Genomic DNA, 55989 nt, shown 5'->3' with positions numbered 1-55989 from the left:
TGCACAGCGGGCATACATTCATGCTGCTTCCTCCTCTAAGATGTTCCTTATCTTTACATATTCCCTAATGGTGACGGCGGTAAAACGTTAAAAATTCCCATATTCTCACCATGCATAACAGGCAAAAAACGTCCCAAACTATGAGTACCGCCAGCGAAATCACCCATCCGTTGCAACAGGGACGCTGGCGAAGCCAAAGGCGGGTGGGCCGGTGGGTTCAGCCAAGCTTGGCACACGCCTTGCAGCGTGAAGTGTTGGTGCAAATCCAACCACCCCAACCATCAAAAATTTTTAAGAGGAGATGATCAACGATGGCACGCAACAATAACAACAACCAACTGTTAGTCGCTGGTGCTCAACAAGCCATTGATCAAATGAAGTACGAAATCGCCCAAGAATTTGGTGTGAACCTCGGCGCTGACACGACTTCTCGCGCGAACGGTTCGGTCGGCGGCGAAATTACGAAACGTCTTGTCGCCATGGCTCAGCAACAACTTGGGGGCCAATTCGGAAACATTCAATAACCGCCTTAACGAACAACTTCATATAGATGGCAAACGCCCCGGGCCGTCAGCCCGGGGCGCTTTCATATGGGAACGGGGAGCGAATCAGGCGCCTCCCGCCTGCTCGGCAAGCGGTTGGCTCAATGAGACAAGCACTTTGCGAATGCGCCGATTGTCGACTTGGCGGACGGTGAACGTCAGCGATCCATATTGCAACGTTTCGCCGACGGCTGGAATACGCTCAAACATCTCAAAAATCCAGCCACCCAACGTATGCGATTCACTCTTTGGCACGTCGATGTTCATCACTTCGCAAAATTCATCCAGCGGCAGTTCGGCGCTGAACTCGAAGCTGTGCTCGTCGATTTGGCGCACCGTTTTCACCGCCTCATCATGCTCATCCCATATTTCGCCGACAATTTGCTCGAGAATATCTTCGAGCGTAATCAAGCCGGCGGTGCCGCCAAACTCGTCGACGACGATCGCCATATGCACTTTGCTTTTTTGCAGCTCCGGCAGGAGATCGGACACTTTCATTGACTCGACGACGAACAACGGCTGGCGCAACAAATCGCGGATGCGCACCTCCCGCTTTTGCACAAGCTCGCTGAAAAAGTCGCTTTCCGACAAAATGCCGATCACGTTGTCAATATCCCCTTCATAGACCGGGATGCGGGAATATTTCTCTTCCAAAAACACGTCGCGGATCTCTTCAATCGGCTGGTTCACTTCCACCGCCACCATATCAGCGCGCGGCGTGAAAATTTCTCCGACCAAAATTTCATCAAAATCGAGCGAACGTTGGATCAATTCTTTTTCTTTGTTGTCGATGACCCCTTCTTCTTCACTCAGCTCAACCATCACTTTAATATCTTCCTCCGTAACAGCCGGCACAGCCACCCCATTGGCGAACCTCTTGGCGATTCGATCTTTTAAGGCTTGGAGCGACGCCGTAACCGGCGTCATCAACTTCATCAGCCCATAGGCAAGGCCGGCGTATCGGATGGCGAGCTGCTCCGCATGCTCTTTCGCCATCGATTTTGGCAAAATTTCACCGAAGACGACAAATAATACGGTCATCACCGCCAGCGTGGCAAACAAGCCCATCTGTTCCCCAAGCAACGAAACGGCGATGTCCGTAAAGAGCACGACCGTCACGACGCTGGTGAGGCGATTGGCCACAGCAAGCGCCAACAACACGCGGTCAAGCTGACCGATCACCGCTTGGAGGCGCTTATTGTGCAGATGCTCTTCCGCATAATGCCGCAACCGTGCCTTGCTTGCCGAAGAAAACGCAGCTTCTGCTGAAGCGAACAGTGCATTCGCGAGCAGGGAGAGGAAAAACCACCCGAACAACCTTAGCGGCCACTCTTCCAACGAATCTTCACACTCCTATGGATGGTGACGATGTTATTCATATCCATTTTTCCGCCGAATCATGCTTTTGACACTCCACACGGCTAAAGCCGTGGGATTCTTGGGTCGTTCGCGTCCTCATCCATTTCTGGTTCGGACAACGCCCAAGTTTAGGGGTGTGTCATCACCCCGTCCCATCGGGTTAGAGTGTACCCCGATGGGCGGCGCACCTGTGACCAGTGCGCTAGGTTAGGAGGCGAAGCCCGAAATCGCTTTGGCGATGTTGATGGCGCCATTCAAGTCGGCGTGGAGAGTGTATCCACACCTTTGGCATCGGAAGCAGATGCCGTTTCGGTTCGCTTTCTCTCGATGTCCACATTTACACGTTTGGCTCGTATAAGTTGGATTCACCCACTCCACCCGAATGCCTACCATTTCGGCTTTATAGGCAATCATCGTTTGTAGTTGGTGAAATGCCCAAGAATGAAGGCTTCGTCCTGCTTCTTTAGCCGATGTTGCCCGCTTTCGAATGCCTGTCAAATCTTCCATCCGAATCACGCCAACACCGTTGGCGAGCGCAACATTCACGATTTGACGGCTGATTTTGTGATTTTGATCCTTCATCCAGCGGGACTCTTTACGGCCGATTTTGCGAATCATATGAAGCTTCTTCGCTTTGCCCAACGTTCGCCGCAAAGCCGCATAGCGTCGGCGCACAAAGGCGCATTGGTTCCCTTTGAAAAACCACGATTTCGTTCCCACGCTGGCCACGGCGATATAGCGAAGCCCAAGGTCAACGCCCATCACCTTTGTTTCGTGCCGCGGCTTCACGTCAAAGGTGATCGCGATCGCCAAGCACCATTTCTTTCTCTTTTTGTAGAGCTTGGCGGCCCCTTGTTTGGCGGTTCCATCGAGCAGCCGATTCAGCCACGCTTCTTGATAGGAACGCGTGACCACTGGCACGCCGATTCGCTTCTCCAGTGTGGGGAAGGAAACCGTGTAGAACGATCCTTTCTTCTCCACCTTTAGGTTTTGATTGTTAAAGCAACACCAGAATGTTCGGAACTTCTTTGTTTTCTGGTTTTTCTTTTGGGACTTCACTTCTCGAATCGTTTGATTCACGACGGCGGAAGGAAACCGCTGCGACGAAAACACTTTAAACAGTTTGCTCGTCGCTTGATTCAGCTCGGGATGGTTCAACAGCCAATTCGCAAACGCGGTATTCACTTCTGTCATCCGTTCGTACATGTCTTGTTTGGCTTTCGTCGGCTTGTGCAGTTCCAGCCTTAGTGTGATCGTGGGCATGGATTCACCTCCTTGCAGCAATGACAGGATGCCATTTCCATATGAAGAAAACGGCTCACTTTCATCCCACGCCTAAAGAGCGTGGGCTTTCTCGTTCGCGAATCTGTAAAAGCCACACTTTCCGCGCTAAGCGGAAACAGAGCGATGCAACCGGCAGCAGCCGTTTTCTCTCTTCCTATTCTTAAATATAACAAATTTTTCGCCAACTGACTATAGCTGGCGAGTTTTCCTTCCATATAAATCCAGACAACTAAAAAGAAAAATGCGCCGGATGAACCGAGGCGCATCATGATTCAAGCCAACAGGAACCAATCAAATACACAAGAACAAGCAATGAGGCAATGTTGAATGTCACCGACCACTCGGCCATTTGTCTTCCCCTCCCTTTTCTTCCCCTCTTTCATCGTACCATATTGACGGCGGGAAAAGCAGGAGGAGAAGGGTGTCTTTTTGACAGTTTGATGAACAAAACAAGGGCGTCCTCCCATCAATGGACGCCCTTATTTCATTTTCCCTCGTTTCAACCTAAATAGCGGTAATAGATCGCCTTTGCCTCCTGCACGTCTTTCGTGCCGTGCACAAGCGCACGGCCGTCGCGAAAGACAACCAATCGCTTGTCGCCGAGCGAAACGGAGACAAGATACGGGTTCGCTTCCGCTTGAAGCCCTTGGCGGCGAAACAGCTCCGCCAATTCATTCAAGTCGTACTGGCGCGGGGCAGGCGGACGGATTTGCACAGAATCGCGCCCGCACAAGACGGCAGTCTTCGTCCGTTGTTCATAGGAAAGAAACGGATAAGATGGATGACGTCCGCACGTCGGGCAACCGTCCTTTTTCACCCCGTCAATGCGAATCGAGGCGTATTCGTTCGTCCAAAGGTCAAACGAAACGAGCTTGCCGCGGAGCGCCGACCAGTCCTCCACTAAAATTTTTAACGCCTCAGCCATCTGATAGCTGACAACCATTTGCACCGCTGGGCTGATAATGCCGGCCGTATCGCACGTCAATCCCCCTTGCGGCACCGTTTCAAGCAAGCAATACAAACAAGGCGTGCGGTTCGGAATGAAGGCGCAGCTTAAACCGTAACTGCCGACACAAGCGCCATAAATCCACGGAATGTTGTACTTGTAGGCAACGTCATTGATGACAAGGCGCGTATCAAAATTATCTGTCGCATCGATCCATAAGTCAGGGCGTTGCTTGAGGGCGATCGTTTCCAATTCTTCTGGGCCGGCGTCGCCGACAATGGCCTCGATCTCAACCTCGCTGTTGATTTGTTCAAGGCGCCGTTTGGCGGCGATCGTCTTTGGCAGCCGCTCCTTCGCATCCGCTTCGCTGTACAGTTGCTGGCGTTGCAAATTGCTCCATTCGACGTAATCGCGGTCAATGATTGTCAATTTGCCGATGCCGGCGCGAACGAGCGCTTCGGCGTTGCCTGTGCCGAGCGCTCCGGCGCCGACTAACACGACATGCTTTCCCCGTATTTTCTTTTGCCCTTCCTCGCCAATCGGTGCAAACAATTGCTGCCGGGAATACCGTTCGTTCAAACAACACTCATTCCTTCCGTTGGACTGCTCGCTGACGCGTACCGTTTTTTCGGGATGCGTCCGGCTTCATAGCCGAGCCGGCCCGCTTCCACCGCCAGCTTCATCGCTTTCGCCATTTTCACTGGATCGGCCGCGCCGGAAACAGCGGTGTTCAAGAGCACCCCATCCGCGCCAAGCTCCATCGCCAGCGCCGCGTCCGCCGGTCCACCGATGCCGGCGTCGACAATGACCGGCACGTTCGCCTGCTCAATGATAAAGCTCAAATTGAGCGGATTGATGATGCCTTGCCCAGACCCGATCGGCGAGGCGCCCGGCATGATCGCATGGCAGCCAAGCTCCTCTAGCCGCTTCGCCAGCACGACATCATCGGATGTGTACGGCAACACGATAAACCCTTCCTCAAGCAGCATTTCCGCCGCTTTCAACGTCTCGATCGGGTCTGGGAGGAGCGTTTTGTCGCAGCCGATCACTTCTACTTTTATCATATCACACAATCCGGATGCCTTGGCGAGTCGGGCGATGCGCACCGCTTCTTCGGCCGTTTTCGCCCCGGCGGTGTTCGGCAAAAGCTTATATTTGCTTAAATCGAGCTGCTCTAAAAAGTTCGGCTGCTCCGGGGAAAAGATGTTCATCCGCCGGACGGCGAACGTTAAAATTTCCGCCCCTGATGCTTCCACCGCTTCTTTTTGCACGTCCAAGCTCGGATATTTGCCCGTGCCGAGCAACAGCCGCGAAGAAAATTCATATGGGCCAATTTTCAACATCATCAACCGCCTCCTACAAAATGAACGATTTCCACGCGATCACCATCGCATAGCACCGTCGTCCCATACTCATGTTTTTGGATGATGCGGACATTGACTTCGACGATGCAAAGCTTGTTCTCAAGCCGGAAATGGGCAAGCAAATCGCCCACCGTTTTCACCTCGTCGGGCACGGCGACCGTCTCCCCGTTAATCACTAACGTCATTCCACCCCCACCTTTCCGATATGGCGTGTCAACGAAAATGGCGCAAGATCAAACGCCGTCTCTTTCCGCTCCACTAAGTCGGCGACAAGCAGACCGGTCAATGGGCTGAGCAAAATGCCGTTCCGGTAATGGCCGGCAGCGACGAATAAGCCGCGCCGCTCCGGATGCTCGCCTAGATAAGGCAAGCCGTCTTCGGTCTGCGGCCGAATGCCGCTCCATGATGCCACCCATTCCGCCTGTTCGATGTCCGGAACAAGGTGGGCGGCGCGGTGAAGCAAGTTCATCACCCCACCGGCCGATACACGTCGATCGAACGTGCCGGGCGTGGACGTCGCTCCGATGAGCAGCCGGTTTCCTGATTTCGGAACGATGTAGCAGCCGTTTTTCGCAAATACAGTCGTTTGCAACAACGGAACCGGGGCGCGCACCATGACGCATTCTCCTTTGACCGGATAAACGGAAAGTGAAAGCCCGACCCGCGCGCCGAGCCGCGCCGCCCAAGCGCCGGAAGCGATGACGACCGCCTCGGCGGCAAACGTCCCGCCTGTTGTGTCTAACACATGCCCACTGCTGTCGGAACGGATGTCGAACACTTCCGTATACTCGTACAGACAAGCGCCGGCGGAGGCGGCGGCATAGGCAAGAGCGGCGGCCAAATCCGGAGCGCTCACTTGCCCATCGCCAGGGATGTACATCACGCCGGCAAGCGCTTCCGCCGCAAGACGCGGCTCCATTTCAAGCGCCTCCCCTTTCGTGAGCCACTGCACCGGTTCGCCTATGCCCCGCCAAAATGTATAATGGCGATAGAGATCGTCTGCTTCCTCTTCCGTTGTCGCTAGTTTGATCAATCCTTTTTCGACAAGGCCGATATCGATGCCGGTCCTCTCCCTCAGCTCTTCAGCCAAGGCCGGCATGAGAGCTCGGCTTTGCAAGGCAAGCGGCACAAGCGGGCTTGACGTCGAAAACTCGGATTGCGCCCCAAGCATGCCGGCTGCCGCGCTTGACGCCCCGCTTCCCATCGTTCCTTTTTCAAAAATGGCGACGCGATGCCGCCGCTTGGCGAGCTCAAAACCGATGGCCGCCCCAATCACCCCGCCGCCGACGATGGCGACGTCATACCGATGCGTCATCCCCTATCCCCTCCCTTTCACGATGTCTGCCAGCCGTTTAGCCTCAGCAACGGGGTCAGCAGCGAAAAAAACAGCCGACAATACTGCCACCCCGGCTGCGCCCGCTTCCAGCACCCGACGAGCGTTGCCGGCGTGAATGCCGCCAATGGCGATGACTGGAATGGACACGGCGGCCGCGATTTCCGCAAGCGAGTCCAGACCGCGCGGCGGCAAACCGGGCTTGCTGTCCGTCGGAAAAATATGGCCATACAAACAAAAGTGAGCGCCATCCTGTTCGGCTTGTTTCGCCTCCTCTGACCCGTGCACCGAGCAACCAACCGTCAAGTCCGGAAACGAGCGGCGGACGGCGCGCACCGGCAGGCTGTGATAAGCAAGCTGCACACCTTTGACACCGTAGACAGCGGCGACATCAACCCGGTCATTGACGATGATTTTTTGCAGCGGCACCCCGACGCGAAGCAACGCGGTGACGAACTCGGCCGTTTCGCGCGCTGTCTTTTCCTTTTCACGAATATGAATGAAATCGGCATACGGATGAACATGGGCGCAAATCGCGGCGAACTCATCGGCTGTCTGCCGTCCCGTCGAAATGAAATGAAGAATCCCCATCGCCATCCCTTTCCCTCTATCGGACATCGCTGATCGGGATATATGGATAATGGATGCCGGCATAATAAGCCGCCAGCATCAAGGCGGCGAACAGGGCGACAAACAGGACATCATATTTGCCAAACCCGATTTCATAGTAAAACGTGCGCCGCCCATCCCCGGAAAATCGCTTTGCTTCCATCGCGACCGCGATGCGCTGGGCGCGGCGGATGCTTTGCGACAACAGCGGAATGGCGTAGCGCTTCATTTTGCCAAGGCCGCCCTTGTTCGGCACGCCGCGCACGGTCAAAGCGTAGCGAACGGTTTGAAACTCTTCGAGCATCATCGGCAACAACCGAACCGCCGCCAAAAAACTGTACGCATACTTTGGCTTCAGTCTCAACTGCTGCATGAGCGAATAAAACAACGGAACCGGCCGGGTCGTCAGCGAAAAAATCAAGCCGAGAAGCCCAAGCGCCAAAGCGCGAAACCCGATGTGCACCCCGCGCCAAAAACTTTCCGCTGTAACATGGATGAGCCCCCAGCGAACCCATGTCGTCGTTCCCTCGCCAAACATCATCATCGATGAAGCCGTCGAAACAAACACGAGGAAAAACGGCAAAAACAGCCAAAACAACACATTCGCCGGATAGCCGGTGCCAAAGCAAAACAAAACGAAGAGAGCGAGCGAAACGTTAATCAGCACGTTCGGGTTATGAATGAACAACACAGCGAAAAAGAGCACGACAAACACAATGAGCTTCAAGCTCGGGTTCGTCTCATGAAGCCATGTCTCACGGCAACGAACCTCCCATTTCATCGCCCTGCCCCACCTTCCGCCAACACCGGATCTCGAATTGCAAGCTGTTCGTCCCGAACGAGCGCCCCATCTTCAATCACCCACTGTCTCGTCGCAAAGCGGCGGACGATTTGCTCGTCATGTGTAACCATCATGATCACCGCTCCTTGTTCGCGGTGCGCTTCAAGCATTTCAAGCAAAGCAAGCGTGTTTTTCGCGTCCTGACCAAACGTCGGCTCATCAAGCAAAAAGAGGCGTTGGCCGGCGACGATCGAAGCGGCGACGCTCAACCGCCGCTTTTGTCCGACCGACAGTTGGTACGGGTGCTGGTCTTGCTGCTCAACAAGGTCAAATTCACGCAACAGGCGGGTGATGGTTTCCTCGATTTCCGCTTCCGGCCGCCCTTCAAGCCGAAGCGAGTAGGCGAGCTCTTCGCGGACGGAATGGGCGACAAATTGCCACTCCGGATTTTGGAAAACAAACGCAATATGGCGGTAGAGCGGGTGTTGCCGCTTGATGTCGGCGCCTAGCAGCATATACTCTCCGTCCGTGCGGATGAGTTGCATAAGCGCGTGCAGCAACGTGCTTTTGCCAGCGCCGTTTTTTCCGGTGACGGCAATCCATTCGCCGGCGTGCACCGCTGCTTCCGGAACATAGATTTTCGCCTCCCGGCCGCGGAACCCGCGAAAACGGGCGAGGCGAAGAAGCTCCTCGCCTTGATGGCGATTTCGCCGCCTTGCCGTCCGGTCATAGTCGTCCCAGACGCCTGGATACCAGATCCCTTCAGCGGCAATGACGTCTTTATAGTCGGAAAACACCGCCTTCGCCTCGCCGTCGGCGATGATGCGCCCATCGCGGCCGAACAAGACAATGCGATCCACAAAGTCGAGCACATGGTCAATTTTATGCTCGACGATGATGACCGTTTTGCCGCGGCTCACCTGCTTCACCGTTTGCCATACCGCCTTCGTCCCTTCTTCATCAAGCAGCGCCGTCGGCTCATCCAAAAACAAGACATCCGGCTCAAGCGCCAGCACCGAAGCGAGCGCCAACCGCTGCTTCATCCCGCCGGAAAGCGTATGGATATCCGTATGCGGAGCGATCTCCAAACCGACTTGGTTCAGCAGCGCACGGATGCGGGCGGGCATCTCGCGGCGCGGCACACTTCGATTTTCGAGGGCAAAAGCGATTTCCTCGTCCGCATACGGCATGCAAAATTGCGCATCAGGATCTTGGAAAACATAGCCCCACCGTTCCGGCCGCTCGAGGCGCTCCGCTTTCATCGGCACATCGATCGAGTGGGGAATGATGCCGGCCATCACTTGCAATAATGTCGACTTGCCGCATCCCGACGGACCGAGGAGGAGCACTTTCTCCCCCTCGGCAATCGAAAGCGACAAGTCGCGAAACAGCAGCCCGTCGCTCCCGGGAAATTTCAGGCGCAGCCGATCAATCGCAATTGCTTGTTTCATCGCCATTCGCCGCCTTACCGGTTCAATGCATCGTAATCGTCTTTCGAGGCCGGCCGCCACATTTGCGTCACTCCGGTTTTTTCGAGCGCTTTCGCCAATGAAACAGCAAGCACGCCGGAGATGAGGATGGCGCCGATAAAACGCGCCAGCAAAAAGAGCGCCATATTCCATGGGGCGAGCGCCTCAATATAGCCTTTGTAAAAGTCCATGATGAGCGAGCCAATCGTCGCCCCGACCGCGCCGAGCGATACAACGAACGTATCAAAGCGCCGATAGCGGAAGGCGGCAAAGACGAGCTCGGCAAACAGCCCTTGAACGACCCCGTAAATGAGCACTTCAAGCCCCCATTGCGATCCCATGATCAGCTCGCCGGACGAAGCCGCAATCTCCGCGAGCAACGCCACCCCTGGCTTGCGAATGAGCAAATAAGCGAGCGAGGAGGCGATAAACCACATGCCGTAAATGAGTTGATCGAGATGAAACCCTACTGCTCCCACCGCGCTATATAGTGGGCCCCATAATTTGTAAATAATGCCAAACACAATCGCAATGACGATCGTCGTTAAAATATCCGCCAATTTTAACCCTTTTGTCTTCACTTGCATCCTGTTCTCCTCCTTGTCTCACGTCAACGGCTCGCCGCCAATTCAGCCGACGGCCACTGCTCAAGCCGATACGCCATCTCCCAAAACTCGTACTCATATTCGCTGCTGATGAGGAAATGCCGCTTCATCCGATGGCGATCCTCTTCGGTGACCTCGTCAGCGATGTCGTCAAGCCGCGCGATTTGCTCTTCCACAAGCGAGCGGAACCAGTCCGAACTGTAGGTGCCGATCCATTTTTCATAAATCGGATCGTTCGGGCGGCACGTTTTCAAGCGCTCGCCAATTTCGTAATACAGCCAGTAGCACGGCAAAATGGCGGCGATAACATCACCGAGATGCCCTTCGTACGCCGCGCGGTACATGTGCGACGTATAGGCGTACGCCGTCGGCGCCGGAATGAACGCCGCCCTTTCCTCTTCTGTAATGCCCAAGAGCTCGGCGAACGTTTCATGCAGAGACAGCTCGGCTTCGCACGTGCTTTGTGCATGGTGCGCCAACCGGGCTGTCGTCGCCAAATCCGGCGATTTCGCCGCCCCGATCGCCTGAACGCGGGCAAAATGGCGCAAATAATAGGCATCTTGCATCACGTAATAGCGAAACTTCTCGCGCGCAAGCGTCCCTTGGCCAAGCTCCTGAACAAACGGATGGCGGAAACTCGCCTGCCAGATCGGATCGGCCGCTTGGCGCAATTGTTTGGCAAATGACATTCGTTTTCCCCCTTTTTGGCAAAATAAAAACGCCGCTTCCTTTGCCGATTGGCGTAAAGAAAGCGGCGTGGGCATGCGACGTTGGCAAGGCAAAGCCTAGCCTTGCTGTGCTGCTCCTCCACTTCCCTACGCTGGCATTACCCAGATCAGGTGCTAAGGGTCTCAAAGGCACACTTTGATCTCAGCCTTTCTAAAGGCCCCCCTAGTGGATGATGGTGCAATTTTCAGTTTTCTTTACACTTAATCATACCATGGCACGAACGATTGTCAATCTTTTTTTCTCCGACGTTGCGCTATGCGTTGCAATCCGCTATGATGGAAACGCAGCAATTGACGACGGAATGGGAGTGGAAACGATGGCGAAGGTCATCCTGAAAAGAGAACGGAAAAAACGGCTTGAGCAAGGGCATCCATGGATTTTTCAAAGTGAAGTTGACCGCATCGAAGGCGATGCTGCGCCGGGCGACTTCGTTGACGTTTACAATCATCAAGGGTATTGGCTGGCGAAAGGATATATCAACCCCGCTTCGCAAATCATCGTCCGCGTCTTGACGCAAAACCCAAACGATGAACTCGATGAGCGCTTTTTCATCGACCGCATCCGTCAGGCGTGGGCGTACCGTGAACGGATGATTCCCGGCGTTCGCTCCTGCCGCGCCGTCTATGGCGAAGCCGACTTTTTGCCCGGATTGATCGTCGACAAATATGAAGATGTGCTTGTTGTGCAAATTTTGGCGCTCGGCATGGAAAGGCGGAAAGACTGGATTTTGCGCGGCTTGCTTGACGTGTTTGCCCCAAGGGCCATTTATTTGCGCAACGATGTGTCCGTTCGGGAGCTTGAGGGTCTCAAACAAGAAAAAGGCTTTTGGTACGGGGAAGCGGAAACGGAAATCGAAATCGAGGAAAACGGCGTGAAATACATCGTCGATATTGAAAACGGACAAAAAACAGGCTTTTTCTTCGACCAACGGCAAAACCGCGCCGCTCTTCGTCCGCTCATCGGCCCGGAGACGACCGTGCTCGACTGCTTCACCCATACCGGCTCGTTTATGCTAAACGCTTGTCTGTATGGGGCAAAACATGCTACTGCCGTCGATATTTCCGAACATGCCATCGAAACGGCGAAACGGAACGCCGCGTTAAACGGATTCACGAACGTTGAATTTGTCGTCGCCAACGCCTTCGACTATTTGCGCGAATCAGTGCGCGCCGGCAAACAGTGGGATGTCGTCATCATCGACCCGCCGGCATTCGCGAAATCGGCCCATGCCGTCCCGAAGGCGCTGCGCGGCTATAAAGACATTAACTTAAACGGATTGAAGCTTGTCAAAGACGGCGGCTTTTTCGTCACATCAAGCTGCTCGTACCACGTCCGCCCGCACCTATTTCAAGAAATGATCGCTGATGCGGCATTTGACGCAAAAAAAGTGCTGCGCCAAGTATATTGGAACGGCGCCGGCTACGACCACCCGAAACTCCTTGCCGCGGAAGAAGGCGACTACTTAAAATTCGCCATTTACGAAGTGCATTCCCGGCGGTGACGAGCCGCCCTCAAAGGCCGTTTCGATGCGCCGCTGGGCAGAAAAAACGCCTAGGGGTTATCCCTAAGCGTTTTTTCGTTCCCGGGGGCGAAGCGATTGTTCTTTATGCAAGACCGACAGATAGACAAGCATCGAAAGGAACACCGAACCGCTAGCAGCTAAATAAATGCTCGGATAGCCGAACCAATGGCTGATTTGGCCAAACACTATCGCCCCGACGCCGACCCCTAAATCAAAAAACGAGAAAAATGTCGCGTTCGCCATTCCCTTGCGGTGGGCAGGCGCCCGCTCGACGGACCACGCCTGCAGCCCCGGTTGCACCATGCCAAAGCCGAAACCGTACAGCACCGCCGCCAAAAGCAACGCCCATTCTCCCGGCAGCCAAGCGAGAAGAAGCATCGCCAGCAAAATAAGCCCCGCACCAGGGAGAAAGACGGCCCGATGCCCTTTTCGGTCATACAACTGGCCAGCGAACGTTCGCGTCACCATCAAGGCAAGCGCGTAAAGCAAAAAGTACAGTTGCAGGCCGCCGATCTGTTTTTGCGCCGTATATAGAGGCAAGAATGAGGCGATGCCGCCGAACGTCACCGTCAAGAAAAACAACAGCAACGACGGGGTCAAAGCGCTTTTTTCATACAAATCCCATCTGTTCGCCCCTTTGCCATGCACGGCTTCCGCTTTTTTATACGTGATCGCGGCGGCAAACAGCACCGAAGCGACTCCAAGCGCCGCACAAATGGCAAACAGATGGCTAAACGGAATCATAGCGGCAAGCACAAGTCCAAGCGACGGACCAAACGCCAAGGCGATATTCCCCGACAGCCCGTAATAGCCCATTCCTTCCCCGCGGCGGCTCGCTGGAATGATGTCCGTCGCCACCGTTCCGGAAGCGGTTGTCGAAAACCCCCAGCCAATTCCTTGGACGACCCGCATCAAAAAGAGAAGGAAAATGCTTGAGATCAAGCTGTAGGAACCGACAGAAATGACAAAAATGAGAAGCCCCAATAAAAACACAAACCGGCGCCCTTTCGTCTCAAGCGCATGGCCGGCGAACGGACGGACGATGAGCGCCGAAAACGTAAACACACCGACGACAACGCCAATCAGCTGATCGTTGCCGCCCAAATGCTCGACAAACAGCGGAAGGGTCGGCAGCGTCATTTGAAACCCAAGAAACACAAAAAAATTGGCCAAACAAATCAAAACAAAATCTTTCGTCCATATTTTTTCTTTTTGTTCTGCAATAAGCGGCTGCTGCTCCGCTCCCATACCGATCCCCCTTGCGAACGATGTATTTCGTGTCCCTTAATATTTGTTAGTATAACATAATCCTATGCCGCCGTTTAAGCAAAATGTGATTTCACCGTTCTCCCGGCAAGATGACGACAAAAAAGCCCCGCCCAGCCGGCGGTTCCCGGGTGTTGTTTGCGCAGCACCATCCTTCTATGATGCGTCAACTACCCCCACTTCGCGAACGCTTGAAGTGAGGGCTTGCAACTCCCCAGAAGTGCAAACGGACTTCGTCCTCCTTCCTTGACTTGGGGTTGCATCAGGGGCAGGTTGACAACTGCCCAACCACGCAGGTCATGCCTGCATCGTTACCGATTCTCTCGGTGTGTCTGTTGGCAGTACTTGGCTTCCACACACAACAGACGGACCTACGATCGATGTTTGACGGTTGCAACGTTTCCTGCAACCAACTCCATACATCGAGCAGCCGTTATGGGAGTGCCTTTATTGAACGGTTTTCTCCACGCCTTTATTCGATCATACACAAAAGAAAGGGGGAACGCGCATTCCTCTCCCACTTACTCCCTTTGGTCGTTGAAGTGGGAGTCTCCTGCGCGAAATAGGATGAAGAAAAAAGCCGCCGAACAATCGGCAGCCTTTACCATCCTTTTCGTTTGCGCAACGACACAATTTGTGCGGTATGATGTTTCCCATGCCATGCATACAACGCGGTCAATACATACAGCGGCATCTCCCCCGCTGCCCCTTCCGGCCGAATGGTTCGGTGAAAATCCACCTCCGTCATCGATTCAAGCAACACCGTCCAGCGCGCATGCAGCCCGTCAAGCAGTAAAAGCGACGATTCAATCGACAATGTACGGGCATCAGCTGTTTTCGCCCATTCACTTTCCGCAAACGGCTTCACCGTTGGGCCGTCTTCCGTCACTCCCCATTTCGTGCGCAAAAACGCATTCATGCTTGCATCAGCCAAATGATGGACGACTTGGGCCACCGTCCAGCCGCCGTCGCGATACGGCGTGTTCAGCTGCTCATCGTTCAAGCCGGAAACAGCGGTTCTTAAGTCGCTCGGCAGCCCACGGATGGCAGCAATCCACTTTTGCACCTCCTCAGCCTCAAAACGCTCCGGCTCTTGAAACGTTCCGATCGGGTAGCGAATCGGATCGACCGTCGCCATGTTGATCATCTCCCTTCCGTATTCATTCATTCCACACAGAAAGGCAAATTCCTTCTTATTCTTTCCAGATGTATACGCGCGCCTCGTACGGCTTCAGCTTAAAACGCGTCGCATTTTTATGCGGACGGACCGGGTAGTTCGAGAGCGCCAAATCGCTTGACTGAAGGCGGAAGCCGTCATAGCGGTAAAGTGAAGGACGATCAGATACGTTGACAATGATAAGCGCCCGATCGCGGCCAAGCGTTCTTGTGTACGCGTAAATGGATGGGTGGTTTTCCAAAAGCAGATCGTACGTTCCGTAAACAAACAGCTCGTTCGCTTTCCGAAGCTGAATCATTTGTCGATAAAACGACCATACCGAGTTCGGGTCGCGCCGCTCGGCCTCGACATTGATCGTACGATAGTTTTCGTTCACCTTGATCCATGGCGTACCTGTCGTGAATCCAGCGTTTGGGGCACCAGACCATTGCATCGGGGTGCGCGAGTTGTCGCGCCCGGTTTGCCAAATGATCTTCATCACTTCCTCATGCGTCCGGCCGTTCGCCCGTTCGAGTTCATACAGACGCAAGGCAGCGACATCGCGGTAGTCGCGAATGTCGGAAAATTGCACGTTCGTCATCCCGATCTCTTGCCCTTGGTAAATGAACGGCGTCCCTTGCATGAAAAAGTAGAGCGCGCCAAGCGCCTTCGCGCTCTCCGCCCAATACTCGCCGTCATTTCCCCATGTCGACACTGATCGAGGCAAGTCGTGGTTTTCCAAAAAGAGCGCGTTCCACCCACGGTTTTCCAATCCTTTTTGCCATTTCGTCAACGTCCGCTTCAGCCGGCGGACATCGATCGAACCATCGGCTTTCCTTTTCCAAAGCCCTAAATGCTCAAACTGAAAAATCATATGAAACACGCCGTTTTCTTCCCCGACCCATTGTTCGGCCTCATCAACCGTTACTCCGTTCGCCTCGCCGACCGTCATAATGTCATATCGTGCAAACGTTTGCTCTTTCAACTCTCGCAAATACTCCATAATCCCTGGCTGGTTCATGTGCGCAGCAAATGACGGCACGTACTTCAGCCCCTTCGGATTTGGCAAATCGGGAAGACCCGGCTTTTTCTTAATGTGGGAAATCGCGTCGATGCGAAAGCCGTCGATGCCTTTATCCAGCCACCAGTTGATCATGTCATACAGCGCTTCGCGCACCTCTCTGTTTTCCCAGTTCAAATCGGGCTGTTTCACATCGAAAAGATGTAAATAGTACTGCCCCGTCCGCTCGTCATACTGCCATGCCGAGCCGCCGAAAATGCTTTCCCAGTTGTTCGGTTCGCGCCCGTCTTTGCCGTCGCGCCAAATGTACCAGTCGCGCTTCGGATTGTCTCGCGATGACCGCGATTCGATAAACCACGGATGCTCATCACTCGTATGATTGATGACCAAATCCAAAATGACTTTCAACCCGCGCCGATGGGCTTGGGCAAGCAATTCATCGAAGTCATCCATCGTTCCAAACTCATCCATAATGGCATAATAATCGCTGATGTCATATCCGTTATCGGCGTTCGGCGACCGGTAAATCGGACAAATCCAAATGATGTCGACTCCAAGCTCCACCAAATAATCCAGCTTTTCGATGATGCCGCGAAGATCACCGATGCCGTCGCCGTTGGCATCCATAAAGCTGCGAGGATAAATTTGATACGCAACGCCTTCTTTCCACCATGTTTTTTTCAAGGCTGCCTCCTCCTTGCGCACACGTTTTCACTATTAACTGTACACGATATTGGTGCGATAAACAACTTCTCTTTTTCTCAAAAAAACAGCCGGTTGACGGGGCTGCACGCTCCTGCCAACCGGCTGGGGTTGATCAACTCGTTGCGCGGCTCGCTTCATAAATTTTTAAATTGTGATATACTGCCTCAAGCATCGGGGCATGGATGCCATGCCGTTTCGCCAATGCCAGCAAATACCCTTGCAAATGGTCGGCTTCGATGAGCTGTCCTTTTTCCATATCGCGCTGCATGGACGATTTCATCGTTGGGGCGATCTGTTCGAGCTGGGTGCGTTGCCGCTCGGCCATTTCATCGGTCAACGGCGCCCCATGCGCTTGGATGATCGTTTTGATTTCGCGAAACAGCCGGTCGATGATGACGCTCCCGTACTCGCCGGAGCGAATCGGCCCGATCGGGGCGCGGAACAGCGTCGTCACGCCCGACATCGTCGCGATAAACAAATATTTGTTCCACATATCAGCCGCAATTTGTTCGCTTAGGCGAAAACGGGCATTGGCGCCGGCAAACAGCGATTCGAGCGCCTTCACCCGTTCAGTCCGTCCTGCGGGCCATTCGCCGAAACGCATCTCATGCGCCGGGCTCGTTTGGATGATCTCCCCTCTCTCGTTTAACGTCGTTTCGATAAAGCAAAGCCCGCCTAAGACATTCTCGCGGCCGAACGCCTTCCATAACGCCTCCATATGGGCCATGCCATTTAACAACGGCAAAATCATCGTCGCCTCTCCAACATACGGTTTCGCGTCGGCGATGGCGCCGTCTAAATGGTACGCTTTGTTTGAGAACACGGCAAGATCAAATGGCTCGGCCGATTCACCGGCAACAAGCAATCTCGGCGCCAATACCGCATCGCCATGGATGCTGTGGATGACAAGCCCGTATTTCTCCAGTTCCTGTTTTCTGCGCTCGCGGACAAGAAACGTTACGTCCACCCCTTTTTCAAGAAGACGGCCGCCGAAATACCCGCCGACCGCTCCCGCTCCGACAAACAGAATGCGCATCGTATGTACAGCTCCTTTCTCTACTTGAGGGTTGATCCTACGCTTCCAACGTCTTTCACAAAAGCCATGCCGCCAATCGAACATGTTTCTCCACGATGATAAACAAGAAGAAAAAAGGAAGAAGGGAACGCGCCCCTCCTTCCTTCTCGTCCGCTAGCAGCAACGCGACACTTTGCCGCCTTTGGCATTGTAGCGCGCCTCTTGCGCCTCGCAGAAAAACTCTTTCCGCGACTTAATCGGCTCGCCAGGGTGATGGGTTTTCATATGCTCAACATATTTTTCATAACTCGGCACGCCGACAAGCAAGTCAAGAAACTGCCGGCGATAAGCCAAAACGTTTTGCAGCCATTTAGGCATAGTGCTTCGCTCCTTCTCCATCGCGCGGCACGTACGGCGCTTCCTTGAGCGGCACATGTTTGTTTTGCAATACTTTGATCCAAATGTTCAACGCCGAGATCAGCATCGCGATCACAACGAGCATGAAAATCGCGCACAATGTCGCATCAATGTAATCGTTCATAATAATTTGCCGCATTTGCGCCTCATTCGTTGCCGGCGCCAAAATTTTGCCTTGGCTCAAGCTGTCTTGGAACATTTTCGCATGCGACAAGAAACCAATTTTGACATTTTCGTGGAACAGTTTTTGATACCCGGCTGTCAGCGTGACGACCAAAAGCCATGTTGTCGGCACGAGCGTGACCCAAACATATGCCTTTTTGCCCATTTTAAATAGAACCGTCGTCGCAAACAACAAGGCGATGCCAGCCAACATTTGATTGGCGATGCCAAACAGCGGCCATAGCGTGTTGATGCCGCCGAGCGGGTCGACGACGCCTTGGTACAGGAAGTAACCCCACGCCAGTACGCAAAGGGTCGTAGCGATCAAGTTCGAGGCAAGCGAATCCGTTTTGCCGAGCGGTTTGTAAAACGTGCCCATAATGTCTTGGATCATGAAACGGCCGACGCGCGTGCCGGCGTCAATCGTCGTCAAGATGAACAGCGCTTCAAACAGGATGGCAAAGTGATACCAGAACGCCATAAGCGCCTTGCCGCCGATGACGCTCGATAAAATGTGCGCCATCCCGATCGCCAACGTCGGCGCCCCGCCCGTGCGTGACAACACCGTTTGTTCGCCGACGTCTTTCGCCAACTGCGCAAGCATATCCGGCGTGACGGTGAAGCCCCATGACGATACCACTTTTGCCGCCTGCGCCACATCGGTTCCGATGACAGCAGCCGGGCTGTTGATGGCAAAATACGCCCCTGGCGTCAAGACGCAAGCCGCCACCATCGCCATGACAGCGACGAACGACTCCATCAGCATCGCACCGTAGCCGATCGGCCGCGCATGGCTTTCAAGCTCAATCATCTTCGGCGTTGTGCCGGATGAAACGAGCGCGTGGAATCCAGACACCGCGCCGCAAGCGATCGTAATGAACAAGAACGGGAACAAGTTGCCTGCAAACACCGGCCCGGTGCCATCGATAAATTTCGTCACTGCCGGCATTTGCAAGTCCGGCATGACGACGAAAATGCCGAGCGCCAATCCGACAATCGTGCCGATTTTCAAGAACGTGCTCAAATAGTCGCGCGGCGCCAACAACAGCCATACCGGCAACGCCGAAGCGACAAAGCCATAAATGATCATTAAGATGGCGATCGTTTCCCCTTTTAGCGTAAACATCGCCGAGAGCGTCGGGTGCTCCGCGACATATTGCCCGACCACGATCGACAAAATCAACAGCACAAATCCCCCAAGCGACGCTTCAGCAACGCGCCCTGGACGGATGAAGCGCATGTAAATGCCCATCAAAATCGCAATCGGAATCGTCGCGGCGATCGTAAACATCCCCCACGGGCTTCCGACAAGCGCTTTCACGACAACGAGCGCCAATACGGCCAATAAAATAATCATAATGCCCAAAATGCCAAGCGCTGCGATCAAGCCCGTCACCGGACCCATTTCTTCCTTAATCATTTCGCCGAGCGACTTCCCGTTGCGGCGCATCGAAGCGAACAAAATGACAAAGTCTTGCACCGCTCCGCCGAGCACAACGCCGATCACAATCCAAAGCGTCCCAGGCAGATAGCCCATCTGCGCGGCCAAAATCGGTCCGACAAGCGGTCCCGCACCCGCAATAGCGGCAAAGTGATGGCCAAATAGCACCCATTTGTTCGTCGGAACATAGTCCTTCCCGTCATTGAACACTTCCGCTGGCGTTTTCCGGTTATCATCAAGACCAAACACTTTGCGGGCGATAAACCGGCTGTAAAACCGATAAGCGACCGCATACGTGCAGACGGCGGCGACGATAAGCCACATGGCGTTGACCGATTCGCCGCGGCTTAAAGCCAAAATGGCAAACGCTGCGGCCCCAAGGACGGAAATCAGGCCCCATAACAAAATCGATTTTAGCCCCTTCACACGGCTTCCCCCTTTATTTATTTGTCAAAATCCTTTACGTAACTATTATATTCATTATTCTGAAAAATTTAAAGTATTTTTTTATCTTCAGCTAACATATCGTTTGGTTCTATAGGAAAGTTTTCCTGCATTCCTATTGCAAAAAAGTATAAAACAAGTCTTTGGCGCAAAAAATGTAATTGCACCCATCGGCTTAACCAGCAACTGACCATGAAGCACCCATCGATTGTCTCCAGCTCCATCTGACGGTGCAACGGACAAAGCAACGATCAACTAATATTATCTCAGTAAAGGGTTCGAGAAGGTGAAAGCGATCGAAGCATTGTTATGGAGCATTGCTTTGCCTGGATTCGGGCAACTGTTGAACAAAAAGTATATAAAAGGAATTTTGTTTATTGCGTTGGAATTTGTGATTAACACCCAATCCCATTTCAATGAAGCCATCCGCCTCAGCTTTTTGGGACGTACGGATGAGGCCGCCCGCATTGTCGATATCGGATGGCTGATGTTTTATCCATGTTTATACTTTTTTGCCATGTGGGATGCGTTTAAAGACGCTGGCGGCGGGCAAACGCCGTACTCGTTTTTGCCGTTTGTCGTCTCCGCCTACTTTGTGACGGTCGGCTTGATGTACTCGTCGCACGTGACGATCGGCGGCGTGTTTTTTGGACCGATTTGGCTGCCGATCTTATCTGTCATCCCCGGGCTCTCCATTGGATGGCTGCTGCAATTTCTGCTGCTGAAATGGAAATAGCCATCCGCTTGGTGATTGCCCAGCCACAAAAGCCGCCAATTATTCATTGGCGGCTTTCGGTTGCGGCTCTTTGGCGCTTTTTCGTTTTTTCATCGTTCCCGCCACAATGACAGCGGCAACAACAAGCAACTCAAATCCATACTTCACGGCAGGATTGGCAAAATACGCCTTTAAAAACGGCTCATCGACGATCATTTTCGCCGCCGTCCAGGCGAGGACACCGGCGCCGATCGTAATAATGATTGGGAAGCGCTCGATCCATTTTAAAATAAGCGTGCTGCCCCACACCATGATCGGAACGGAAATGAGCAACCCAAGAACGACGAGGAGAAAGTTTCCGTGCGCGGCGCCGGCGACCGCCAATACGTTGTCAAGCCCCATCAACGCATCGGCAATAATGATCGTGCGAATCGCCTCCCATAAATTTCCCCCGGCTTCAACATCGTCGTGGCCCTTCCCCTCAACAAGCAGCTTATAGGCGATCCAGACAAGCAGCACGCCGCCGACAAGCAAAAGCCCTGGGATTTTCAGCAGCCAGACGACGAAGATCGTCGCCAACGCCCGGATGACGACAGCGCCTACCGTCCCCCAGACAACGGCCTTTTTTTGCTGGTATTTGGGCAAGTTGCGGGCCGCCAATCCAATCACAATGGCGTTATCCCCTGCCAGCAAAAGATCAATAATGACGATCGACAGCAACGCCGTCCAAAACTCTACTGACAACAGATCCATGGAAGAATCCCCCTTTACAAGTTATATTTTTCTTTTAATGAAACCGGGGCCATCTTAATGACTTGTTGCAAAATAAATAGGAAGACGGCCAAATCATCGATCAAACCAAACAACGCAAGCCAATCCGGAATGAGGTCAAGCGGCAGCGCTATATACAAAAGCAGCAAACCGACGGAAAACAATTTTTTTCGCATTGGCACTTCATGAGAAACGAAAAATTCAAACAAAAACGGTAGAAAACGCCGGACATGGACGATGAAGCGAAGCCGTTTCCACCATTTACGCATGCCATCCCCTCCACTTTTTGTTCTTTTGAAACCGAACCTATCTTCCTTTACGATTATCTTCCCCCCTTTTGTTTCATGAAATGAAAGAAGGCCCTTACCATCTTTGGTAAAGGCCTCCATAAATAAAATAGACCTTTACCAACATCGGTAAAGGTCTCGCTAACAACGTCGCCGTTGCCAACAAAGCCGAGGGCATGCGCCCTGAACTGACGACTTTGCTGTTAAAGCTACTCCCCTTTAACAAAAGAAACTATATTCGTTTTTATATTTTCATGATATTCAATATTTATACCTGTTGTCAACTCTTTTTCTTGACAAGAAATGAATCCAATTTATTGCCCCGCCGTAAACTTCAAACCAATGACTCCGACAAGAATGCAAAGCAAAAACGCCACACGCGGCGCGTTGACTGGCTCGTTTAAAAACAACATGCCGACCAAGGCCGCGCCGAGCGCTCCGATTCCCGTCCACACCGCATAGGCGGTGCCGATCGGCAACGTTTTTATCGCCAGTGATAAAAAGTAAAAGCTCGCCGCCATCCCCGCAATCGTCACAACAGAAGGCCAAAAGCGGGCAAACCCGTTCGTATATTTCAGCGCGATCGCCCATACAACTTCGAACAAACCAGCAACTATTAAATAAACCCACGCCATGCCCCGTCCTCCCTTTTTAGCGAAAATAAAAAAGCCGCGAGAACGATCGAAACGATGCTCCTCCCGGGCTTTTGTCCCTCCGTGCACGCGGCGATGCCGCGCGTTTTCTCTCGGTCGCAGGCCGGCCGCAAAGCAGCCGCGGAACCCTAGAAAACCTTTTTCTTCTTTTTTTCCGCTGTTATTGTACCATGTTTGTGGCCAATCGGCTACTGATTTAACCATCGTGCCGCTGGCATAGCAAGAAAGCAGATGGGACATTCCCATCTGCTTTATACCGGATCGTTATCAACATCGCTGTACGATTCAATCGCTTGATCCAGCGCCCGATACGCCTCAGCGAAGGCGTTCGTCGCCGATTCATCTCCAGCCTCGGCCAGCTCCATTCGTGCATTGCGCGCATGGGCGACGGCGCGAATGACGTCTTCAATCATTTGTTTCTTCTCCCCAGCGCTCGCCTTCAATTGTTCAAGCTCATGGAGCGCCCCGTCAAGGCTCGTCGAACGCGGCTCTTCAAATGCCTGCTCCAATTGTTCTTTTACACGTTGCAGCACTTCTTTCATGATCGCCCACCCTTCCTTGATTCGTTGTCATCCGCTAGTGTAAGCGATTGGCGGCAAACTATGCATTACCAAGACGCTGAAATTGTGTTTACTCATTTACGTGCACATCTTTCAAACCAGCCCAAAACGCGGCGATGATCGACAGGGCGACGATGATCATCGGCGCATACATGATCAAAAATGTTTGCATTATCCTTTTCCCCCTTCCCATTTTCCTTTAACGTACGCCTTGTTAAACAAAAAGAGGCGCATAAGCAAATAAAGTGACGGAATTAATAACAGGAGGCCGGCAATAAACGCGACGATCAACGCCATAGCCATCGTCTCATTCGTAAACCCGTCATAAATCGTCAAATACGGGTATAACAAATACGGATAATGTGAAATGCCATAGGCGTAAAAGGCGAACGCATATTGAAACAACAGCGCAATAAACGCCCAGCCGAACCGCCGCTGCCGCCAAAGCAGCCAAACGGTAATGACAAAAAACAAAAAGGAAATGACCAGCATCCACGCCACATTCCATAGGTTGGCGTAATGCTCGGGATTATGGTAGCGGAGCTGGTAAATAATGAGCAGCGCTGACAACATCGTCGGCCCGCTCCAAAGAAGAGCGTAGCGGCGCAACAGCGCCCGCGCCCGTTCATCCTTGGCCTCGTCCGCATAGTACGTTAAGAAAACGGCAGAAATGTAAAGAACGCTCGTCACACTGAGCAGCACAATGCTCCATGACAACGGGCTTGCAAACAGCTTCCCATAATCCAGCGCAACGCCTGAGGTGCCTGCCTCCACAAACCCGCCTTCGGAAATCGTCAACACGATGGACAGGGAGGCCGGAATAAACAACCCCGTCAATCCATAAGCGATTAAATACCAGTTCCGTTCCGTCCCCCCATACGTATGAAACGCATAGTACGAGCCGCGAATAGCTAACAAAATGATGGAGATGCTCGCCGGGACAAGCAAAATAGAACCGTAATAATACGCCGTTTTCGGAAAAAAGCCGACAATGCCGACAAAGAAAAAGACAAGAAAGACGTTCGTCACTTCCCATACAGGGGAAAGATAGCGCTGAATGATGCGGTGCAAAATATGCTGTTTGTTTGCCCAATGGCTATAGGCGCTGAAAAACCCAGCCCCGAAATCAATCGAGGCAACGATAATGTACCCGAACAAAAACAGCCATAACACCGAAATGCCAATGACTTCGAGCGTCATGGCGCCACCTCCCCGTTATTGGCCCGCTCTGCCAGCTCCCGTTCAACCGGGTTGCGGCGGAACATACGGATGAGCACTGTTGCGCTCGCAATTACTAACACCATATACAAAAGGCAAAACAACACAAGCATCGTATCCACATGCGCCGACGATGTCGCTCCTTCCGCCGTTTTCATATAGCCGCGCAAAATCCACGGCTGCCGCCCGACTTCCGCTAAGTACCATCCCGCCTCAATCGCAGCCATCGCCAGCGGCCCTCCCGCCACCAGCAGTCCAAAAAACCACTTTTTCGCCGTCCACTTCCAGCGGAAAATCGATCCGAGCCAATACGCGGCTGCGACAACCATTAAAAACACCCCGATCGTGACCATCACATCGAATAAGTAATGAATGTACAGTGGTGGGCGTTCATCTTCCGGAACTTCGTTCAGTCCGGTCACAACCGCAGCGGGATGGTTATGGGCCAAAATGCTAAGGGCATATGGAATTTCCAAGGCATATTTCACTTCCCCGTCTTCTTGGAGCGCGCCGAACAGGATCAACGGTGCATGGGAGCTCGTTTCAAAATGCCATTCAGCGGCCGCCAGCTTTTCTGGCTGGTATTCGGCTAAAAATTTGCCCGATAAGTCGCCAATCAATGCACTGGCTACCGAAAAAATAAAAGCTGTTTTCATCATTAAATGAAGTGCCTTGCGATGATAAATGTGACGATTGCCTTTCCATAAATGCCAAGCGGCGATCGAAGCAAGCACGAATGCTGACGTCATATACGAAGTCGCCAGCACATGGGCGACTTTCGTCGGCATCGCTGGGTTGAACATAGCCGCGATTGGATCGATGTTGACAAGCTCGCCGTTTTTAAATTCAAACCCTTGCGGCGTATTCATAAACGCGTTCACCATCGTAATAAACATGGCTGATGCTGAAGACCCAATTGCCACCGGGATAAGCAAAAGCAAATGTTTTTTCTGATTTTCGAACCGATCCCATGTATACAAATAAATGCCGAGGAAAATGGCTTCAAAAAAGAAGGCGAACGTCTCCATGAACAGCGGCAAGCTGATCACTTGGCCAGCCAGCTGCATAAAGTTCGGCCATAAAAGCGACAGCTGCAAGCCGATCGCTGTTCCTGTCACCACGCCGACCGCTACGGTGATGACAAAACCGCGCGTCCAGCGGCGAGCGAGTAAGATGTAATGCATATCATTTTTGCGAATCCCAACCCACTGGGCAATGGCGATCATCAGTGGAATCCCGACGCCGATCGTGGCATAAATGATGTGGACCGTCAGCGTCAATCCCGTCAAAATACGGCTAAGCAGCACCGGATCGTAACCGTTCACGATTCATCCCCCCTTATGAAAACAAGCGGCCAATCAAGGAAAGCAAGACAACAGCCGCAACAGCAAAGCTAACGAACACAAGCGTTTTTTCATGCCGCTTCCACATATCCATCCCCCCGGGCGAACAAACAGTGGTGAAGAATTTGTGACAACCATCACAAATTATCCACTTCATATTATTTCATAAAATCGGGGACGCTATCCGGCATGATTTCGAATAATTTGTGTCATTTTTCACATATTCATCGTGACAAACAAAAAAAGCAGGAGATCCCTGCCCTCATGTTATAAATATTTCCGATGCACCGTTTTCCCGTCATACGTAAACAACATCGGCTTTTCCTCGACGACCGTCTCCATATGGACCGGACGGCCCCACAACTGATAAATGTATGGGAGCACTTTTTCTAAATACTTCAGATCGAGTTCGATTCCTTCATACCAATGCTTCAAATACAACTCTCCGTTGCGCATATAATCGCCGTCATTGACCGTGATATACGGGAATCCGCCGTTTACCCGCATGCTGACGAGTTGGTCGCGGATATGCTCCCAGTTTTTGTCGACGATTTTATATTCTTTCCCCTGTTTTTGGAACAAATACATATCTTCGCGCATAACGAGCTCTTTCGTTAAATAGTTGCGCAAAAACGAAATGTCGGATTCGAGTTCGCGCACTTCAAAAATTTTCGCCCTCCCCGACCCCGGCTTGACGCCGTATTTTTTCATCTCCTCAGTCGGGTTGTTCCACCGCTCTTCAATGTCTTCAAAAATTTTCAGTCCTAAATAATACGGATTGATGCCAGTGCGCGACGGTTGCACGACGTTGGCGTTCAGTTTCGCAAATTCAATCGCCTCATCGCTCGTCAAATCCATCTCGCGCAAAATGCGCTGATGCCAATACGTCGCCCATCCTTCGTTCATGATTTTCGTCTCCAGCTGCGGCCAAAAATAAAGCATTTCCTCGCGCATCATCGTTAAAATGTCGCGTTGCCAATCCTCCAGTTCGCGGCTGTATTCTTCAATGAACAATAGCACATCTTTTTCCGGTTGCGGCGGAAACTTGCGCCGTTTTTTTCGCGGCGGCGTTTTCAGTTTGTCTCGCTCGTCAAGCGACCATAAATCGTCGTACGGCGTCGATGTTTTCGGAGGCTCCTCCTCTTCGTACACTTCCGTATCTTCCCACGTCCATGACAGCTTTGGCCGCAGGAGCGAGGGATCGATATGCTCCTGAATGGCCAAGACGGCATCCAAAAATTTTTCCACTTCCAATTTTCCGTATTGATGTTCATAATGCTTGATCCGCTCCGCTGTCGCCGCCATGCTTTCCACCATATCGCGCTTCGTGTTGCTGAAGCGGACGTTGTTTTTGAAAAAGTCGCTGTGGGCCAACACATGGGCGACGATCAGCTTATTTTGGATGAGCGTATTCGTATCGAGCAAAAACGCGTAGCAAGGGTCCGAATTGATGACGAGCTCGTAAATTTTGCTTAACCCTAAATCATAATGAAGCTTCATTTTGTAAAACTGTTTCCCAAAGCTCCAGTGGGAAAATCGCGTCGGCATCCCATAGGCACCAAACGTATAAAGAATGTCCGCCGGGCAAATTTCATAACGCATTGGATAAAAATCAAGGCCAAATCCTTCCGCAATTTCCGTAATTTCCGCAATCGCCCGTTCCAACTCTTTCAGCTCGTCCTGCCGCATCCATCTCCCCCCTTTTTCCTCTTATCACAATGTATGAGGGAAACGGCGTTTTGATACGTTCCATCGTTTGGCATGAACGCGCAGCGCCCCATTTTCATTTGTGGACCGTTGGCTTATAATGGTCATATACAAGAAATCGCGGCAAAGCGTGGTGGTCATTTGCAGCACTATTTGCATTATCTTATCGAACACTTCGGCTACATCGGCATTATGGTTGCGCTGATGCTCGGCATCGTCGGGCTGCCGATCCCCGACGAGCTGCTGTTGACATATGCCGGTTACCGCGTTTCAACGGGGGCGTTTTCGTATCCGCTCGCTTTTCTTTCCTGCTGGCTTGGAGCCATCATTGGCATCTCGCTCAGCTATATGCTAGGGATTACGCTCGGGCTGCCGTTTTTGCATAAATTCGGTCCCAAGCTCCATCTTACAGAAAAACGGCTCGAGCAAACGAAAGCGCTTTTTTCGAAGCTCGGCCCAGCGGTATTGTTCATTTGCTATTTCATCCCCGGCGTTCGGCATCTCGCCGCCTTTTGGGCCGGCATGAACGCCTACCGTTGGAGAAAGTTTGCCTTGTTCGCCTACAGCGGGGCGATGGTGTGGGTCGCTGTCTTTTTGACGATCGGCGCCTATTTTGAAAGCCGCTGGATGGCCGTCAAGCAGTACATCCATGCCTACCGTCCATTCTTATTTCCAGTCTTTTTGGTCGCTCTTGGTTTCGCCATCTTCTATTGGTACATCCAGCAAAAGCGAAAAACACCGGGGTAATCTCCGGTGTTTTTCATTCTCTATGCGCGCTATACGTTCTCGCGCGGGCCGCGATGGTACGTTTCTGTCAGCAATCCCATAAACAGGCCGAATCCGAACATAAACATCGAGGCCCCGATAATGCCGAGACTGATGATCGTCAAGAAATAGTCTTTGTTGTAAGCGCTTGCGATAAAACTAAGCAAAAACAGTACGACTCCGACAATCAATCCCACTGACGCCATCCATTTGCACATGTTGATCATTTCTTGCCCTTCGTGCCGTTTGTTCATTCTCATCATCCCCTTATTTTGAGGATACTATCCTTGTCACAAAATTGCAACATTTATTTTTCCTTTTTCGTTTTCATTTCGGTTATAATTTATATTTTACCTTCTGTCGCAACATTTACAGGGCAACAAAACGCCCCGCCGTCATACACTAACAATGACTCCTTCTTGATAAAGGAGGCATGCCGCTTGAACACCGTCGACTATGATAAGGCGCTCTATTACACGCATCGCTCCGAATGGGACAATTTGCTCATTTTAATGGTGCGTACGCCTGATGATATTCTGTCGAAAAAAATTGAAAAGTTTCTCCACGCTTATAATTTTGAACATGACTACTCCGTCATCCAGGAGCGGTTGCACGCCTTGCTTCGCTATATTGACCATGCGCTTGAAGTGAGCGAACAAAAAATGGGAGTCGAGCAGTACGCGCAGTTTTACTCGTAAAACGAACGGGGAATTGGCCGATGCCAATTCCCCGCAGATTGTGCTGATCATTGCGCATAAGAAGGCGAAACGGTGCTAAGCACATCCTTTACGCGCTGCATGACGGCTTCTGTTAAGCGCGCTAGTCTTTCTTCGCTGTCCCCCAGCGACGTCCCTTTGACGCCGAAGTACGCCTTCATTTTCGGCTCCGTCCCTGATGGACGCAGACAAAACCACGAGCCATCCTCCAAGATATACTTGAGCACATTGGATGTCGGCAAATTAATGGCCGTTTTTTCGCCGGTCAACGTGTTCGTCCGCTCTTTCGTTTTGTAATCCTCAATCACCGTCACCTTTTTCCCCGCGGCCTCCACCGGCGGCTGTTGGCGGAACGACGCTAAAATCGCGGCAATCGCCTCTGCTCCTTCTTTGCCTTTCAGCGTGAGCGATCGTTGCCCCTCGCGATAATAGCCGTACTGGTCAAACAATTGCAAGAGCGCCTCATACAACGATAGCCCTTGCTTTTTATAAAACGCACACACTTCCGCCGCGAGGACAGCCGCCTGCACGGCATCTTTGTCACGGACAAAATCGCCGATCAAATACCCATAGCTTTCCTCATATCCGAACTGGAACACATATTGCCCTGTTTGCTCGTATTCCTTTATTTTTTCACCGATGAATTTGAAACCGGTCAACGTATCGACCGTCTCAAGACCAAACGATTGGGCGATCGCCCGACCCAATTCAGACGTCACGATCGTTTTTAAGACAACACCATTTTCCGGCAGAGTGCCTTGAGCTTTTCGTTGCGACAGCAAATAGTGGAGCAACAAGCCGCCGGTTTGATTGCCGGTCAGCACGACATAGTTTCCCTTGTCATTTTTCACCGCCACGCCCAGCCGGTCGGCATCCGGGTCGGTGGCGATCAACAGATCAGCGTTCACTTGCTTGCCCAACTCCATCGCCATGGCGAAGGCCGCGTGTTCTTCCGGATTGGGCGAGGCGACCGTCGAGAAATTCGGATCCGGCAACTCCTGCTCTTTGACGACAAAGACGTTTTGGTAGCCGAGCTCAGCGAGCGCGCGGCGCACCGGTTTGTTTGACGTGCCGTGAAGCGGCGTAAACACGATATGGATCGCCGTTTCCCGAGCGAGCTCCGGATGGATGGAAATCGTTTTGACCGCATGGATATAAGCATCATCGACTTCGCTTCCGATGATGCGAATAAGGCCTTTTTCTCTTAACGTTTTCTCATCTTCCACATGAATGGCGAGCTCATTTTCGACTTCATTGACATAGCGGATCACTTGGTCGGCGACAGCAGGCGGCAGCTGTCCCCCGTCCTCTCCATACACTTTATAGCCGTTATATTCGGGCGGATTATGGCTAGCGGTGATGACAATGCCGGCAAACGCCCGCAAATAGCGAACAGCAAACGACAGTTCCGGCGTTGGACGCAATTCATCAAACACGTATGTTTGAATGCCGTTCGTCGCCAACGTTTTCGCCGCCTCCATCGCAAATTCCGGCGACTTATGCCGGGAGTCATAGGCAATGACGACCCCGCGTTGCTTCGCCTCATCGCCAAACGATTGTATGTATCGCGCCAATCCTTCCGACGCTTTTCGCACCGTATACATGTTCATTCGGTTCGTCCCCGGGCCAATCTCGCCGCGCATGCCGCCGGTGCCGAATTCGAGATTTTTGTAAAAGCAATCCTCCAGCCATCGTTCATCATGGCGGCGTTGTTCCAACAACCGCTTCAATTCCGGATCGAGCTGCGGCTCACGCAGCCATTGTTCGTATTTTTGTCTCCACTCCATCGCTGTTCCCCCTTGATTTTCATTTTCCCTGTTTATGTATTCGCTCCCATCATACAATATACCTGCCAAAAGAAAAAGGATGCCCTGGAAAAAATGTGGGCATCCTTTTCCCCCATTACCCTTGCGGCTGCGACGGTTCGGAAATGCTCGTCAACGCCTGTTCAGCCGCTTCGTTTGATGCGCTGTTCGTCGCAATATCGCCTAAAGCGACAATGCCTTGAAGCTGGTTGTTTTCCACGATCGGCAAACGGCGAACTTGATGTTGGGCCATGACATTCGCGGCTTCCTGTACGCTCATATTCGGCGTACCGGTGACGACTTGGTTCGTCATGACCTCCGCTACTTTGACGGTCGACGGGTCTTTTCCTTGGGACGAGACGCGCAACGTAATATCGCGGTCCGTAATCATCCCTTTGACTTGCCCGTTTTCCACAACCGGAAGCGCCCCAATATTTTTTTGGCTCATGATTTGCGCTGCTTCTTGCACCGTTTGGTTCGGCGAAATCGTTGCGACGTTTTTCGTCATAATGTCCTGCACTTTGTTTCCGCTGTTGTTCGTCAATGTGATCCTCCCCTTTCACCGATTAGTATGGCTCGTTTGTCGAGCGATATAGATAGAAAATGTTGTTTTCTTTCCTGCCCTTTGCCGGTTATGAATGGACGTTCCGTTTTCCATCCCTTATAATGGAGCTGAACAGTGTAAGATCGGGCAACGGTGTCTGCAACGGAAGAAGGGGAGAAGGATGGAACAAGAAAAACGCGCGGAACACTTGCTTTTGGCCGCATGGGCGACCGCGCTCATCGCCACCCTCGGAAGCCTTTATTTTTCGGAGGTGCTTGGGTACATTCCGTGCGACCTGTGCTGGTTTCAACGCATTTTTATGTATCCGCAAGTCATCATTTTAGGAATCGCCATCGTGCGCAAAGACGCTGCGGCAGCTCGCTATAGCTTCACACTGTCATTGATTGGCGGGGGTATTTCTCTGTATCATTATGGATTGCAAAAAATTCCGCTGCTTCAAGAATACGCCATCAGCTGCGGCCGCATTCCGTGCACAGGGCAATATATAAACTGGCTTGGATTTATCACCATTCCATTTTTGGCGTTCACTGCCTTTATGATCATTATTTTGTTAAGTTGGACCGTCATGCGCCAGCAAAGAAAGGAGAGCGAACGTTGAAAAAACTGCTCGCATTTGGCGGCATCATTGTCGTCCTGTTCGCTGCGATCGCGTTTATTACGATGTACGAACAAAAAGAAGCCGCAAGCAACAACCCTTACCATAAAAGCGAGCTGAACCCAGCCACTGTCGCCCAACTTGACGACCCGAACTACCGCAACATTATTTTGCCCGCGGAGTTGAAACAGCAGCTGGCTGACGGCAAGACGCTCACCGTTTACTTTTACAGCCCGACATGCCCGCACTGCCACCGGACAACGCCGATCGTCGTGCCGCTAGCAAAGGAGCTTGGCATCGATTTAAAGCTGTTCAACTTGCTTGAATTCGAAGACGGGTGGGATGCGTACCATATTGAAGCCACCCCGACGATCGTCCATTACGAAAACGGCAAAGAAATCAAACGCATCGAAGGGTATCATGACGAACAAACGTTCCGAAACTGGTTTTCCTCATTGCACAGTGACAAGTGAAGATGGGTGAATCCGACCTACACAAGTCAAACATGCCGATGCGGGCATCGAGAGAAAGCGAACCGAAACGGCATCCGCTTCCGATGCCAAAAGTGCGGATACACCCTCCACGCCGACTTGAATGGCGCGATCAACATCGCCAAAGCGATTTCGGGCTTCGCCGCCTAACCTAGCGCACCGGTCGCAGGTGCGCCGCCCATTGGGGTACATCCTAACCCGATGGGACGGGGTGATGACACACCCCCGAACTTGGGCGTTGTCCGAACCAGAAATGGATGAGGGTGTTAACGACCCAAGAATCCCACACCTTTAGGCGTGCGGATTGTCAAATCACCCATTGGCTCGCCGGAGGCGCATACACGCTGCACGGCCAAAGCCGCCTGCAAGTGAACTGCTTGGCATGAAAAGGAAAGGCAATGCCATGGCGGGCCAAAATCTTTTGATTGCGAACAAACAGCCATTCATACTGTTCCAAATCCCCATGCTCTCCGATATGTTCGATGACGGTAATGAGCGATTGCAACGCTGAAATGATTTGGAAAGCCTCTTTCATCGTTCCATTATATGCAACATGTTCGTGGTCCAGCGAAAGAATGCCCCATTCCTCAAATTGACGGATTTGTTCATCATCGAAGTAATACGGGAACACATCGGTATAAAAGTAGTTGAGCAAATACTGCATGTAATGCTCTTGTTCCGGAGTCGCTGCATACATCATTTTCAACGTCCATACCACCTTTTCTCGCCGCAATGCTTGCGTTCTCCATCACTAAGACGATACTATGAGTGTACCATATCTCGCGCAAGGATAGGGGTAGAAAGTGTTTCCACAGCTAACAAACAATTGGGAGTGTGACAACCTTTGTGGACAAGAAAAGGCGATTGGCTGGAATGCATCATCCCTAGCTGGTGGAGCGGTTTGACGATTGAACAGCTCCTGAAAGACGTATGGGCCGCCTCGAAAAAGCTCGCCCACCGTTGGCGGATGGAACACGGCGTCAAACTGAACGGCCAGGCTGTTCCCTGGAAGACGGTGCTCAACGAACACGACCGGCTTCAGCTTTACGCATATGAGCCGGAGCCGTCGTTCATCGTTCCAGAATATCGGGAGCTTTCGATTTTATGGGAGGACGACCATCTGCTCGTCTTGAACAAAGAAGCCGGCATCGACATTCATCCGTCCGAACCGGGGCAAACCGGCACGCTCGCCAATGCGGTCGCGTTTTATTTGCAGTCGCAGGCAATTTTAACAAAAGTGCGCCACATTCACCGACTTGACCGCGACACGTCGGGAGCGATTTTATTTGCCAAACACCCGCTTGCCGGTGCGACGCTCGATCGGATGCTCGCCCACCGTGCCATCAAGCGGACGTACGTCGCCCTTGTTCACGGTCGTTTGTCCCCGAAATCAGGAACCATTTCCGCGCCAATCGGCCGCGACCGCCACCATCCAACGCGCCGGCGCGTCTCGAAGACGGGGGCAAAAGCGGTGACACACTATCGCGTCATCAAAACATTCCCGTCAACATCGCTTGTCGAGCTTTCTCTCGAGACTGGACGGACGCACCAAATCCGCGTCCATTTGGCCCATCTCGGCCATCCGCTCGTCGGCGATGTGCTTTATGGCGGCAAACCAGTGTTTCATCGCCATGCGCTTCATGCCGCTAAGCTAACGTTCCGCCATCCGTTTACAAACGAAGAGGTCATTTGTCTCGCGCCAACAAGCGATTTTCCCACCGACCTTTCGCGCATTTACAATTGATCTACTCCGCCGTCCTTCAATGGAGGAGGGGATTTCTCGGCCGAAACGAGAAAAGGCAGACGCCCCCGTCTGCCTTACAAACGCAACTCCTCCTCTTCGGCGCCTGCCGCCTCCACCTCTTTGCTCGGCTCTTTTTTTGCCACTTCCAGCGATTTCACATGATGGCCATCCATTTCCTTCACCGTAAACAAGTAGCCATCGATTTCTACACTCTCGCCTGGTTTGATATCATAATGCTTCGTTAAAATCCAGCCGCCGATCGTATCGACGTCATCATCGTCAATGTCCAGCCCAAGCAAGTCATTCACTTCGCTGATCAACACTTTGCCATCCAAGATAAATCGATCGTCCATTTTTTGAATCAGCGGCGTTTCATCGATATCAAACTCATCTTGGATTTCGCCAACGATTTCTTCCAAAATGTCCTCGACTGTAACCAGTCCAGACGTGCCGCCGTATTCATCGACCAAAATCGCCATATGGATGCGTTCTTTTTGCATTTTGACCAACAAATCGTGAATGGCGATCGATTCAATCACTTGAATGATCGGGCGGATATAGTCTTTCATCTGCTTTTCGTTGGACGGATTGGCAATAAAGTCCGTAAACACCTCTTTAACGTTGATGAGGCCAAGCACATGGTCTTTATCGCCGTCAATGACCGGATAGCGCGTATACTTTTCTTCGCGAATGATGTCCAAGTTTTCCTTGACGCTTTTGTTAATATCGAGCGCCACAATTTCTTTGCGCGGCACCATAATTTCTTTCGCTATGCGGTCGTCAAAACGAAAAATGTTATTGACATAGCGGTACTCTGACTGATTGATCTCCCCGCTTTTGTAGCTTTCTGATAAAATGAGGCGCAACTCCTCCTCAGAGTGGGCGATTTCATGCTCCGCCACCGGCCTGAGGCCAAACAGGCGCGTCACGAGCCGCGCAGAGTTGTTGAGCGTCCAAATGAACGGATACATGATTTTGTAAAACCAGATGAGCGGCTGAGCCGTAAACAGCGTAATCGCTTCCGCCTTATGAATGGCAAACGTCTTCGGCGCTAATTCACCGACGACGACATGCAAAAAGGTGATGAGCGAAAACGAAATGATAAACGCTAAAAAGTGGGAGACGGATTCCGATAAATGGAGGCGTTCAAACAGCGGCAGCAACATCCGCGCCACCGTCGGCTCCCCGAGCCAGCCAAGGCCAAGCGAGGTGAGCGTAATGCCGAGCTGGTTCGCCGATAAATAGCCGTCCAAATTCGAAATCACTTTTTTCGCCGCGACCGCCCGTCGATTCCCTTCATTGACAAGCTGATCGATGCGCGAGCTGCGCACCTTGACGATCGCAAATTCAGAAGCGACAAAAAAGGCGGTGCAAGCGATGAGAAACGCCACCAACAGCAAACTGGCTATATCCAATTCGTCTCCGAGCGCGGATGAAGCGCCCAGGTTACACCTCCTGCACACAAAAGTTTCCATTGCAGCTGATAGACGATGATGCCGCTGGGCCGCCTTAGGCGGCCCAATATGTTACGATTCCTCATTATTGTTCCCTTGGGTGAAAATGAGCACATATTTCAGCAGTTCAAACACGGCGATCAACGTTGCCGCGACGTATGTCAGCGCCGCCGCGCCAAGCACTTTGTTTACGCCTCGCGCTTCATTTGGGGCGATCAACCCTTCAGCCAGCATAAACCGCTTCGCCCGTGCGCTCGCGTTAAACTCCACCGGCAAGGTAATGATTTGGAAGGCCACCGCCAGCGAGAAAAACAAAATGCCGAGTCCAATCAGCGAAAATTGATGGAGCACAAATCCAACGAGCAACAACAACGGCGCAACGCCCGAAGCGAAGTTCACAATCGGAAACATCCGGTGGCGAAGGACGAGCGCCGCGTAGCCTTGCTGGTGTTGAACGGCATGGCCAACCTCGTGGGCGGCAACGGAAATGGAAGCGATTGAACGCCCATAAAAGACCGGCTCCGACAAACGGACCGTGCGGGAAATCGGATCATAATGGTCGGACAATCTCCCTGGCACGACCTCCACCGGCACATGGTGCAGCCCGTGGCGGTCTAAAATCATGCGCGCCACTTCCGCCCCCGTCAACCCCGATGAGGCTGGAACTTCAGACCAGGCATTGAAATTGCTTGATACCTTCCATTGCGCCCAAAGCGATATCAGGAAGGCGATAAAAATGAAAATATCCATCGGATGGAATAGCATCACAGCACCCTCCGTTTTTTCAATGTTCATCAAATGTGTATACTATTATTTATTGTACTTGCTCACCTTTTCATACGTCAAACGGCCCGCTCCGGTTTCAAAAAAAAAACAGCGCCTGCATCGAGGCGCTATTTGGCTGATGGGGACATCAAAAATTGAAATTGTCTGGGTCAGGACCGACCCGTTTGTTCAAGTTCAACGCGTCGATCTGTTTCATTTCTTCGTCGGTCAGCGAGAAATCAAAAATATCAGCGTTTTCCTTGATCCGCGCCGGCGTCACCGACTTCGGGATCGTCACAACGCCGTGTTGCAAATCCCAGCGCAACACCACCTGCGCCGGCGTTTTCCCGTACTTGCGCCCAATGTCAATGATCGTCGGTTCGCTTAAAATTTCCCCGCGCATGAGCGGCGACCATGCTTCAAGCTGGATGCCGTTTTCCCGGCAAAACGTAAGCAACTCTTTTTGCGTCAGGCGCGGGTGATACTCGACTTGGTTGACCATCGGCTTGATTTCACAATCCGCCAGTACATCTTGCAAATGGTGGATATGGAAATTGCTTACGCCGATCGCGCGCACATAACCGTCTTTATACAACTTTTCCAGCGCCTTGTACGTCTCTTTATACTTCCCTTTCACCGGCCAGTGGACCAAATACAAGTCGACATAATCGAACCCGAGTTTTTTCAAACTTTTGTCAAACGCCTTCAGCGTCGTCTCATACCCTTGATCGGTGTTCCATACTTTCGTTGTCACGAACACTTGTTCGCGAGGAATGCCGGATTCGCGGATCGCTCGACCGACACCTTCTTCGTTTTCATAAAAAGCGGCTGTATCGACATGGCGGTAGCCGATCTCGAGCGCGGTGCGCACCGCGCTTCTTACTTCCTCCCCTTCTTTGACTTTATAAACGCCAAGGCCGACCCAAGGCATTTTCACCCCGTTATGCAAAGTGGCGCAATCTTGCAGGCCGTTCATATCCTCTCCTCCTCGAGCGTCATTATAGTTTCATTATGGGAAAAGAGGGAAAGAAAATCAAAATATATGCTTGCTCTCCTTTCTCACTTCCCCACGTCCCTCTTGTTCTTTCTTTAGGGGAAAATCAACGCAAAAACGAGGGGAAACGTTCCCCTCGCGCTGTCATTGCATTCCTTCTTTCATCCATTCGGCGATTTGCAGCGTGCGGCTCCTTTCCCGACGCAGTCAGAAACATGCGAACGGAAAAGCTGTCAATTGGACTTGCAGATCGGCTCCTGACTCTTATTTGGCCACGCTCATCGAGGCGCGCTCCACTTCAGCTTCGTTCGGATGAAACTCGTTTTCCATTTTCGAAACAACCACTGTCGCTACAGCATTGCCGATAATATTCGTAATCGCCCGCGCTTCCGACATGAAGCGGTCAACCCCAAGCAACAAGGCGATGCCTTCGACCGGAATCATCGGGAACGCCGCCAAAGTCGCTGCCAACGTAATGAATCCCGAACCGGTAACCCCTGCTGCCCCTTTCGAGGTGAGCATTAATACGCCAAGCAACGTCAGCTCTTGCCAAATGGTTAAATCAATGCCGTACGCTTGGGCGATGAAAATGGCTGCCATCGACAGGTAAATCGATGTGCCGTCTAGGTTAAACGAATACCCTGTCGGAACGACAAGACCAACAACCGATTTCGAGCACCCGTATTTTTCCAAACGTTCCATCAGCCGCGGCAGCGCTGATTCAGACGAAGACGTGCCCAAAACAAGCAACAGTTCCTCTTTGATATAAGCGAGAAACTGAAAGATGTTAAACCCATAAAACTTGGCAATCCCGCCAAGCACGACGAAAATGAAAAGCGCCATCGTAATGTAAACAGAACCCATCAGTTTACCGAGCGACACGAGCGATCCGAGGCCGAACGTGCCGATCGTGTACGCCATCGCGCCGAACGCGGCGATCGGCGACACCTTCATAACCATGTTGACGACGCCGAAGAAAATTTCTGCCAGCCGTTCAAACAAGGAAATCACTGGTTTTGCTTTTTCCCCAAGCGCGGCAGCCGCTAAACCGAACAACACGGCGAAGAAGAGCACCGGAAGCAGTTGGCCGCTCGCCATCGCGGCAACGACGTTGTCGGGAATGATGCTTAAAATGAAGTCAACAAAACCGTGGCTTGTTTCTTCCGCTTGTTTCGTGTATTGTGAAATGTCGCCGCCTTTTACTGCATCGGTATGAAACCCAACCCCTGGTTTGACAAGGTTGACGACGACAATCCCGATCGCCAACGCAAACGTCGTGACAATTTCAAAATAAATGAGCGCCTTGCCGCCGATGCGGCCGACCTTTTTCAAGTCGCCCATATTGCCGATTCCGATGACGACGGTGAAGAAAATGATCGGGGCGATCACCATTTTAATCAGCTTAATAAATCCGTCTGCCAATACTTTTAACTTCGCTCCGAATTCTGGAAATAGAAATCCGACAATGATCCCTAAAATAATGCCGATGATGACTTGCACCGTCAAGTTTTTCAGTTTTCTCCGCATTTCTCCCACTCCTTTCGATATATTGGCAACGCTTTCAACATTATCATAAAGAAAAATCGTTGAAATCAAAATATTATGGTGATAATGGTCGTTTTGGTCTTTTTGGTCTTGACCTTTTTTGCTGTTCAAAAACAAAAAAGCTTCCGCCCGCGGAAGCCTATTACGATCCTCTAATTTCATTCAAAAGCCCGGAACCAAACTGCCTCGTAAACTCGTCGTACAGCGGGGCGAACTTCTGCTCCCATTTCCGTTTCTCCTCTTCCGACAGCCGGTAAAGGAAGACATCTTCACGCCGCTCGAGCTGCTTGAGCTCCCGTTCGTTTTGCTCTTTCGACTGCTCTAAATTCCAACGCGTCGCTTCAGCCATCGCTTCAGTTATTTTTTGCTGGATGTCTTTCGGCAAACTGTCCCAAAATGACTGATTCATCATGACTGCGTACCCGAGATACCCGTGATTGCTGATTGTAATATACGGTTGAAATTTGTAAAACCCTTTCGAATAAATATTAGAAATCGTATTTTCCTGCCCATCAAACTTATGCTGTTCAAGCTCCTGATAAACGCGGTCAAATGAAACAGCAACCGGTTCACCGCCAAGCAAACGAAACTGCTTTTCAATCACTTCGCTCGGCATAATGCGAAAACGCAAGCCGCGAAAATCGTCAGGGGCGATGAGCGGACGGGTTGTGCTCATCATTTGCTTAAATCCATTGCTCCAAAACGCCAGTCCTTTAATTCCTTTTGCCTCCAGCATCCGAAGCAGCTCGGCGCCCACTTTTCCAGTAAACACGCGGCGCACGTCGTCCTCATCGCGGAACAAAAACGGCAAATCGAGCACTTGCCATTCGGGGACAAGCTCTGTCACCTTTGAAAATGATGGCGCGATCATTTGCACGTCGCCGCGCAACAGCGCATCAAGCTCTTCCCCATCCGAATAAAGCGAGCCGTTCGGGAACACTTCGACTTTGACGCGGCCGTTTGTTTTTTGCTCGACGAGCTCGGCAAACTTTTGCGCCGCCAACCCTTTTGGCGTATTCTCTGCTACGACATGGCTGAAATAAATAATGATTTGCTTTTTCAACCCCTTTTGCTCGTCGTCATAAACAAGTGGTTCACGTCCCAGTTGACGGCTAGCTGCCCAGCCGACCAGACCGAGGCCGACAAACAAAAGGATTGTCCATGCTCTCCACTTTTTCCCCATTGTTCACACCATTCTTCCATCCTATTGCTAAAATTGCACTCCAACGGAATGCTCCCCGCCGACTCGAATCATTGAAGCAAAAAAGCGGCTGGAGCTCACGGATTCGGTTTGAAAGCAGCAATCGCCACGCCTTACGTATGCCCCATCTTCTATGCTGGCGGGCAGAATATTTGTTCCCCACCGCCATTTTACACCTTTCGTTTCTTTCCATTCAAGAAGATTTGGTATAATGAAAAAAAACGTTGATTTATTCCTTTCCCGATTCATATGGCATGTTCAACAGCAATCATGATTGCCAAAAAGGAGTTCCGCCATGAACCGGCTGCCGATTCGCTGGAAAATTACGATTTTGATTTTCGCCATCGTCAGCTTTTCCATGTTGCTGAGCGGTGTATTCATCATCAGCGACTTTTTCCATACAAAGGAGGAGGAACTCAGCCAGCGCGCCTTGCTAACCGCGCGCACCGTCTCCGAGATGCCCGAAGTCAGACGCCATATTGTCGAAAACAAACAAAGCCGGGCGCTGATCAATCCGGTCGTCGAGCGGGTGCGCGTCATTCACAGCGCCGACTATATCGTCGTTCTCGATATGAACAAAGTGCGCCTCTCCCATCCGCTTCCTGCGATGATCGGCACGATCTCCCGCGGTGCTGATGAGGGGCCGGCGTTTGCCGAACATACGTACACTTCCAAAGCCCGCGGGGAAATCGGGACAGTGGTTCGCGCCTTCGTTCCCATTATGAACAGCGATCACGAACAAATTGGCGTCGTCATCGCCGCCTACCGGTTGCCGACGTTTTTTGAAGCCATTGATTCTTTGAAAGAAGAAGCTGCTGTAGCGGTCGTTTTGTCGCTCGTTGTCGGTGGAATTGGCGCATGGCTGCTCGCCTCCCATATCAAGCGGCAAATGTTTGAGCTGGAACCGCATGAGATCGCCAAGCTGCTGATCGAACGGACGGAAGCGTTTAACGCTATGCATGAAGGCGTCATCGCCATTGACAGCGATGAAAAAATTACCATCTTCAACGACCGGGCAAAACAAATGCTCGGCGTCAAAGGGGATGTCATCGGCCGATCGATCCGTTCCATCATTCCGGACACACACCTTCCGGAAATCTTGGAAGTAAACAAGCCGATTTACAATAAGGAGTTGCAGATCGGCAATTTAACGATTTGGAGCAACCGCATCCCGATCAAAGTCAACGGAAAAACGGTCGGCGCCATCGCCATTTTCCAAGACCGGACGGAAGTGAAACGGCTGGCCGAAGAATTGACGGGCGTAAAGGCGTTTGTCCACGCCTTGCGCGTGCAAAATCATGAATACATGAACAAGCTTCATACGATCGCCGGCCTTATTCAGCTCGGCCATATTGAAAAAGCGCTCGAGTACGTGTTCCAAGTTACAGAGGAACAAGCAGGACTGACGCAGTTTTTAAGCCGCAACATCAAGGACGAAAGCATTTCTGGATTGCTCTTAAGCAAAATCCGCCGCGGCAAGGAGCTCGGCATCCGCGTGACAATCGACCGGCACAGCCGGCTGCACCGCTTTCCGCCGCATCTCGATCACCATGATTTTGTTGTTCTCCTTGGCAATTTAATTGAAAACGCCTTCGATGCCTTTCGCGGCGTAACCGACCGGGAAAAAGAAATTTACATCAGCCTTGAACAAAATGAAGAAATTTGTTCCCTCTCGGTCGAAGACAACGGCCAAGGCATTGCTCGCGAGCATATTGACCGCATTTTTGATGAAGGCTTTTCAACCAAAGGGGAGAGCGGTCGAGGCATCGGCTTGTATTTGGTGAAGCAAATTGTGGAAAAGGGAAACGGGCGCATCGATGTGCAGTCGGAAGAAGGAAATGGAACGGTGTTTACGGTTACCTTTGATATGTGACTACCCATTCATGCAACGGCGGCCGCGAAAGACACCCCCGTCGAGACGAAGGAGGAAAAGGCTATGTATCGCGTGTTGTTGATCGAGGATGACCCGATGGTGCAAGAAGTGAATCGGCAAATGATTGAACAAGTCGACGGCTTCACCGTCATCGGCCTCGCTGGAAACGGTGAAGAAGGGCTCCGCCTCGTTCACGAACTCCGTCCCGATTTAGCGATGATTGATATTTACATGCCGCAGCTGGACGGCCTTGAAACATTAAAACAAATCCGCGCCCGCGGCCATGAAGTCGATATCATCGCCATTACCGCGGCGAGCGACATTGAAACGGTGCGCCGCGTCCTGCAAAACGGCGCCTTCGATTACATTGTGAAACCGTTTAAATTTGAACGGCTCAAACAGGCGTTGGAAAACTACCGGACGTTCCGCCGTTCGCTTGCGGAAAAGGAATCGCTCACCCAGGTGGAACTCGATGCCCTAAGGCGGGCGACTGAACAATCGGCCGGACCGTCCTCTGAGCTTCCGAAAGGACTGAATGAGGTCACATTGGAAAAAGTGATCGCCTATTTGCACCAACACCGCTTCCCTGTTTCCGCCGAGGAAGTGGCCGAAGGAGTCGGCATCGCCCGCGTCACCGCCCGCCGCTATTTGGAGTACCTTGAGAAAACGGGAAAAGTCGTGCTCGATGTGCAATACGGCGGCGTCGGACGCCCAGTGAATCGGTACCATCTGAGAGCAACATAACACGACGCCGTTTCACTTGGCTTTAAGCTGGTTGTCAGAGACGGAAAGCCAGGCCTTATTATGCCGTATCCCGCACCAGCAACCGGGCAGGCAGCTCTTCCTGTTTTCGCGCCACACGGCCTGTCTCCAGCCAATGGTGAAGAAGGCGGAACGCTCTTTCCCCGAGCGTAAAATGGGGGAGTGCCACGGTTGTAATGCCCAGCATTTCGGCCAATGGATCATTATCAAAACCAATAACGGCAAGCTCATCTGGAATGCGCACCCCGATTCGGCGCGCATGGAGCACGATTCCGGCCGCCACTTGGTCACTCGTCACAAGCAACGCGCTCGGCCTCTCCTCCATCGCGATCCATTGCTCCATAACCCGCTTTCCATCTTCAAGAAATAGACAACCATCGAAAACCCACTGCCGACGAGGAAGGACGCCGACTTCACGCAACACATCCTGGTACGCCCCTGCCCTCGCTTGGCTGTTCGGCCCGGTCGTTCTTCCGATGCAATAACCGATGCGCCGGTGCCCCTTTTTGATCAAGTAGCGAAGCGCTTGGACAAACGCTTGGTAGTGATCGATATAGACAGTGAAAAAATCATACCTTTCCACCTGCTCACATAAAACAATGGGACCGTCTTCCTGATAAGCCGCAAACGCTTCCCAGTCCACTTCATGGGAACATACGATCAACCCATCCATTTGCCTCATCCGCAGCCGTTCCAACGCCTCAAGCTCCCTTTCCACCTCATAATTTGTCTGAAACAAAAGCAACTGGTAGCCATAACGAAGCGCCTCTTTGGAAATCCCTTCGATTACAGCGGAAAAATAAGGATGGTGAATGTACGGAAGCATGACCCCCACAATCGCTGTCCTTCCCTTCGCCAAGTGAACAGCTTGAATATTTTTTGCGTATTGGAGCTTCTGGGCTGCTTCCCAAACTGCCTTCCGCTTTTCCTCGCTCACATACGGATATCCGTTCAATACCCTCGATACAGTGGCCACCGACACGCCCGCTTCTTTCGCCAAATCACGGATGTTCGCCACGTTTCCACTTCCCTCCATAAAAACTCTTGACTTGAAACGCGTTTCATACATTACGTTCATCCTGCCATCTAGTTCTAGTATACACGAGGAGGTGACCGCATGCTTTGCGGATTGGCTTCACTCATTCTGATCGTCGCCGCTGTTTGGGGCGGGGCGCATATCGCCTTGCACGCCAAACAAACAAAAAAATAGGGAAACGAGTCTGTTTGTTTCCACCGTTTCAATTGGTATAATGGGGGGGTATATGGAACGTAGGGAGGAATGAACATGATTCGATACTGGAAACTGTTGTTCTCTCTCGCTGTCGCCTCCGTCTTGCTGGTTGGCTGTGGAACGAAAGAGCACGAGACGACACAGGCGGCAAAGGAAGAGCAGACAGCCGACGATCAAAAACCATCGTCTGATGCGCCGTCATCCAAGAACCCTTCTCCTTCGAAGGAAGCAAAAGAGCAAACATCAACGAAAAAGAACGAAGAAGAGCAACGAGCGGCAGGAGGAGGACAACCCGCTGCTTCACAACCGACCATTTCATTGTCCTACCAAGATGGAAACCAAACCATCACGAAAACTGCAACACTGCAAACGAGCGACAATCAACATTTTTCCCTCTATGTTTTGGAAGGGTGGACCCTTGACGCCGAAGAACCGAGTGCCGATGTACTGCTTCATGGCGACGCATTCGCCCGCATCCGCTTGCTTTCTGAGGGTGAAACAAACTATGAACAACTAGCGAAAGAACATGCCCAAGCAGTCGACGCCAACGCCGCCCGCCAACAAACGAACGGGTTGCCTAAGCCGTTCGCTGATGCGGTTTGGTACACCGCCCAAACAGACGGCGTCACGGTTCATGTCATCGCCAGCGCCCAACCGACGCCGATGCTATTGACCGTGCACGCTCCAAGCAACGAAGACGTGCTTGGCGCCGTACTCGCCATGGCGGCGACGCTGCAAAAGCAATAACTTATTTTAGGGAGGGCCTCGCCCTCCCGCCTTTCCAAAAAGAAAAACCCTCTTTTCGCCATATGAAGAGGGTCAAACGAGCTGCTTGCTTTCTTCTTTGCGGAAAAATGTTCTCATCGCATGGAACACATCCGATTTTTGCTTCAAAATATAATAGCGGAATTTTTCGTCTTTAATATTGCGATACGCCGACATGAGCGTGGAATGGCGGTTGTACTGGTTGACTTCCCCATACCCAAACATGTTCGACACTTTCATCAGCTCTTGAACAAGCTTCACGCAGCGGGCATTGTCCGATGTCAGGTTGTCGCCGTCCGAGAAGTGGAACGGATAAATGTTGTAGCGCGACGGTGGATATTTTGTCTCAATGAGTTCAAGCGCCTTGCGGTAGGCGGACGAACAAATCGTCCCCCCACTTTCCCCTTTCGTGAAAAACTCCTCCTCACTGACGACTTTCGCTTCCGTATGATGGGCGATAAAGGCGATCTCAACGGTTTCATATTTCGTGCGCAAAAAGCGCGTCATCCAGAAGAAGAAGCTGCGTGCCATATATTTTTCCCACATGCCCATCGATCCGCTTGTGTCCATCATCGCCAAGACGACCGCCTTCGATTCTGGTTTGACGACTTCGTTCCACGTTTTAAACTTCAAATCTTCACGGTAAATCGGATAAAATCCTGGTTTGCCGTTCATGGCATTGCGCTTGAAGGCGGCGAGCATCGTCCGCTTCTTATCGATGTTCCCCATCAGCCCGGTGCGGCGGATGTCGTTAAATTCGATATGTTGGGTTACATTTTGATCCAGCTCTTTTCGTTGCAAGTTGGGCAGCTCCAATTGGCTAAAGAACGCTTCCTCAATCTCCATCAGTGACACTTCAGCTTCGTAATAATCTTGGCCCGGCAAATCGCCAGCACCTTGGCCTTTTCCTGGCCCCTGCCCCTCCCCGCTTCCGTCTCGGGCCACCACATCACCGACTTGGCTGTCTCCATTTCCTTGGCCGACGTGTTTGTTTTTCTCATAATTGTAGCGGATTTTGTATTCATCGAGCGAGCGGATCGGAATTTTAATCACATCGCGCCCGTTGGACATGATAATGCTTTCTTCCGTAATTAAGTCGGGCAAATTGTTTTTGATCGCTTCCTTCACTTTTTCTTGATGGCGCTTTTGATCATCATATCCTTTGCGGTGGAGGGACCAGTCTTCCTTCGATACAACAAAATTCCCCTTCATGTTTTCCCCTCCTTTGAAAAAATCATTTTCACACTTTTCGCTTTCCCGCATATACTTATGTTGGCGTCATCAAAACGGGCCATCACTATGCCAAGTTGGTTTATTTTATCGTATGCAAAAATTCAAAATAATTGACCAATGAATGAGGAAAATAGAAAAGTAGACAAGCCCGATTATCAGCTTCGCGCCCTCTTGTTCGCTTCCTTTTAGCGAAGCTCGCTGCGTCGTCTTCGCTCGACCCTCCCTGTGCAACTCGGTCAGACAGGGGAGGAGGATAAAAAAAGCATGCCTCAGCGCTTGAGGCATGCCTAGCGGTTCAACAAGCTGCCGACATAACGGAGCAATTCATTGGCTGACGTGGAGTTGTACCCGTATTCATCAATGAGGCGGGCGACGACTTCGTTAATTTTTTTCAACTGCTGCTCATCCGGTGTTTTCGTCGACGTTGTAATTTTGACAATGTCCTTTAAATCCGCAAACAATTTCTTCTGGATCGCTTCCCGCAACCGTTCATGTGAATTATAATCAAACCGCTGTCCTTTTCGTGCATATGCCGAAATGCGAATTAAAATTTCTTCGCGAAACGCTTTTTTCGCATTTTCGGAAATGCCGATTTGTTCCTCGATCGAGCGCATCAGCTTTTCATCCGGATTCATTTCCTCACCCGTAAGCGGATCGCGCAGTTTCGTCTTGTTGCAGTACGCCTCGACGTTGTCCAAATAGTTATCCATCAACGTTTTCGCTGACTCTTCATACGAATAGACGAACGCCTTTTGCACTTCTTGTTTTGCGATTTCATCATACTCTTTGCGCACGAGCGAAATGAAATTCAAATACCGCTCGCGGTCTTCCTTCGTGATCGACGGATGCTGATCCAACCCTTCTTTCAACGAACGAAGCACGTCAAGCGCATTGATCGACGGCACTCCTTTGCGGATGATGCAGGCAGAAATGCGGTTGATGACATAGCGTGGGTCGATGCCGCTCATCCCCTCATCCGGATGCTCCTTTTTCAGCTCCTCCACATCGACCTCGCTGAATCCTTCAATCATTTCGCCATCATACAAGCGCATTTTCTTCAATAAATCCACATCCGGCCGCTTCGATTCTTTCAACCGCGTCAAAATCGTAAACATGGCCGCAATCCGCAACGTATGTGGAGCGATATGCACGTCGGCGACATCGCTTTCGCGGATCATTTTTTCATAAATGCGCTCTTCTTCCGAGACGCGCAAGTTGTATGGAATCGGCATGACGATGATGCGCGAATGGAGCGCCTCGTTCTTTTTGTTGGCGATGAACGACCGATATTCCGTTTCGTTCGTATGAGCGATAATCAATTCGTCGGCGCTGATTAAAGCAAACCGCCCAGCCTTGAAATTGCCTTCTTGCGTCAGCGACAGCAAATGCCAAAGAAATTTTTCATCGCACTTTAACATCTCTTGAAATTCCATAATCCCGCGGTTGGCTTTGTTCAGCTCGCCGTCAAACCGGTACGCGCGCGGGTCGGACTCGGAGCCGTATTCCGCGATCGTTGAAAAATCGATGCTTCCCGTTAAATCGGCGATGTCTTGCGATTTTGGATCAGACGGACTGAACGTCCCGATGCCGACGCGGCGGTTTTCCGAGAAGAAAATGCGCTCCACTAGCACGTCTTCAATGCGTCCGCCGTACTCTTTCTCAAGCCGCATCATATTGAGCGGCGACAGCTCGCCTTCGATGCGAATGCCGTATTCGCGGTAAAAATCGTCGCGCAAATGGTGAGGAATGAGGTGAAGCGGGTCTTCATGCATCGGGCACCCTTTAATCGCATAAACGGCTCCGCGCTCCGTTTTGGAGTACTCCTCAAGCCCGCGCTTCAGGAGCGTTACCAACGTCGATTTCCCGCCGCCGACCGGCCCCATCAGCAGCAAAATCCGTTTCCGCACATCAAGCCGCTTCGCCGCCGGGTGGAAATATTCCTCAACGAGCCGCTCAAGCGCCTCCTCAAGCCCGAACAGGTGCTGGCTGAAAAACTTATATCGTTTCCGCCCATTCACCTCTTCGACCCCAGCATCTTTGATCATATTATAAACACGCGAATGAGCCGACTGGGCCACCCACGGCTTTTCTTTTAAAATCTTTAAATACTCGGCAAACGTTCCTTCCCATTTCAACTTTTCTTCTTCTTCCCGATACCGGGCGATTTTTTGCAAAATATCCATAAAGGACCTCCTCACCCTTGGATGTCTAACAGCAAGATTATTACAATTTATGCGAGGATGTCCCGTATCATTCGCCGCAAAAAAATTTTGTCTCCTAACAACCAGCTGCGGTCATTCACATGCTTGGCCATATTCGCTATAATAAAGGGGGAAACGCCTGCCACTTTCATTATGAAGGAGGAACAAACGATGCGCACTTTGCTTGTGCTAGGGGTTATTATTGCGTTTTTGACGGCCATTTTCACCGCTGGCTATGAAGACAAACCAGGCGTCAGACAATAAGACCAAAAAAACGACCTCCAGAGCGAAGGTCGTTTTTTTGTTTATGACAACCCATAAAACCGTTGTTGACGCAACGCTTCGTACACTAAAATGGCCGCCGTGTTCGACAAGTTTAACGAGCGCACTTTGTCATTCATCGGGATGCGAAGGCAACGATCCATATTGGCCTCAAGCAGCTCCTTCGGCAATCCGGTCGTTTCACGGCCGAACACAAAGAAAATATGTTTTTCTGTATCGCTGAAATCAAACGAATCATAATACCGGCGCCCGAATTTCGTAATGAAATAAAACTCCCCTTCCGGAAAGCGGGCGAATAGTTCGTCAAGCGAGTCATAATACGAAATATTGACATACGGCCAATAATCAAGCCCGGCGCGCTTTAACATTTTATCATCCGTAGAAAAACCGAGCGGGCGGATCAAATGGAGCGATGTATCGGTTGCTGCGCACGTACGAGCGATGTTTCCAGTATTGGCTGGAATTTCTGGCTGGTATAGCACTACATGAAGCGGCATTTCCTTCACCTCAGCAACGTTTATTTGCGATCGATGATGTGAAAAAACTTATAGCGAATGTTCGGCGTATAGGCGCTTGAATCTTCATACGACCAATAGCGCATTCGGCTGTTTGTCGTATGGGCGTTCACAAGCGGCATCCCGTTCTGATCTTTCGCCACCACAATCGTTGAGTGGTCGAAGCGTCCGTCCCCTTGAAAATCATAACAGATGACATCGCCTGCCATCAATTGCTCCGGCTCCGCCACTTCCACCGCCTGCAAGCCGATGCGCGACCCGCTCAAATACCAACGAAAAGCATGGGCCACAGCCCAGCTGTAACTCCAACTTCCGTTTTGACACCACCATCCCCTCGCCCGGTTCGGATAGCCCGTCATCGGCGCCCCGCCCGCATACAAGCATTGGGAAACAAAATTCGTGCAATCCACCGGAAACGACGGAAACACCGGGTTATGCCGATTCCACCACGTTTCCGCATACCGCACCGCCCGGGCGCGGTCATACTGGTAAGAAAGACGATCTCCCGTCCATTGCTCTCGTTCGACGCGCGGCGCCTCCATATCCCCCCCCAATCGGTTGATCGGTTCATCAGCAACAAGCTCACCGCCAACAAAACAGGCGCATCGCTCCTCAACCTGTTCTTCTATATATAGTGAACCCCTTTGCTTAATTAAAAATTGATGGTGGGCAATATACATCACTTTCGCTTCCCGCTCGATGGTCTGCCTGCCGACAATTTGCCCCCGGATCGTGCAACGGACGATCTCCGCACCGCGCTTTTGGCAAAGCTGTTGCTTTCTTGCCGCCTCTTCGCTTCGGATATTGCTTTCCGACACAAACGAGCGGGCTCGCTCATCCAACCACGCGCGCAACTGTTTTTTCATGCTGCTTTCCACCACTTTCGTTTTTGTTACTACCTTATGTGGGGAAGCTGCGTTTTTTTCCCTATTCCTTTGCCTCAGCCAACAGTTTCAGTCCTTTTTCAATCTCAGCGATCACATCGGCATCCGCCTCCGTTTGCCGCGCGGCCTCCAAGTAAGGCTTAGCGCTTGGATCCCCGATTTTCCCGAGCGCCCACGCCGCCGTCCCGCGGATGACGGGACGGCTATCCTCTTTCAACAAACGCAGTAAGTGCGGCACCGCGGTTTGGTCTTTGTAATGGGCGAGCGCCAGAATGGCATTGCGCTGAATCGGCTTTTTCCCACGCCATGAACCCGCCATGGCCCCAAATGTTTCTTTAAATTCACGGTTGCTCATCTGAAGCAGCGGGATGAGCTTCGGCTTTACCGCTTCCGGATCCGGCTCGAATTCTGGATGCAAATGAAAGTCTTTCCCCTTATTTTCCGGGCAGACTTGCTGGCATGTATCGCAGCCGTACAGCCGGTTCCCGATTTTCTCCCGAAACTCGTCGGCTAAAAAGCCTTTCGTTTGCGTTAAAAAGGAAAGGCACCGCTGTGCGTTCAGTTGCCCCCCTTGCACAAGCGCCCCGGTCGGGCAGGCATCAATGCATTTCGTGCACGTGCCGCATCGGTTTTCAACCGGTTCATCAGGGGGAAATGGAATATTCGTAATCATTTCTCCCAAATACACATACGATCCAAACTCCGGTGTAATAATAGAGCAGTTCTTGCCGCTCCAACCGATCCCTGCTCGTTCCGCCACCGCCCGATCAGCGAGCTCTCCGGTATCCACCATCGAGCGAACGCGGGCATGGGGCACTTTGGCCAGCAAAAACTCCTCGAGCTGCTGCAAACGTTCCCGCAACACATCGTGGTAGTCCTTTCCCCATGAAGCGCGGCAAAAAACGCCGCGCCGTTCCGTCTTTGTCCCCCGCGGCGCATTTTTCATTTTAGACGGATAGGCAAGAGCAATGGCAATAATCGATTTTGCTTCCGGAAGAAGCAATGAAGGATTCGTCCGTTTCTCAATATCTGGTTCCTCAAAACCGGACTGATAGCCGAGCTCCTGCTGGCGGCGCAGCCGTTCCTTTAATTCAACAAACGGATCAGCGCTCGCAAATCCGATTTTATCAATGCCGATTGACCGACTGTACTCAATGACTTCCTGCTTTAATGCCATAACATCCATCGTTTTCCCTCCTTTCGTCATATATGGTAAAATGAAATCCGAGGTGATCAAGATGAAATGCGTGATATCAGAACAACTAAAGCAACGCCTTCCTTCTGGTAAATTCGGCGTCATCCGCTATCATCATATCGAGGTCAGCGATTCACCGCAAATGTTAAGGGGGAGGCTTGAGCTGTTTCAAGAATCTCTTTACATCGAGCTGCAGGAAAAGTCGATTGCCGACATCCCTGAGATGGTCGAATGGCGCCGTACTTTCAAACAAACCGGAACGGACCCAAGCCGCTATCGACCGTCAAGTGAAAGCCTGTACCGACGCATCCAGAAAAAAAGCTTCATTCCGCCTATCCATTCAGCGGCGGACATAAACAACTTTTTTTCACTCTATTATAAAATTCCGCTCGGCATCTATGATCTAGACCGCATCAACGGGACAGTGACGCTCACGATCGGCACGGAACAAGATGAATACATCGCGTTAAACGGCCGCACAGTCAACTTTGCCAACAAACTCGTCAGCAAAGATGAACGAGGGCCGTTTGGCAGTCCGATCGTCGATTCGGAGCGGACCGCCGTGACGAGAGAAACGAAAAACGCTTTGCAAATCGTTTACTTTCTCCCATCAACGCCAGAAGAAACCGCCAAGCGCCAGCTTCAAGCCATCCAAACGATGTTTGTGCAAATTCATGGCGGCGAAGCCGACGCCCAATTGTTCATTTGATCTTCTCCCCCCACTTTCCTGCTGTTGGAAACGGGGGACTCCCTCCCTACTTGAACTCTCTCCCACCTACGCTCACGCGTGGAAGTGGGGGTCTTCTCGGTTTAGGGTGATAAAGAAAAAAACGCAATGCCTCGTTCTTTAACGAAACGAAACACTGCGTTGTCCCCAACAATCATAACGTAATTTTAAAGCTAACGAGAGATATTATAACAGACTTCCACACGCATCGCAAGAAAAAAACGCAAAAATCGACAAAAGAAATTGTACAAAAGGGCACCAGAATCTCTGGTGCCAGCAACCAGTGACCCGTACGGGATTCGAACCCGTGTTACCGCCGTGAAAGGGCGGTGTCTTAACCACTTGACCAACGGGCCATTATGGCGGAGAAGGCGGGATTTGAACCCGCGCGCCGCAAAACTGCGACCTAACGGTTTAGCAAACCGTCCCCTTCAGCCACTTGGGTACTTCTCCAAAGAAATGGCTCCGCAAGTAGGATTCGAACCTACGACCTACCGGTTAACAGCCGGTTGCTCTACCGCTGAGCTATTGCGGAATGATGAATAACTATATGTTATGCACATCTTCCAAATGTGCTCGTTGCCTCTTCCTCTGCCAGCTAATTCAAGGAAGCGAGATGCGTCGAGGCAACTCGCAGCGAATTCGAAGATGTGAAGCTCGTCGCTCCGATTTTGCTGTGGAACGATGGGGCATTGTTCGCCCATTATTATAGCGAATGACCCAAAAATATTCAATGGAAAATAATGGGCCTAAGTGGACTTGAACCACCGACCTCACGCTTATCAGGCGTGCGCTCTGACCAGCTGAGCTATAGGCCCATAAAAAGCGGGTGATGGGAATCGAACCCACGACATCAGCTTGGAAGGCTGAGGTTTTACCACTAAACTACACCCGCATATCATTTAGTTGAACATCCGCCACGCTGCTTCCATGCCCCTTCCTCTACCAGCTGATTCATAGAAGCCAGATGCGTCGGGGCAACTCGAAGCAGATTCGATGATGCAGATGCTCGTGGCTGAGGTTTTACCACTAAACTACACCCGCAAATATAGAATATAATGAAAAGGGCGACTAGTGGGAATCGAACCCACGCATGCCAGAGCCACAATCTGGTGCGTTAACCACTTCGCCATAGTCGCCTCGTTCTGGTGCCGGCTGCAGGACTTGAACCCGCAACCTACTGATTACAAGTCAGTTGCTCTACCAATTGAGCTAAGCCGGCATATTTAAAATTAGCTAGTGACTCATGTTGTCTGCCTGGTTGTGCCTCTTCCTCTGCAAGCTGATTCGAGGAAGCTGAGTGCGTCGAGGCAACTCGCAGCCAATTCGATGATGCCGATGCTCGTCTCTACCAATTGAGCTAAGCCGGCATATTTAAAATTAGCTAGTGACTCATGTTGTCTGCCTGGTTGTGCCTCTTCCTCTCCCAGCTAATTCGAGGAAGTCAAATGCTCGGTGTCCCTTCCTCTGCAAGCTTATTCAAAGAAGTGGGATGCGTCGGGACAACTCGCAGCAGATTCAACGATGCGAATGCTCGTCTCTACCAATTGAGCTAAGCCGGCACGATTTTAAAGTGCATGGCGGAGGAGGAGGGATTCGAACCCCCGCGCGCCTTGCGGCGCCTCTCGGTTTTCAAGACCGACCCCTTCAACCACTTGGGTACTCCTCCAAAAAAGCAACAATAATAATGGTGGACCTTGTAGGACTCGAACCTACGACCGGACGGTTATGAGCCGTCTGCTCTAACCAGCTGAGCTAAAGGTCCGATAATGGTGGCGGTGGAGGGGATCGAACCCCCGACCTCACGGGTATGAACCGTACGCTCTAGCCAGCTGAGCTACACCGCCAAATTTAAGTCAAAAGGTGGAGCCTATCGGGATCGAACCGATGACCTCCTGCTTGCAAAGCAGGCGCTCTCCCAGCTGAGCTAAGGCCCCATGATAAATCGGGAAGACAGGATTTGAACCTGCGACCTCACGGACCCGAACCGTGTGCTCTACCAAGCTGAGCTACTTCCCGACAAAACGCGCTCGAGAGGATTCGAACCCCTAACCTTCTGATCCGTAGTCAGATGCTCTATCCAATTGAGCTACGAGCGCACAAGTGCCGAGGGCCGGACTCGAACCGGCACGGTAGTTACCTACCCCAGGATTTTAAGTCCTGTGCGTCTGCCAATTCCGCCACCCCGGCGGAAGTGGAGCGGAAGACGGGGCTCGAACCCGCGACCCCCACCTTGGCAAGGTGGTGTTCTACCGCTGAACTACTTCCGCAAGACGATGAGCCATGGAGGACTCGAACCTCCGACCCTCTGATTAAAAGTCAGATGCTCTACCTACTGAGCTAATGGCTCATGGGTTCAATAACACTCCGAGACAACGATGTCCCTTCCTCTACTAGCATATTCGAAGATGTCAGATGCGTCGGGACAACTCGCAGCGAACTCGAAGATGTAGCGCTCGTTACTGAGCTAATGGCTCGCGGTTGCCGCCTTAATGGCTTAAGGGGTTATTAAGGAATAAGAATGCCGGCTGCAGGACTTGAACCCGCAACCTACTGATTACAAGTCAGTTGCTCTACCAATTGAGCTAAGCCGGCACATTTAAAATTAGTTAGTGACTCATGTTGTCTGCCTAGTTGTGCCTCTTCCTCTGCAAGCTGATTCGAGGAAGCTGAGTGCGTCGAGGCAACTCGCAGCCAATTCGATGATGCCGATGCTCGTCTCTACCAATTGAGCTAAGCCGGCATATTTCGTAATGAAACAATGACTCCTATTATGCTGAACTGTGCCTCTTCCTCTTCAAGCTCATTCAAGGAAGCCTTGTGCGTCGAGGCAACTCGCAACAGACTCGACGATGCGAATGTTCGTCGCTACCCATTGAACTAAGCCGGGGTGGTTTGAACATCTGACATGTCTGTGAACTACTCCCACTTAGCTTTGCATGAAGCGGGAACCTTCTTTCGGAACTATGATAAAAATGGTGGCTCGGGACGGAATCGAACCGCCGACACAAGGATTTTCAGTCCTTTGCTCTACCGACTGAGCTACCGAGCCATATTAAGTTTTACGCTGCTTTACTTGTGCTACATTGTGCCTCTTCCTCTGCCAGCGGATTCGAAGATGCTGGATGCGTCGAGGCAACTCGAAGCGAATTCGATGAAGCGGATGCTCGTCTCTACCGACTGAGCTACCGAGCCGTATCTTATTTTTCCCTTGTTCGTTGATGACTTTTGTGTCCCTTCCTCTACTAGCCCATTCGAAGAAGCCAGATGCGTCGGGACAACTCGCAGCAGATTCGACGATGCGGATGCTCGTCTCTACCGACTGAGCTACCGAGCCATATTTTTTCATCTTTCACAATTTTGAAAGAATGGCGGTCCCGACGGGACTCGAACCCGCGATCTCCTGCGTGACAGGCAGGCATGTTAACCACTACACTACGGGACCAATTTTGGTTGCGGGGGCAGGATTTGAACCTGCGACCTTCGGGTTATGAGCCCGACGAGCTACCGGACTGCTCCACCCCGCGACGATAGAAAATGAACTTATTTCGATCATACACTGAGTATCGGTTTAAATATTTATTGCCTCTTCCTCTGCCAGCTGATTCAAAGATGCTCGGTGCGTCGAGGCAACTCGAAGCGGATTCGATGAAGCAAAGGCTCGTTGCTCCACCCCGCGATGATGAGAAAGTAAGTTGATTTTCACAATGCTTTTAGTGTTGTTGTTCGTTGCCTCTTCCTCTACAAGCTGATTCAAAGACGCTCGATGCATCGAGGCAACTCGAAGCGAATTCGATGAAGCAAAGGCTCGTTGCTCCACCCCGCGATGATGAGAAAGTAAGTCAGCTTTTATATTAAGATGGTGGAGGATGACGGGATCGAACCGCCGACCCCTTGCTTGTAAGGCAAGTGCTCTCCCAGCTGAGCTAATCCTCCACGAAATTGCCTAGCAGCGACCTACTCTTGCAGGGGCGCTGGCCCCAACTACCATCGGCGCTGGAGGGCTTAACTTCCGTGTTCGGGATGGGAACGGGTGTTTCCCCTCCGCCATAGCCACTAGGCAACAATGGACAAGTCTTATTATAAGGAAAGTTGACCTGTTGTCAAGACTTTTTCATTCCCTCAAAACTAGATAACCGTGCTCAGGAAGAAGCCGCTCATAGGTCAAGCCCTCGATCGATTAGTATCCGTCAGCTCCACGTGTCGCCACGCTTCCACCTCGGACCTATCGACCTCGTCATCTTCGAGGGATCTTAC

At 51.7% G+C, this 55989-nt stretch carries 53 protein-coding genes, 21 tRNA genes, 2 rRNA genes, 1 pseudogene and 2 riboswitches (1 of these 79 only partly in view); of the genes and pseudogenes, 13 read left to right on the top strand and 64 right to left on the bottom strand.

What is annotated here, in order from left to right; genetic code table 11:
• On the bottom strand, nucleotides 1–22 hold the 5' portion of the coding sequence (locus JCR24_RS04680; protein ID WP_011230134.1) for a hypothetical protein. 221 nt of this gene lie to the left of the window's left edge; 22 of the gene's 243 nt are visible here — the first part of the coding sequence; its start codon is at nucleotides 20–22; its stop codon lies beyond the left edge, outside the window.
• A gap of 289 nt (nucleotides 23–311) precedes the next feature.
• On the opposite strand from JCR24_RS04680, the gene JCR24_RS04675 reads away from it, so the two are divergent.
• Complete coding sequence (locus JCR24_RS04675) at nucleotides 312–524, top strand: alpha/beta-type small acid-soluble spore protein (protein ID WP_011230133.1); 213 nt, start codon at nucleotides 312–314, stop codon at nucleotides 522–524.
• 84 nt (nucleotides 525–608) lie between these two features.
• Here the strand turns inward: JCR24_RS04675 and JCR24_RS04670 are convergent, their stop codons facing one another.
• The 11 genes from JCR24_RS04670 to tenA form a co-directional block, all read right to left on the bottom strand.
• On the bottom strand, nucleotides 609–1880 hold the full coding sequence (locus JCR24_RS04670) for a hemolysin family protein (RefSeq protein WP_238980176.1): 1272 nt from the start codon (nucleotides 1878–1880) through the stop codon (nucleotides 609–611).
• 228 nt (nucleotides 1881–2108) lie between these two features.
• Entirely contained in the window at nucleotides 2109–3164 is a 1056-nt protein-coding gene (locus tag JCR24_RS04665; RefSeq protein ID WP_238980175.1) for a transposase, read from the bottom strand.
• Between the two features lie 520 nt (nucleotides 3165–3684).
• On the bottom strand, nucleotides 3685–4710 hold the full coding sequence (locus JCR24_RS04660) for a thiazole biosynthesis adenylyltransferase ThiF (RefSeq protein WP_062898426.1): 1026 nt from the start codon (nucleotides 4708–4710) through the stop codon (nucleotides 3685–3687).
• Entirely contained in the window at nucleotides 4707–5474 is a 768-nt protein-coding gene (locus JCR24_RS04655) for a thiazole synthase (RefSeq protein WP_013146257.1), read from the bottom strand. Before JCR24_RS04655 ends, JCR24_RS04660 begins: the two co-directional genes overlap by 4 nt.
• A gap of 2 nt (nucleotides 5475–5476) precedes the next feature.
• Nucleotides 5477–5680: a sulfur carrier protein ThiS gene (gene thiS, locus JCR24_RS04650; protein ID WP_011230128.1), complete on the bottom strand. Its 204-nt coding sequence runs from the start codon at nucleotides 5678–5680 to the stop codon at nucleotides 5477–5479.
• The gene (gene thiO / locus JCR24_RS04645; protein WP_238980174.1) at nucleotides 5677–6810 is read right to left on the bottom strand and encodes a glycine oxidase ThiO; all 1134 of its coding nucleotides are present in this window, start codon (nucleotides 6808–6810) and stop codon (nucleotides 5677–5679) included. Before thiO ends, thiS begins: the two co-directional genes overlap by 4 nt.
• 3 nt (nucleotides 6811–6813) lie before the next feature.
• Nucleotides 6814–7419, bottom strand: coding sequence for a thiazole tautomerase TenI (gene tenI, locus JCR24_RS04640; protein WP_081132730.1), 606 nt, complete (start codon nucleotides 7417–7419; stop codon nucleotides 6814–6816).
• A gap of 16 nt (nucleotides 7420–7435) precedes the next feature.
• Nucleotides 7436–8218, bottom strand: coding sequence for an energy-coupling factor transporter transmembrane component T family protein (locus tag JCR24_RS04635; RefSeq protein WP_238980173.1), 783 nt, complete (start codon nucleotides 8216–8218; stop codon nucleotides 7436–7438).
• On the bottom strand, nucleotides 8215–9669 hold the full coding sequence (locus tag JCR24_RS04630; protein WP_238980172.1) for an ABC transporter ATP-binding protein: 1455 nt from the start codon (nucleotides 9667–9669) through the stop codon (nucleotides 8215–8217). The genes JCR24_RS04635 and JCR24_RS04630 overlap by 4 nt, the downstream gene beginning before the upstream one ends.
• Before the next feature lie 14 nt (nucleotides 9670–9683).
• A complete protein-coding gene (locus JCR24_RS04625) occupies nucleotides 9684–10274 on the bottom strand; it encodes an ECF transporter S component (RefSeq protein WP_238980171.1) in 591 nt (196 codons plus the stop codon).
• A gap of 23 nt (nucleotides 10275–10297) precedes the next feature.
• On the bottom strand, nucleotides 10298–10981 hold the full coding sequence (gene tenA, locus JCR24_RS04620) for a thiaminase II (RefSeq protein WP_011230122.1): 684 nt from the start codon (nucleotides 10979–10981) through the stop codon (nucleotides 10298–10300).
• Between the two features lie 106 nt (nucleotides 10982–11087).
• A riboswitch (TPP riboswitch) is annotated at nucleotides 11088–11195 on the bottom strand.
• Nucleotides 11196–11337: 142 nt separating this feature from the next.
• Here tenA and JCR24_RS04615 point away from each other — a divergent pair.
• Nucleotides 11338–12522: a class I SAM-dependent rRNA methyltransferase gene (locus JCR24_RS04615; protein WP_025038991.1), complete on the top strand. Its 1185-nt coding sequence runs from the start codon at nucleotides 11338–11340 to the stop codon at nucleotides 12520–12522.
• Between the two features lie 63 nt (nucleotides 12523–12585).
• Here JCR24_RS04615 and JCR24_RS04610 read toward each other — a convergent pair whose 3' ends face one another.
• From JCR24_RS04610 to JCR24_RS04585, 6 genes are all read right to left on the bottom strand, one after another.
• Nucleotides 12586–13791, bottom strand: coding sequence for an MFS transporter (locus JCR24_RS04610; protein ID WP_011230121.1), 1206 nt, complete (start codon nucleotides 13789–13791; stop codon nucleotides 12586–12588).
• A gap of 619 nt (nucleotides 13792–14410) precedes the next feature.
• Nucleotides 14411–14947, bottom strand: a complete 537-nt coding sequence (locus tag JCR24_RS04605) for a YfiT family bacillithiol transferase (protein ID WP_238980170.1) — start codon at nucleotides 14945–14947, stop codon at nucleotides 14411–14413.
• A 55-nt stretch (nucleotides 14948–15002) separates the two neighbouring features.
• Complete coding sequence (locus JCR24_RS04600; RefSeq protein ID WP_238980169.1) at nucleotides 15003–16670, bottom strand: glycoside hydrolase family 13 protein; 1668 nt, start codon at nucleotides 16668–16670, stop codon at nucleotides 15003–15005.
• Between the two features lie 133 nt (nucleotides 16671–16803).
• A complete protein-coding gene (locus JCR24_RS04595) occupies nucleotides 16804–17727 on the bottom strand; it encodes a ketopantoate reductase family protein (protein WP_238980168.1) in 924 nt (307 codons plus the stop codon).
• A 153-nt stretch (nucleotides 17728–17880) separates the two neighbouring features.
• Complete coding sequence (locus JCR24_RS04590) at nucleotides 17881–18084, bottom strand: YbdD/YjiX family protein (protein ID WP_011230117.1); 204 nt, start codon at nucleotides 18082–18084, stop codon at nucleotides 17881–17883.
• Nucleotides 18077–20152, bottom strand: coding sequence for a carbon starvation CstA family protein (locus JCR24_RS04585; protein WP_238980167.1), 2076 nt, complete (start codon nucleotides 20150–20152; stop codon nucleotides 18077–18079). The genes JCR24_RS04590 and JCR24_RS04585 overlap by 8 nt, the downstream gene beginning before the upstream one ends.
• A gap of 304 nt (nucleotides 20153–20456) precedes the next feature.
• Between JCR24_RS04585 and JCR24_RS04580 the strand changes: the two genes are divergently transcribed.
• Nucleotides 20457–20906: a hypothetical protein gene (locus JCR24_RS04580; RefSeq protein WP_014194961.1), complete on the top strand. Its 450-nt coding sequence runs from the start codon at nucleotides 20457–20459 to the stop codon at nucleotides 20904–20906.
• A gap of 39 nt (nucleotides 20907–20945) precedes the next feature.
• On the opposite strand, the gene JCR24_RS04575 is transcribed toward JCR24_RS04580, so the two are convergent.
• From JCR24_RS04575 to JCR24_RS04545, 8 genes are all read right to left on the bottom strand, one after another.
• Entirely contained in the window at nucleotides 20946–21638 is a 693-nt protein-coding gene (locus JCR24_RS04575; RefSeq protein ID WP_021322501.1) for a TerC family protein, read from the bottom strand.
• Nucleotides 21639–21652: 14 nt separating this feature from the next.
• Entirely contained in the window at nucleotides 21653–21925 is a 273-nt protein-coding gene (locus JCR24_RS04570; protein WP_011230113.1) for a YkvA family protein, read from the bottom strand.
• Nucleotides 21926–22257: 332 nt separating this feature from the next.
• Nucleotides 22258–22578 carry a DMT family transporter gene (locus JCR24_RS04565; RefSeq protein WP_011230112.1) on the bottom strand — a complete coding sequence of 107 codons (321 nt, stop codon included), beginning with the start codon at nucleotides 22576–22578 and terminating at the stop codon, nucleotides 22258–22260.
• A gap of 58 nt (nucleotides 22579–22636) precedes the next feature.
• Nucleotides 22637–22739: riboswitch (guanidine-I (ykkC/yxkD leader) on the bottom strand.
• 108 nt (nucleotides 22740–22847) lie between these two features.
• On the bottom strand, nucleotides 22848–23138 hold the full coding sequence (locus JCR24_RS04560) for a hypothetical protein (protein WP_015374000.1): 291 nt from the start codon (nucleotides 23136–23138) through the stop codon (nucleotides 22848–22850).
• Between the two features lie 88 nt (nucleotides 23139–23226).
• Complete coding sequence (cydS, locus tag JCR24_RS17630) at nucleotides 23227–23328, bottom strand: cytochrome bd oxidase small subunit CydS family protein (RefSeq protein ID WP_011230110.1); 102 nt, start codon at nucleotides 23326–23328, stop codon at nucleotides 23227–23229.
• The gene (locus JCR24_RS04555) at nucleotides 23328–24356 is read right to left on the bottom strand and encodes a cytochrome d ubiquinol oxidase subunit II (RefSeq protein WP_015373999.1); all 1029 of its coding nucleotides are present in this window, start codon (nucleotides 24354–24356) and stop codon (nucleotides 23328–23330) included. Before JCR24_RS04555 ends, cydS begins: the two co-directional genes overlap by 1 nt.
• Nucleotides 24353–25699, bottom strand: a complete 1347-nt coding sequence (locus tag JCR24_RS04550) for a cytochrome ubiquinol oxidase subunit I (protein WP_011230108.1) — start codon at nucleotides 25697–25699, stop codon at nucleotides 24353–24355. Before JCR24_RS04550 ends, JCR24_RS04555 begins: the two co-directional genes overlap by 4 nt.
• 285 nt (nucleotides 25700–25984) lie before the next feature.
• Nucleotides 25985–27406, bottom strand: a complete 1422-nt coding sequence (locus JCR24_RS04545; protein WP_190304908.1) for a SpoVR family protein — start codon at nucleotides 27404–27406, stop codon at nucleotides 25985–25987.
• A gap of 159 nt (nucleotides 27407–27565) precedes the next feature.
• On the opposite strand from JCR24_RS04545, the gene JCR24_RS04540 reads away from it, so the two are divergent.
• Complete coding sequence (locus JCR24_RS04540; protein WP_011230077.1) at nucleotides 27566–28171, top strand: DedA family protein; 606 nt, start codon at nucleotides 27566–27568, stop codon at nucleotides 28169–28171.
• 29 nt (nucleotides 28172–28200) lie between these two features.
• On the opposite strand, the gene JCR24_RS04535 is transcribed toward JCR24_RS04540, so the two are convergent.
• Nucleotides 28201–28449, bottom strand: a complete 249-nt coding sequence (locus JCR24_RS04535; protein ID WP_025039331.1) for a hypothetical protein — start codon at nucleotides 28447–28449, stop codon at nucleotides 28201–28203.
• Nucleotides 28450–28629: 180 nt separating this feature from the next.
• Between JCR24_RS04535 and JCR24_RS04530 the strand changes: the two genes are divergently transcribed.
• Nucleotides 28630–28887, top strand: a complete 258-nt coding sequence (locus JCR24_RS04530) for a YhdB family protein (RefSeq protein ID WP_013146280.1) — start codon at nucleotides 28630–28632, stop codon at nucleotides 28885–28887.
• A gap of 47 nt (nucleotides 28888–28934) precedes the next feature.
• Here JCR24_RS04530 and JCR24_RS04525 read toward each other — a convergent pair whose 3' ends face one another.
• On the bottom strand, nucleotides 28935–30692 hold the full coding sequence (locus JCR24_RS04525) for a phospho-sugar mutase (RefSeq protein ID WP_015373995.1): 1758 nt from the start codon (nucleotides 30690–30692) through the stop codon (nucleotides 28935–28937).
• A 115-nt stretch (nucleotides 30693–30807) separates the two neighbouring features.
• Nucleotides 30808–31254: a CBS domain-containing protein gene (locus JCR24_RS04520; RefSeq protein WP_013146282.1), complete on the bottom strand. Its 447-nt coding sequence runs from the start codon at nucleotides 31252–31254 to the stop codon at nucleotides 30808–30810.
• Between the two features lie 181 nt (nucleotides 31255–31435).
• On the opposite strand from JCR24_RS04520, the gene JCR24_RS04515 reads away from it, so the two are divergent.
• The 3 genes and pseudogenes from JCR24_RS04515 to JCR24_RS04505 all read left to right on the top strand — a co-directional run.
• Nucleotides 31436–31873, top strand: coding sequence for a disulfide formation protein C (locus JCR24_RS04515; protein WP_013523012.1), 438 nt, complete (start codon nucleotides 31436–31438; stop codon nucleotides 31871–31873).
• Complete coding sequence (locus JCR24_RS04510) at nucleotides 31870–32343, top strand: thioredoxin family protein (protein WP_238980166.1); 474 nt, start codon at nucleotides 31870–31872, stop codon at nucleotides 32341–32343. Before JCR24_RS04515 ends, JCR24_RS04510 begins: the two co-directional genes overlap by 4 nt.
• 3 nt (nucleotides 32344–32346) lie before the next feature.
• Nucleotides 32347–32511 (top strand): annotated as a pseudogene (locus JCR24_RS04505) (zinc ribbon domain-containing protein); the annotation flags it as partial.
• Nucleotides 32512–32668: 157 nt separating this feature from the next.
• Here JCR24_RS04505 and JCR24_RS04500 read toward each other — a convergent pair.
• Nucleotides 32669–33067 carry a YhcU family protein gene (locus JCR24_RS04500; RefSeq protein ID WP_014194938.1) on the bottom strand — a complete coding sequence of 133 codons (399 nt, stop codon included), beginning with the start codon at nucleotides 33065–33067 and terminating at the stop codon, nucleotides 32669–32671.
• Between the two features lie 138 nt (nucleotides 33068–33205).
• On the opposite strand from JCR24_RS04500, the gene JCR24_RS04495 reads away from it, so the two are divergent.
• Nucleotides 33206–34105 carry an RluA family pseudouridine synthase gene (locus tag JCR24_RS04495; protein WP_238980165.1) on the top strand — a complete coding sequence of 300 codons (900 nt, stop codon included), beginning with the start codon at nucleotides 33206–33208 and terminating at the stop codon, nucleotides 34103–34105.
• 74 nt (nucleotides 34106–34179) lie between these two features.
• Here JCR24_RS04495 and JCR24_RS04490 read toward each other — a convergent pair whose 3' ends face one another.
• The 5 genes from JCR24_RS04490 to JCR24_RS04470 all read right to left on the bottom strand — a co-directional run bounded on the left by JCR24_RS04490 (nucleotide 34180) and on the right by JCR24_RS04470 (nucleotide 40046).
• The gene (locus tag JCR24_RS04490; RefSeq protein ID WP_238980164.1) at nucleotides 34180–35520 is read right to left on the bottom strand and encodes a hemolysin family protein; all 1341 of its coding nucleotides are present in this window, start codon (nucleotides 35518–35520) and stop codon (nucleotides 34180–34182) included.
• 111 nt (nucleotides 35521–35631) lie between these two features.
• Nucleotides 35632–36324, bottom strand: a complete 693-nt coding sequence (locus JCR24_RS04485; protein ID WP_011230067.1) for a zinc metallopeptidase — start codon at nucleotides 36322–36324, stop codon at nucleotides 35632–35634.
• Between the two features lie 148 nt (nucleotides 36325–36472).
• On the bottom strand, nucleotides 36473–37300 hold the full coding sequence (locus JCR24_RS04480) for an aldo/keto reductase (protein WP_011230066.1): 828 nt from the start codon (nucleotides 37298–37300) through the stop codon (nucleotides 36473–36475).
• A 282-nt stretch (nucleotides 37301–37582) separates the two neighbouring features.
• The gene (locus JCR24_RS04475) at nucleotides 37583–38845 is read right to left on the bottom strand and encodes a dicarboxylate/amino acid:cation symporter (RefSeq protein ID WP_015373990.1); all 1263 of its coding nucleotides are present in this window, start codon (nucleotides 38843–38845) and stop codon (nucleotides 37583–37585) included.
• 160 nt (nucleotides 38846–39005) lie between these two features.
• Complete coding sequence (locus tag JCR24_RS04470) at nucleotides 39006–40046, bottom strand: TRAP transporter substrate-binding protein (RefSeq protein WP_014194935.1); 1041 nt, start codon at nucleotides 40044–40046, stop codon at nucleotides 39006–39008.
• A 313-nt stretch (nucleotides 40047–40359) separates the two neighbouring features.
• On the opposite strand from JCR24_RS04470, the gene JCR24_RS04465 reads away from it, so the two are divergent.
• Nucleotides 40360–41937 carry an ATP-binding protein gene (locus JCR24_RS04465; RefSeq protein WP_238980163.1) on the top strand — a complete coding sequence of 526 codons (1578 nt, stop codon included), beginning with the start codon at nucleotides 40360–40362 and terminating at the stop codon, nucleotides 41935–41937.
• Between the two features lie 63 nt (nucleotides 41938–42000).
• Nucleotides 42001–42681, top strand: coding sequence for a response regulator (locus tag JCR24_RS04460; protein ID WP_238980162.1), 681 nt, complete (start codon nucleotides 42001–42003; stop codon nucleotides 42679–42681).
• A gap of 58 nt (nucleotides 42682–42739) precedes the next feature.
• Here the strand turns inward: JCR24_RS04460 and JCR24_RS04455 are convergent, their stop codons facing one another.
• The gene (locus JCR24_RS04455) at nucleotides 42740–43717 is read right to left on the bottom strand and encodes a LacI family DNA-binding transcriptional regulator (protein ID WP_238980161.1); all 978 of its coding nucleotides are present in this window, start codon (nucleotides 43715–43717) and stop codon (nucleotides 42740–42742) included.
• A 267-nt stretch (nucleotides 43718–43984) separates the two neighbouring features.
• On the opposite strand from JCR24_RS04455, the gene JCR24_RS04450 reads away from it, so the two are divergent.
• Nucleotides 43985–44677 carry a hypothetical protein gene (locus JCR24_RS04450; RefSeq protein ID WP_238980160.1) on the top strand — a complete coding sequence of 231 codons (693 nt, stop codon included), beginning with the start codon at nucleotides 43985–43987 and terminating at the stop codon, nucleotides 44675–44677.
• A gap of 72 nt (nucleotides 44678–44749) precedes the next feature.
• On the opposite strand, the gene yhbH is transcribed toward JCR24_RS04450, so the two are convergent.
• The 5 genes from yhbH to queG all read right to left on the bottom strand — a co-directional run bounded on the left by yhbH (nucleotide 44750) and on the right by queG (nucleotide 50996).
• Nucleotides 44750–45907, bottom strand: a complete 1158-nt coding sequence (gene yhbH / locus JCR24_RS04445) for a sporulation protein YhbH (protein ID WP_238980159.1) — start codon at nucleotides 45905–45907, stop codon at nucleotides 44750–44752.
• Nucleotides 45908–46215: 308 nt separating this feature from the next.
• The gene (locus tag JCR24_RS04440; RefSeq protein ID WP_011229990.1) at nucleotides 46216–48111 is read right to left on the bottom strand and encodes a PrkA family serine protein kinase; all 1896 of its coding nucleotides are present in this window, start codon (nucleotides 48109–48111) and stop codon (nucleotides 46216–46218) included.
• Nucleotides 48112–48434: 323 nt separating this feature from the next.
• Nucleotides 48435–48908 (bottom strand): tRNA (uridine(34)/cytosine(34)/5-carboxymethylaminomethyluridine(34)-2'-O)-methyltransferase TrmL, encoded by a 474-nt coding sequence (gene trmL, locus JCR24_RS04435; protein WP_011229988.1) that lies wholly within the window; start codon nucleotides 48906–48908, stop codon nucleotides 48435–48437.
• A 20-nt stretch (nucleotides 48909–48928) separates the two neighbouring features.
• The gene (locus JCR24_RS04430; RefSeq protein WP_238980158.1) at nucleotides 48929–49792 is read right to left on the bottom strand and encodes an amidase domain-containing protein; all 864 of its coding nucleotides are present in this window, start codon (nucleotides 49790–49792) and stop codon (nucleotides 48929–48931) included.
• Between the two features lie 61 nt (nucleotides 49793–49853).
• Nucleotides 49854–50996 carry a tRNA epoxyqueuosine(34) reductase QueG gene (gene queG, locus JCR24_RS04425; RefSeq protein ID WP_011229986.1) on the bottom strand — a complete coding sequence of 381 codons (1143 nt, stop codon included), beginning with the start codon at nucleotides 50994–50996 and terminating at the stop codon, nucleotides 49854–49856.
• A gap of 52 nt (nucleotides 50997–51048) precedes the next feature.
• Here queG and JCR24_RS04420 point away from each other — a divergent pair, with 52 nt between their 5' ends.
• Nucleotides 51049–51714 (top strand): B3/B4 domain-containing protein, encoded by a 666-nt coding sequence (locus JCR24_RS04420; RefSeq protein WP_238980157.1) that lies wholly within the window; start codon nucleotides 51049–51051, stop codon nucleotides 51712–51714.
• Between the two features lie 302 nt (nucleotides 51715–52016).
• On the opposite strand, the gene JCR24_RS04415 is transcribed toward JCR24_RS04420, so the two are convergent.
• From JCR24_RS04415 to JCR24_RS04305, 23 genes are all read right to left on the bottom strand, one after another.
• Nucleotides 52017–52088: transfer RNA gene (locus JCR24_RS04415), tRNA-Glu, on the bottom strand.
• 4 nt (nucleotides 52089–52092) lie between these two features.
• Nucleotides 52093–52185, bottom strand: a tRNA-Ser gene (locus JCR24_RS04410).
• A 7-nt stretch (nucleotides 52186–52192) separates the two neighbouring features.
• Nucleotides 52193–52267 (bottom strand) — tRNA-Asn (locus JCR24_RS04405).
• 209 nt (nucleotides 52268–52476) lie between these two features.
• Nucleotides 52477–52550, bottom strand: a tRNA-Ile gene (locus JCR24_RS04400).
• Nucleotides 52551–52556: 6 nt separating this feature from the next.
• A tRNA-Gly gene (locus JCR24_RS04395) sits at nucleotides 52557–52627 on the bottom strand.
• Nucleotides 52628–52798: 171 nt separating this feature from the next.
• Nucleotides 52799–52871, bottom strand: a tRNA-His gene (locus JCR24_RS04390).
• A gap of 7 nt (nucleotides 52872–52878) precedes the next feature.
• Nucleotides 52879–52954: transfer RNA gene (locus JCR24_RS04385), tRNA-Thr, on the bottom strand.
• A gap of 356 nt (nucleotides 52955–53310) precedes the next feature.
• Nucleotides 53311–53401, bottom strand: a tRNA-Ser gene (locus JCR24_RS04380).
• 19 nt (nucleotides 53402–53420) lie between these two features.
• Nucleotides 53421–53497 (bottom strand) — tRNA-Ile (locus JCR24_RS04375).
• Nucleotides 53498–53502: 5 nt separating this feature from the next.
• Nucleotides 53503–53579: transfer RNA gene (locus JCR24_RS04370), tRNA-Met, on the bottom strand.
• Nucleotides 53580–53596: 17 nt separating this feature from the next.
• Nucleotides 53597–53669 (bottom strand) — tRNA-Ala (locus JCR24_RS04365).
• An 8-nt stretch (nucleotides 53670–53677) separates the two neighbouring features.
• Nucleotides 53678–53751: transfer RNA gene (locus tag JCR24_RS04360), tRNA-Pro, on the bottom strand.
• 6 nt (nucleotides 53752–53757) lie between these two features.
• Nucleotides 53758–53831: transfer RNA gene (locus tag JCR24_RS04355), tRNA-Arg, on the bottom strand.
• A 5-nt stretch (nucleotides 53832–53836) separates the two neighbouring features.
• Nucleotides 53837–53922, bottom strand: a tRNA-Leu gene (locus JCR24_RS04350).
• Between the two features lie 5 nt (nucleotides 53923–53927).
• Nucleotides 53928–54002 (bottom strand) — tRNA-Gly (locus JCR24_RS04345).
• A 7-nt stretch (nucleotides 54003–54009) separates the two neighbouring features.
• Nucleotides 54010–54082, bottom strand: a tRNA-Lys gene (locus tag JCR24_RS04340).
• Nucleotides 54083–54254: 172 nt separating this feature from the next.
• Nucleotides 54255–54327, bottom strand: a tRNA-Thr gene (locus JCR24_RS04335).
• A 381-nt stretch (nucleotides 54328–54708) separates the two neighbouring features.
• Nucleotides 54709–54784, bottom strand: a tRNA-Phe gene (locus JCR24_RS04330).
• Between the two features lie 317 nt (nucleotides 54785–55101).
• A tRNA-Asp gene (locus tag JCR24_RS04325) sits at nucleotides 55102–55177 on the bottom strand.
• A 5-nt stretch (nucleotides 55178–55182) separates the two neighbouring features.
• Nucleotides 55183–55259 (bottom strand) — tRNA-Met (locus JCR24_RS04320).
• A 333-nt stretch (nucleotides 55260–55592) separates the two neighbouring features.
• Nucleotides 55593–55668 (bottom strand) — tRNA-Val (locus JCR24_RS04315).
• An 8-nt stretch (nucleotides 55669–55676) separates the two neighbouring features.
• Nucleotides 55677–55793: ribosomal RNA gene (gene rrf / locus JCR24_RS04310) — 5S ribosomal RNA — on the bottom strand.
• Between the two features lie 99 nt (nucleotides 55794–55892).
• Nucleotides 55893–55989 (bottom strand): 23S ribosomal RNA (locus tag JCR24_RS04305); the annotation flags it as partial.

The sequence above is a fragment of the Geobacillus sp. YHL genome (assembly GCF_022341265.1).
Classification (GTDB): Bacteria; Bacillota; Bacilli; order Bacillales; family Anoxybacillaceae; genus Geobacillus; species Geobacillus thermoleovorans.
Note: the sequence above shows the minus strand (reverse complement) of the source record. Positions and strands in the feature narration are given on the sequence as shown.

What these genes read in the sequence shown, in the direction of transcription:
- JCR24_RS04450 (WP_238980160.1), top strand. Translation starts at nt 43,985, where the DNA reads ATGATTCGATACTGGAAACTGTTGTTCTCTCTCGCTGTCGCCTCCGTC.
- JCR24_RS04485 (WP_011230067.1), bottom strand. Translation starts at nt 36,324, where the DNA reads ATGCTATTCCATCCGATGGATATTTTCATTTTTATCGCCTTCCTGATA.
- JCR24_RS04675 (WP_011230133.1), top strand. Translation starts at nt 312, where the DNA reads ATGGCACGCAACAATAACAACAACCAACTGTTAGTCGCTGGTGCTCAA.
- JCR24_RS04565 (WP_011230112.1), bottom strand. Translation starts at nt 22,578, where the DNA reads ATGGCGTGGGTTTATTTAATAGTTGCTGGTTTGTTCGAAGTTGTATGG.
- thiS (WP_011230128.1), bottom strand. Translation starts at nt 5,680, where the DNA reads ATGACGTTAGTGATTAACGGGGAGACGGTCGCCGTGCCCGACGAGGTG.
- JCR24_RS04595 (WP_238980168.1), bottom strand. Translation starts at nt 17,727, where the DNA reads ATGCGCATTCTGTTTGTCGGAGCGGGAGCGGTCGGCGGGTATTTCGGC.
- JCR24_RS04635 (WP_238980173.1), bottom strand. Translation starts at nt 8,218, where the DNA reads ATGAAATGGGAGGTTCGTTGCCGTGAGACATGGCTTCATGAGACGAAC.
- JCR24_RS04470 (WP_014194935.1), bottom strand. Translation starts at nt 40,046, where the DNA reads ATGGGGAAAAAGTGGAGAGCATGGACAATCCTTTTGTTTGTCGGCCTC.
- JCR24_RS04535 (WP_025039331.1), bottom strand. Translation starts at nt 28,449, where the DNA reads ATGAGAATGAACAAACGGCACGAAGGGCAAGAAATGATCAACATGTGC.
- JCR24_RS04475 (WP_015373990.1), bottom strand. Translation starts at nt 38,845, where the DNA reads ATGCGGAGAAAACTGAAAAACTTGACGGTGCAAGTCATCATCGGCATT.
- JCR24_RS04605 (WP_238980170.1), bottom strand. Translation starts at nt 14,947, where the DNA reads ATGGCGACGGTCGATCCGATTCGCTACCCGATCGGAACGTTTCAAGAG.
- yhbH (WP_238980159.1), bottom strand. Translation starts at nt 45,907, where the DNA reads ATGAAGGGGAATTTTGTTGTATCGAAGGAAGACTGGTCCCTCCACCGC.
- JCR24_RS04515 (WP_013523012.1), top strand. Translation starts at nt 31,436, where the DNA reads ATGGAACAAGAAAAACGCGCGGAACACTTGCTTTTGGCCGCATGGGCG.
- JCR24_RS04545 (WP_190304908.1), bottom strand. Translation starts at nt 27,406, where the DNA reads ATGCGGCAGGACGAGCTGAAAGAGTTGGAACGGGCGATTGCGGAAATT.
- JCR24_RS04630 (WP_238980172.1), bottom strand. Translation starts at nt 9,669, where the DNA reads ATGAAACAAGCAATTGCGATTGATCGGCTGCGCCTGAAATTTCCCGGG.
- JCR24_RS04655 (WP_013146257.1), bottom strand. Translation starts at nt 5,474, where the DNA reads ATGTTGAAAATTGGCCCATATGAATTTTCTTCGCGGCTGTTGCTCGGC.
- JCR24_RS04610 (WP_011230121.1), bottom strand. Translation starts at nt 13,791, where the DNA reads ATGGGAGCGGAGCAGCAGCCGCTTATTGCAGAACAAAAAGAAAAAATA.
- JCR24_RS04460 (WP_238980162.1), top strand. Translation starts at nt 42,001, where the DNA reads ATGTATCGCGTGTTGTTGATCGAGGATGACCCGATGGTGCAAGAAGTG.
- JCR24_RS04615 (WP_025038991.1), top strand. Translation starts at nt 11,338, where the DNA reads ATGGCGAAGGTCATCCTGAAAAGAGAACGGAAAAAACGGCTTGAGCAA.
- JCR24_RS04625 (WP_238980171.1), bottom strand. Translation starts at nt 10,274, where the DNA reads ATGCAAGTGAAGACAAAAGGGTTAAAATTGGCGGATATTTTAACGACG.
- JCR24_RS04525 (WP_015373995.1), bottom strand. Translation starts at nt 30,692, where the DNA reads ATGGAGTGGAGACAAAAATACGAACAATGGCTGCGTGAGCCGCAGCTC.
- JCR24_RS04440 (WP_011229990.1), bottom strand. Translation starts at nt 48,111, where the DNA reads ATGGATATTTTGCAAAAAATCGCCCGGTATCGGGAAGAAGAAGAAAAG.
- tenI (WP_081132730.1), bottom strand. Translation starts at nt 7,419, where the DNA reads ATGGGGATTCTTCATTTCATTTCGACGGGACGGCAGACAGCCGATGAG.
- thiO (WP_238980174.1), bottom strand. Translation starts at nt 6,810, where the DNA reads ATGACGCATCGGTATGACGTCGCCATCGTCGGCGGCGGGGTGATTGGG.
- tenA (WP_011230122.1), bottom strand. Translation starts at nt 10,981, where the DNA reads ATGTCATTTGCCAAACAATTGCGCCAAGCGGCCGATCCGATCTGGCAG.
- queG (WP_011229986.1), bottom strand. Translation starts at nt 50,996, where the DNA reads ATGGATGTTATGGCATTAAAGCAGGAAGTCATTGAGTACAGTCGGTCA.
- JCR24_RS04575 (WP_021322501.1), bottom strand. Translation starts at nt 21,638, where the DNA reads ATGGATCTGTTGTCAGTAGAGTTTTGGACGGCGTTGCTGTCGATCGTC.
- JCR24_RS04555 (WP_015373999.1), bottom strand. Translation starts at nt 24,356, where the DNA reads ATGACGCTCGAAGTCATTGGCATTTCGGTGTTATGGCTGTTTTTGTTC.
- trmL (WP_011229988.1), bottom strand. Translation starts at nt 48,908, where the DNA reads ATGCCGCTTCATGTAGTGCTATACCAGCCAGAAATTCCAGCCAATACT.
- JCR24_RS04465 (WP_238980163.1), top strand. Translation starts at nt 40,360, where the DNA reads ATGAACCGGCTGCCGATTCGCTGGAAAATTACGATTTTGATTTTCGCC.
- JCR24_RS04420 (WP_238980157.1), top strand. Translation starts at nt 51,049, where the DNA reads ATGAAATGCGTGATATCAGAACAACTAAAGCAACGCCTTCCTTCTGGT.
- JCR24_RS04560 (WP_015374000.1), bottom strand. Translation starts at nt 23,138, where the DNA reads ATGAAAGAAGTGCTGCAACGTGTAAAAGAACAATTGGAGCAGGCATTT.
- JCR24_RS04590 (WP_011230117.1), bottom strand. Translation starts at nt 18,084, where the DNA reads ATGCCTAAATGGCTGCAAAACGTTTTGGCTTATCGCCGGCAGTTTCTT.
- JCR24_RS04430 (WP_238980158.1), bottom strand. Translation starts at nt 49,792, where the DNA reads ATGAAAAAACAGTTGCGCGCGTGGTTGGATGAGCGAGCCCGCTCGTTT.
- JCR24_RS04570 (WP_011230113.1), bottom strand. Translation starts at nt 21,925, where the DNA reads ATGCGTAAATGGTGGAAACGGCTTCGCTTCATCGTCCATGTCCGGCGT.
- JCR24_RS04665 (WP_238980175.1), bottom strand. Translation starts at nt 3,164, where the DNA reads ATGCCCACGATCACACTAAGGCTGGAACTGCACAAGCCGACGAAAGCC.
- cydS (WP_011230110.1), bottom strand. Translation starts at nt 23,328, where the DNA reads ATGCAAACATTTTTGATCATGTATGCGCCGATGATCATCGTCGCCCTG.
- JCR24_RS04480 (WP_011230066.1), bottom strand. Translation starts at nt 37,300, where the DNA reads ATGAACGGCCTGCAAGATTGCGCCACTTTGCATAACGGGGTGAAAATG.